Consider the following 57,671-nt stretch of genomic DNA (forward strand, 5'->3'; position numbering starts at 1 on the left):
GGTGATCTACACCTACGGCAACGATGAGCAGAAGCAGCGGTTTCTGCCGCGTATTCTGGCCAATCAGGACTGGTGGTGTCAGGGCTATTCGGAACCCGGTTCGGGCTCCGATCTCGCCTCGCTCAAGACGAGTGCAGCGCGCGATGGCGACCATTACGTTGTGAACGGTTCGAAGATCTGGACCACGTGGGCACAGTGGGCCGACTGGATGTTCGCGCTTGTGCGCACGAGTCACGAGGCACGGCCGCAGCAAGGCATCTCGTTCCTGCTGATTGACATGAAGTCGCCGGGAATCACCGTGCGGCCGATCCGCCTGCTCGACGGCGACGCCGAGGTCAACGAGGTGTTCTTCGACAACGTGCGCGTGCCCGTGTCGCAACGCGTCGGCGATGAAGGCGTCGGCTGGTCGTACGGCAAGTTCCTGCTCGAACACGAACGCTTCGTGATATCCGGCGTGGCGCGCTCGCGGCGGCTGCTCGGTCAACTTGAAAACCTTGCGCGCGATCGCACCGATGGCACCGATGGCAGCGGCAACAGTCTGTGGGCCAGTCAAGCGATTCGCCTTCGTTTCGCCGATCTGCAAACGCAACTGCGCGTGCTGGAGCTGACCGAGTTGCGCTTTCTCAGCGCGATGAACGCGGGTCAAAGCCCGGGCGTGGCCGCTTCCATCCTGAAGATTCGCGGCACCGAAATCGAGCAGGCGATCAGCGAGCTCGCACTGGAATGCATGGCGCTCGACACCACCGCATTCGACGAGGCGTTTCTCGATGGCCTGCACGATGCGTCGGTGACTGCCGAAGGTGCGGCGGCCGCAGGTCCGGCGTACTTCAATCTGCGCAAAGTCTCGATCTGGGGCGGGTCCAACGAAATCCAGCGCAATGTGCTGGCCAAGCAGGTATTGGGATTGTGAGCGCGCCATGAACTTCTCGACAAACGAACTGCAACGCATGCTGCAAGACAGCGCGCTCGACTTCGCGCGTGCTCACGGTGACTACGAGCGCCGCCGCAAGCTCATCGCCAGCCCCGCAGGGTTTAGCGAAGACGACTGGCGCCTTATGGCCGAGTTGGGCTGGTTCGCCGTGTTGCTGCCCGAGGCCATGGGCGGCATCGGCGGCGGGCCGGTCGAAGCCATGTTGATTACCGAAGCGCTCGGCCAGTCGCTTGCCACTGAACCGTTCTTGTCTACGGGGGTGCTCGGGGCGCGCGCCATCAGTGCGCATGGCACGTCAATGCAGCAGGAAAACCACTTGCCGGGCATCGCCGAAGGCAAGCTGCGCACCGCGTTCGCATATTACGAACAGGGTGCGCAGCAGAACCGGTATTGGTCGCAGCTGTCACTCGATGCGGCGGCAGGCGGCTGGGTTCTGCAAGGCAACAAGCACATGGTGTTCGACGGCCCCTCAGCCGATCTCTTCATCGTGGTGGCGCGCAGCGCAGGGGCAGCGCACGAGCGCGACGGGCTCACGGTGCTGCTGGTGCCCGCCGATGCGCCGGGTCTCACGCAGCGCGCTTTCACACGTCTTGACGGTGGCCGGGCGTGTCATCTGTCATTCAATCAGGTCGCACTCCGTCAGGAGAGCGTGCTGGGTGAGCCCGGGCGCGGAGCCGAGGTGATCGACGATCTGTTCGGCTGGGGCATTGCTGCGCTGTGCGGTGAGGCGATGGGGGCAATGCAGGTGTTGCACGATGCCACGCTCGATTACCTCAAGACGCGTCAGCAATTCGGCCGGCCCATCGGCAGCTTTCAGGCCCTCGCGCATCGTCAGGTCGATATGTACGCGGCGCTGGAGCAGACACGCTCCATCGCGCTGGCCGTCAACATGGCGATGGCGGACGATCTGCCTGAAGCCTCACGCCTGCAATCCATGGCGAAGGTGCAACTCGGGCGGGCGGCCAGCATCGTCGGTCAGGGCGCGATTCAACTGCATGGCGGCATCGGCATGACGGAGGAGTTGAACGTGGGGGCGTACTTCAAGCGGCTGAGCGTCATGAACGCGCAATTCGGCACCGCCGAGCATCATCTTGCGCGTCTGGCTGAGTGAGCTTTTGGGCGACTGAGGGAGCCGCATCGTATCGCGCGGCTGACCGCGCTTACACGCTTACACGCTTACGACGCTTCCATCAACGCGAGCGACCGGTACGCCACCGATGGCGCGACGACGACACAGTTTCTGCCGTTAGCTTTCGCGGCATAGAGGGCCGCGTCGGCTCGCGCCATCACGGCGGCCAGCGTATCGCCCTCGCCGAATTCATCGACCCCCGCACTCAGGGTGGACACCACGTCGCGCCCCTGAACGCCCGCCCCGGAGGCCGCCACGATGGCGCGCAACCGGTTGACGAGGCGGCCGGCGTCTTCGCGTGTCGTCGACGGCAGCAGCAGCGCGAACTCCTCCCCGCCAATCCGGCCGACCAAATCCCCTTGCCGGACTTCGCGCGAAATCACGGATGCCACATGGGCGAGCGTCTTGTCGCCCGCCGCGTGCCCGTACCGGTCGTTGGTGCCCTTGAAGTTGTCGATGTCGAGGATCGCAATCGATAGCGTCGACCGGGTCGACACGGCGGCCTCGAGGATGGCCTCTGCCCGCGCGATGAAGGCGCGTCGGGCCAGCACACCGGTCAGATCGTCAAACGTCGCCAGTCGCTCCATCCGGTCGGCCAGACGGTCATGCGCGAGCATCACCATGCCGACGGACAGACACGGCAGGGTCAGCGTCGCCATGCCGAGGAACATGACGTTCAGCGGCGTCGCCTGCAAGAACACCGTCTCGTGGGCAAACCCCAGTCCGTAGGCAATGCAGCGCACGCCATGCACGACGGCCCCCAGCACGGCTGCGATCGACACGAAGTAGTAAGCGTATTTGGGTCTGCCGGCGGGCCGGTACTTCAACACCATCCAGCCGATCTGGAACCGCACATAGGCGATGAAACCGGAGACCATGGCGCTGCGCGCGTCCACGTGGGGCGACAGAAAGGTCCAGTAGACCAGCAGTACGAGGATGGCGACGACCGCCACGTATTCCCAGGCGAACGTGGTTCGGGTATGGAGAAATTGCCGGAAGCCGTGAAGCCCGAGCATCGAGGCGGTCACCAGCAGACTGCTTGCCACCACGACGATCACGTCGGTCGGCCCGGCCAGAAGCAGCCCCGCCGTGACGGCCAGCATGGCACTGGCGACGCCCCATAAGCGTATTCCCGGGACACCCGTCCGGAACAGCGAGCCAAGAATGGCAACGCTCATGAGGCACGACAGAATCGCAATGCTGATGAATACGGCCGAAATGGACATAGCTACGGGACGGGGGGTCTGTGTTTCACATATGTCCGCCAGCATAGCCGAAGTCGATGACCCCGCATCGCCGTTGGTGAGAATTGCAACGCATGGGTGTCGGTGCCGTGCGACAGTAACCATCGCCCCCCGCATGTGGAAACGCCCCTCGGAAATCAACCCGAAGGGCGTCAGTGTCCCGCGTCGACCTTACTTGTTTGCGGTCGCGGCCTGCTCGATCAGGGCAGCGACCACGGCAGGCTTCGATTCGTAAATCGCATGACTGCCAGCCGTTTCCACCACCGTGGCGCCCGCTCGCTTGGACATCATGCGCTGCGCATCCGGCGGAATCATCTTGTCGTCCTTCGTGACCAGATACCAGCTCGGCTTCGCGCGCCATGCCGCCGCCGTGATCTGTCCGCCCAGCGCATCCACGCCCCAGGGGACTTGTGCGTTGGCGAGGAATTCAGCGCGTGCAGGCTTGACGTCGCCCGCAAACGAGGCGGCGAACTTGGCCTTGTCGAGCATCAGAAACCCATTGACCGGGGGCAGGATGGGCGGCTGCGGCGCGCCGGGGGGCGCACTCGAAATCACCGTGTTCACCGACTCCCCTTTGTCGAGCGCAAACGCTGCGATGTAGACCAGACGCGCAACCTTCGGATCGTTACCCGCCTCGGTGATGACGGCCCCGCCATACGAATGGCCGACCAGCACGACCGGGCCGTCCTGTGCGTCGAGCACCGCCTTGGTCGCCGCCACGTCGGCCGCGAGCGACGTCGTCGGGTTCTGAACAATGCTCACGTTGTACTTCTTGGCCTTCAGCAACTTGTACACCTGCTCCCAGCCGCCCCCGTCGACAAAACCGCCATGCACAAGCACCACGTTGTTGACGCGCTCGGCAAACGCAGTGCTGGGCGCCACGACGCCGACGGCCAGCGACGTAAAACCCAGCAATCCGACGACGGTGCGGCGGATGGAGAGAGGATTGGATTTCATCAGTTGCCTCATTCAGAAAATAGGAAGGGAACGGCTGTCTTCGGGTGTTACCGGAATTTCAAGTGAAAACGAATCGGGCCATCGGGAGGGTGCATTCACGCGACGGCGACGGCCACTTCGATGTTGCCGCGCGTCGCATTCGAGTACGGGCAAACCTTGTGGGCTGCCGCGACCAGCGCTTCGGCGGCGGCGCGCTCGAAGCCCGGCAGGTGGACGGTCATGGCGACCTGAATGCCGTAACCGATAGGTATCGGTCCGATCCCTACCTGCGTGGTGATAGAGACCCCTTCGGGGACCTTGATCTTCATGGCGGCGCCAACCGCCTTCATCGCGCCGATAAAGCACGCCGAATAGCCGGCGGCGAAGAGTTGTTCGGGGTTGGTGCCCGGGCCCCTGCACCACCGAGTTCGCTTGGCGTGGACAGCGTGACGGATAAGGCGCCATCGGCCGAGGCGGCGGTACCGGTGCGGCCACCGGTGGCCTGCACGGTCGCGGTGTACAGGACCTGTTCGAGCCGCATTCGACCTCCTTCGCCAGTTCGATAAGCGGATTCTGGTGAACGGCGCGCGGACCTGCCAGTTAAGACTTGTTAAAAGATGTCAAAACAGCCCGTCAGGGCAGGCGGCGCAGCAGGATGTCGCGATCCGCCGGCGAGAACTCGTGCGTCAGACGCTCCATCAGCCAGGCGGCATCGGCTTCGCGGCCCTGCCGGATAAGCGCTTCGGCTTGGGTCTGGACGAGCCGAGCCTTCCACGCCAGCGCCCCCTGTGCCGTGGCAAGGGCAATGCCTTCGTCGAGCAATGATTGCGCGGCGCTGAGCTGCCCGGCATTGAGCAGCACATGGGCCTGCGATCGAAGGATTTCAGGGGCGCACCAGTCACACAGGCCGTCGCGGGCGCGCCGCACCAGATCGTCGGTCACCGCAAGCGGGTCGAGGGTCACGCTCATCTCGGCATGGGCCGCCGTGTAGAGCACTGCGCTGAAGGATTCGCGGGCGGCGAGGTGTTCGACATGAAGTTCCAGCGCATGGTCGAAAATCGTGAACCATGAACCGAAGAACGGAATGCCGTGCCGCACACAGCAGTCTCGTAACTCGTCAGTGACGTTCGCCGCCAGTTCGATTTCCCCGCACCACAGCGAGATCGGGCATGACGCGAACGACAGCGTAAAGATCAGCGACGTGACGTGGCGCGTACGCACCGCACGCGCCCTTGCCTGCTCGGCCACGCCCAGCGCACGGCTGAACTGCCCCAGCGTCCACAAGGTGCGCGCCATCATGGTCAGCGCCGCCACGCGATGGTCCAACTGGGACGGTGCCCCGGCGCACATGCCAATAGCGTTGGAGCCCGGCCCGATCGCCAACTCCGCATGGCGCAGCGCGTCCTGATAAGCGCCGCCGAAGTAGCGGCTCAACGCCATCATGCGATGGAACACGAGGTCTGCCTGCGGATCGGCAATCGACTTCACCACCTCACCGAACGCCAGACTTTCACTCAGCACGTCGGCATAGCGGCCGTTAAGAATGTCGGCCGTGAACCTGGTCCAGTGAATCGGCAGGCGCAAGGCAAGATCGTCCGATTGTTCGGCACTCGCCAACGCGCGGCCCAAAGCGTCGTACGCCTCCCCTTTCGGGCCACGCAGCGTGCTCCGGCAAAACCCGATGGCACCCCACACCTGCGCTGCCAGCGACGGATCGCCGCTCGTGCCGGGATCAAGTTCGACCAGCCGTTCCAGATAACCGAGGTACTCGCTGAGCATCGAGGTCGACATCCATAGCGTTGCCGACAAGGCTGCAATACGCGACGCCAGCGCCGTATCGCCGTCGGGCGCCAGCGCCCAATCGAGTGCACAGCGCACATCGTCCAGCGCCTGCGCGTGCTTCTCGCGCCACGCGCCGTGCCCCAGCCCGTCGATCTCGTCGACTGCTTTGCCGAGCAGCGCACAGACATGGAACGCGTGTCGCTTGGCGATCATGCTGCCCTCGCCCGACGCCAGCAACTTGGCCATGGCGTAGCAACGGGTTGTCTCCAGCAAACGGTAAGGCGTCATGGCGTTGCTGGCATCCACCGAAATCAAGCTCTTGGACACCAGACCGGCAAGCGCTTCGATACCCGCAGCGGCATCGTCGGCGGCCACGGCCAGCGCCCACTCCAGCGAAAATCGCTCGCGGAAGATGGCAAGGCGCGTCAGCATGCGTTGCTCGTCGCTTCCCAGCAGTTGAAAGCTCCAGTCGAGCGTGGCTTCCAGTGTGCGATGGCGAGGTACACCGGATCGCCGGTCGCTCTTGAGCAGCTTCAGACGATCATCGAGGCGCTGCACCAGTTCGCTCACGCCGAGCACGGCAGTGCGCGCTGCGGCAAGTTCGATAGCCAGCGGCATACCGTCGAGCCGCCGGCACAACAGCGCCACGCCGGGGGCATCGTCATCCGAGAGCTGGAAGGCACCGTCGATCGCCAGTGCCCGTTGGACGAACAGCTGAATCGCGGGGAATTGCATGGCCGCGTCGAGCGAGGTGTCGAGCCCCTCGGGCGGGGACGCCAGCGGGGGCAGGCGGTGAACCGATTCGGCTTCGATACGCAGTGGCTCTCGACTCGTGGCGACGATGAAAGGCGTGGTCGTGCCGGCAAGGATTCGCTGAACCACCTCCACCGTCGCATCAAGTACCGGGTCGCAGTTATCCAGCACCAGTACCACGTGTTTGCCTTGCAGCAGTGCGATGGCATTGGCCAGCGGATCGCCCGAGACGACCGAGACCCCGACGGCCGCCGCCACCGCTGAGGCCACCAGATCACCGGTAGCCAGCGTCGACAGGTCGACGAAGACGGCGCCATCGCTCAACTCCCCGGCGATGATGCGCGCGGCCGCCACGGCGACACTGGTCTTGCCGATCCCGCCCGGCCCGGCAACCGTGACGAGCCGGCGCAGGTACGTGTCCTTGACCACAGTGTTGACTTCGTTGCGCCGCCCGACCAATGCGGCGGCCGCCCCCGGCAGGCGCGTCGTCGGCGAGAGTCCCCAAACGGGCACATTGCGTTGTGCTTCGTCTTGAATGAGCGCATCGAGATGGCTGACGTTGGCCGTAAACACATATCCCCGGCCGGGAACATTCGAAATGAGATCGTGGCCGCCATGCACTTCGAGCGCCTTTCTCAAGCCGACAAGCTGCACGCGCAGGTTGGCCTCTTCGACAATGACTTGCGGCCACGCGGCGGCAATCAGCGCATCTTTGCTTTGCACTTCGCCGGCATGGACCACCAGATGAGCGAGCAGATCAAACGCACGCGCACCCAGCCGCACGGCCTTGTTGTCGATGAACAGCCGTCTGGCCTGAGGGTAGAGCTTGAAGGGACCGAAGCCGTAGCCGCCAATGGCTGGCGAGAGCGCGGGGGAGCGCGAGGAGGTGGGCCGCATCTCAATGGATCGCTTTCATAGCGTTTCCCCAACAGGGACGGCATCCGGGGTCACTGCGACGCCCCTTGCGTGCGGGAGCGTGCAGACCACCTTGCCGCGTGGCGTTCATTCGCCGACAGAGACTGGCGGGCGCGCGGCTTCGGCAAAAATCTACCACGATTTGTCTTTCCTCCCTAGCGGCGGGAGGGCGGCATGACCAACTGCCCGAGTTCGCCTCGCTGATAGGCCCTGATCCGGTCCTCGAGCTGTTCACGGGTGTTCATGACGAACGGGCCATGCTTGGCGATCGGCTCGTGCAGGGCAGGACCGGAAAGCACAACAAAGTGGCTGTCTCCCTCAGCGGCGAGTCGAACGGCAATCGCCTCCGCCGTAGCCTGTTCGTCGAATGCCACCGCGATGGCCTCCCCTTCGTTCAGATGCCGGACGCCCTCATCGACCGTCACGTGCAAGCCGCCCGACACGGCATAGATCATCGCGCTCCAACCCCGCGGCACGTCATGGCTGAATTCGGCCGACGGCCAGAGAAAACCATCCAGCAACGTGAACGGCTCGGGCAGTTGCTGCGTGTGAGGTGCTACCACGCCATTGCTGCTGCCTGACGCCACCCGCACACGGACTCCCTTCGTCCTGAACTCCGGAATCTCATGGGGCTCTGCATGCACGGCATAGGGCGCATCGAACTTCTTGCTGGCAGGCAGATTGACGAAAATCTGCAACGCATGCACGTGCTGGTTTTCGCCCTCCGGCTGTTCGGTATGCACCGCACCTCGCCCCGCCGCAAACCAGTGCAGCGCACCCGGATGAATCGGGCCGTGATTGCCGAGCGAGTCGTAGTTGACGTGAGCCCCCACGGCGTCCTCGAACATATACGTCACCGCCGAAATGCCCGCGTGCGGATGCGGTGCAAACGTGGGGCCGGTCATGTGGAAGTGATCGAGCATGACGACCGGGTCCATCAGGCCGTCGAATGCCCGCTCTTCAAAGTGCTTGGCCCGAAAGGCATCGCCAATGGTCATGTCATGACCGGCGACGACTTTCGAGATACGTGCGAACGGGTTCATATCGGCTTACTTGCTCAGCGCGCTCTTGTACTGCCACACGAGGTTGGCAAACGGCATATCCAGATCGGCATAGACCTGCGCGGCCTTGGGATCGTCGTTGCCGTGCAGCATTTCCACGCCAGCGGTGGCGTAGTCGGTGACGGGAATGCCCGCGCCAGCCAGTCGTTGCAGGCCGACCGTGCGCTTCGCATCGGTGAACGTGCCCGAGGCATCCAGCACGACACGCGGATCGTAGCCCGCCGCCTTGAGCGACAGTGCCGGGAACGTGGCACAGACTTCCAGCGACACACCCGCAATCAGCACCTGCTTGCGGCCGGTCTTCTCGATAGCGGCACGCACGTTGGGATCGTCCCACGCGTTGATCGACGTCCGGGCAATCACCGGCACGCCCGGCAACGCGGCGGTCAGTTCAGGGATGGTCGGGCCCCACATGCCGTCGGGCACGGTGGCCGTCATGATGACCGGGATACCGAGCGTCTTCGCGGCCTTGGCCAGCGCCACGACGTTGTGCTTGAGCTGGCCGACGTCCATGTCACGCACACCGGTGAACAAGCCGATCTGATGATCGACCAGCACCAGCACGGTGTTATCACGCGAGAGCAGCGAGTACGGCGCGCCTGAGGGGGCTACCGCGTTAGCGGCGCTGGTGGCATTGGCGACAGGGGCCGCGTTAGCGGTATTCGCCGTCACTGCGGAAGTGGTGGCAACGGCAACGGCGAGCGCAGCGGCTTTCAGGAGAGGATTGGTTTTCATGGTCTTTGGGGAAACGTAGGCATCTGGATCTGGAAAAGGCCCGGCACGTCTGCACCTGTGCGCCGCTGCCTGACTGTCCGGTGCCCATCGGCGCCGGTTGAAATGAATCATATTTATGCAACGACAATAGATAAATATGTCATTTGACAACCCATCGTTGCATGCATTGAACGATGAACATTACCCACGCCTACCTGCGGATGCCCGATGAATCCCGTTTCTGTCGATTTGAATGACCTCTATCTGTTTGCGCAGGTCGTTGAGCAGCATGGATTTACGGCGGCGGGAGACCGGCTCGGCATCAGCAAGTCGCGAATTTCCCGCCGCATTACCGATCTGGAAGCCAACCTTGGTGTACGGCTGCTCCATCGCACCTCCCGGCGGCTGAGTCTGACCGACGCCGGGCAGGACCTCTACGAACACTGCAAGGCCATGATCGCGGAGGCCCGCGCGGGTGAGGATGCGGTTCGGCAGCGCACCGTAGAGCCGTCAGGGCTCGTGCGCGTCAGCATGCCGGTCGTCGTGACCGACATCGTGCTCGCCAAGCTGCTGCCCCGCTTCATGCAGCAGTACCCCAAGGTCAGGCTGGCCGTGCAGGCCAGTAACCGGCAGGTGGATCTCATCGAAGAAAACGTCGATGTCGTCGTGCGGGGGATGGCGGTAGAAGTGGAGTCATCGAGTCTGGTGCAGGCCCCGTTGTGCACGGTGCACTGGGGGCTGGTCGCGAGCCCCGCCTATCTGGCGCGTCACCCGGCGATCGATCGTCCGGACGCGCTGCCGCACGGCGACCTGATGGTCTACGCGTCGATCAACGAGCCGGTCACATCTTTGCGACTGATCGGCTCGGACGGCACCGTCACCACGCCGATCGCTCACACGCGGCTGCAAAGCGACAACATTGCCGCGCTGAAGGAAGCCGCTTTGGCCGGCATGGGCATCGCCAGCATGCCGTTGTATGCGTGTGCCAACGAAATGGACGCGGGTCTGTTGCAGGGGGTGTTGCCGGAATGGCGCTCGCGGGAAGGCCGCCTCGCCATCCTGTTCCCCACGCGGCGAGGCATGATGCCCGCCGTGCGTGCGCTGGTCGATTTTCTGAAAGAGGCGCTGCCGCCGCTACTGCGGTAAGGCATAAGCGGCAGGAAGCAGCGCCCGTGCGATCACGTCGCCGTATTGGCCGCTTCCCCCGCCAATGCCTGATCGACGAGTGCCTGCGCTTCACTCAGCAATTGCTGCAAGTGGCTGTCGCCCAGAAAGCTCTCTGCATAGATCTTGTAGATGCTCTCGGTGCCCGAAGGACGCGCCGCGAACCAGCCATGATCGGTGATCACTTTCAGCCCGCCGATCGGCGCATCGTTGCCGGGGGCGCGCGTGAGGATCGCGTTGATAGGCTCGCCTGCCAGCCGTGTCGAATGGATCTGCCCGGGCGACAACGCCGCGAGGCGGGCTTTCTGCGTCGGCGTGGCGCTTGCCTCGCGACGCGCTTCGACCGGAGCACCGAGCGTTTCGGTGAGCTTCACGTAAAGCTCACCGGGGTCGCGCCCGGTGCGGGCCGTCATCTCACCGGCCAGTAACGCCGGAATCAAGCCATCCTTGTCGGTGGTCCAAACGGTGCCGTCCCGGCGCAGAAAACTCGCCCCTGCACTCTCCTCGCCTGCGACTGCCAGCGAGCCGTCGAGAAGCCCGGGTGCGAACCACTTGAATCCGACCGGGACTTCGTAAAGCCGCCGCCCGAGCTTCGCCGCCAGACGATCGATCAACTGGCTGCCGACGACCGTCTTGCCGATTGCCGCGCTGGCCGGCCAGTCCGGGCGCTCGGCGAACAGGTACTGAACCAGCACCGAGAAATAATGGTTGGGCGGCAGCAGACCGACGCTCGGCGCCACAATGCCGTGGCGGTCGTGATCGGTATCGCACGCGAACGCCACGTCGAATTTGTCCTTCTGCGCGATGAGGCGCTGCATCGCGTAATGCGACGACGGGTCCATTCGAATCTGCCCGTCCCAATCGGCCGGCATGAAGCGGAACGTCGGGTCGACCGTCTGGCGCGTGACCGAGAGATTCAGGTCGTAACGATCGGCGATGGCCTGCCAGTAATGCACCCCCGCACCGCCCATCGGATCGACACCCATGTGAATGCCGCTATCGCGCAGCAACGTCATGTCGACGACGTGACGCAAATCGTCGACATAGCTATTCACGAAATCGTAGCCGTGTGTCGTTGACGCGCGCATCGCCTTGTCGAAACTGACGCGAGGCAGCGTGCGCAGCCCGTCGCGCAGCAGATCGTTGGCTTGCGACTCGATCCAGCCGGTGATTTCGGACGACGCCGGGCCGCCATTCGGCGGGTTGTACTTGATGCCGCCGTTATCAGGCGGATTGTGCGACGGCGTGATGACCACGCCATCGGCAAAGCCGGCCGTGCGCCCGACGTTATGCGTCAGGATCGCGTGAGAGACAGCGGGCGTCGGCGTGTATTCGCCGCCAGCGGCCACCATGACCTCGACGCCGTTGCCGGCGAACACTTCCATCGCACTGGCGAACGCGGGTTCCGACAGCGCATGGGTATCAATACCGAGGAACAACGGCCCGTCGATGCCGTGCGCGCTGCGATAGCGGCAGATCGCCTGACACACGGCGAGCACATGGGTTTCGTTGAAGGTCGCGAGCGACGACACGCCGCGATGGCCCGACGTGCCGAACGCCACGCGCTGCGCGGCCACTTCCGGGTCTGGGATTCGCACGTAGTACGCCGTGACCAGCCGGGCGATATTGACGAGATGGTCCGGCGACAACGTCTTGCCGGCGAACGGACTGTCCGGCGGACTCGTCTGCGTCGGCATTAACACATCATTCATGGTGTTTTTCCTGAGATATTGGCGGGCAAGCGAGGCTTGACGCCATGGTTCATGATCTGCGCCTTGGCGGCGGCGACGACGTGGGTGACATCGAAGCCGAAATGGCGCGCGAGCGCTTCACGCGGCGCCGACATGCCGAAAGTGTGCAGCCCCAGAATGGCGCCGTCGATTCCGGTGTAGCGCTCCCATCCGAACGCGGACGCTTCTTCGACGGCCACGCGTGCTGCGAGCCCTGGCGGCAGCACGCTATCGTGATACGCCTGCGACTGGCTTTCGAACACCTCCCACGACGGCATGCTGACCACACGCGCCAGAATGCCTTCACGCCGGAGTTCGTCGTAGGCAGCCACGCATAATGCCACTTCGCTGCCCGAGGCCAGCAGCAATACGTCAGGCGTCGCGTCTTCCAGACCGGCGTCAACGCAGGCGTCGATCAACACATAGGCGCCGCGCGAGACCCCGCTGGCGCTGGCGTAGCGGGTGCGGTCCAGCACGGGCAACGGCTGGCGCGTCAGGGCCAGACAGACCGGCGTGTGCCGTAGCGTCATGATGAATCGCCACGCTTCGACCACTTCGCCGGCATCGGCCGGGCGCATGACGATCATGCCCGGCATCGCGCGTAGTGACGCCAACTGCTCTACTGGCTGATGCGTCGGTCCGTCCTCTCCGAGACTGATGGAGTCGTGCGTCCAGATGGTGATGAGCGGCAATTCCATCATGGCGCCCAGCCGCAACGCGGCCCGGCAGTAATCGGTGAAGATGAGAAAGCTGGATACGAACGGGCGCAGCAACGACAGACTCATGCCATTGGCAATGGCGCACATGGCGTGCTCGCGCACGCCGAAATGAAAATTCCTGCCGGCATATGTGCCGCCGTCATCCGGCGCAGGCGGCTGAAAATCGCCGGCACCGTCGAAGGTCAGCCGAGTGAGCGTCGAGGGCGACAGATCGGCCGCGCCGCCGATCAGCCACGGCACACGTGCGGCAATGGCATTGAGCACCTGCCCCGATACGGCACGCGTGGCGATGTCGGGCGCCGGCGCATCGAAAGTGGGTAGCGACGCGTCCCAGTCATCGGGCAACTTGCGGGCGCTCATTGTCGCCAGCGCGTCAGCCAGATCGGGATACTGGGCACGGTAGGCCGCGGACTGTGCGGCCCATGCGGCGTACGCCTCGGCGCCACGGCGACCGAAGTTGTCGCGCAAGTGTTCAGCGACCCCATCCGGTATGTCGAACTGCTTATCCGGATCCATCCCGTAGAACTGTTTGGCCAGCCGGACTTCGGCCTCGCCCAGCGGCTCACCATGTGCTTCGCGCGTGTCTTGCCGGTGCGGTGCGCCGTAGCCGATATGGCTTTGCACGACGATGAGGGTTGGCGCGTCGTCCGTATCGAGAAAACGTTGATACGCCGCGCTCAACTGCACGAGGTCGTTCGCGTCGCTCACTTGTTCCACACGCCAGCCGTAGGCGATAAACCTTGCCGCGACATCTTCAGTGAATGCCAGTCGCGTCGAGCCTTCGATGGTGATGTGGTTGTCGTCGTAGATCCAGCATAAGTTGGCCAGCTTCAGGTGCCCCGCCAGCGATGCCGCTTCCGCGCCCAGCCCCTCCATCATGTCGCCATCGCCACAAAGCGCGTAGACGTTATGGTCGAACAACGCAAACCCGGGGCGATCGTAGGTGGCACTGAGCCACCGCTGCGAGATCGCCATGCCGACACTGGTGGCAATGCCCTGCCCCAGCGGCCCGGTGGTGGTTTCCACGCCGGTCGTCCAACCGTACTCGGGGTGCCCGGTGCAATGGCTGCCCGCCTGACGGAATGTCTTCAGGTCCTGCATCGTGATGGCCAGACCCTCGTACGTTTGCGGTGTCGGCGCGTCGGGGTCTTCCCCCTGCACGCCGCAAAGGTGCAGCAGACTGTAGAGCAACGCACAGGCGTGACCGTTGGAGAGTACGAAGCGGTCTCGATTGGGCCAGTGGGGATGTTCAGGGTCGTAGCGCAGAAATCGTTGCCACAGGCAGTAGAGCGTCGGGGCCGCATCCATGGGCGTGCCCGGATGCCCCGACTGCGCCTTTTGCACCGCATCGATCGAAAGCGTGCGCAGCGTGTTGATGCACAACAGGTCGGGATCTTGTTGTTGTATGACTGACGGCTCCATCGAATCACCCCGCAAAGGAAATCGACTAGCGTGAGCGTGCGGCCACCGGCGCGGTGCTGACGTGTAGCGCAGAGAAGTCCTCTGCCAGCAGGTCACCGATGCGCTCGATGGTGATGTCCGGCGGGTCGTAGCGGGCGAGCGCCTCTGCATCGAGCGCGTAGTGCCCCTGACGCGGGAACACCGTCGTCAGCCGATCGCCCCAGACACCCTTCATGATCGACAACAACCGCAACTTGTCGTCCACCATGACATAGCGCCGCGCCGGGAAGTCTTTCTCGATGGCGTCGAGCATCAGTTCCTTGTGCACATAAATGCGCACCCGCCCTTCGACGGCATCCCAGAAGCCGGCACGCGCGATCTTGCGCGGCTGAAAGACAGCGTCACCATCCGACACGATGACGGTCGGCCCCCAACGTTGCAGATGCGCGATGACCGCCAGTGCGCTCGGATACCGGAGCGTCTCGAAGGGATAGTCCAGCAGGAACGCCGACATCGACAGCATGCGCGGGTCGTTGATGTCTTCGAGTCGAAAACACTGAAGCGCGCCAAGGTAGTCGACGTAGCCGATCTGCAAGCGCAGCGATTCGAGAATCGAGAAATAGCGCGCGCACATCGCATCGTCAAACGACTCGGTCAGGCGCGTTTTCAGGTCGGCCAGAAAGCGATCGTTGTCCAGCAGGGTGTTATCGACGTCAAGCAGAAAAACGACGTCATGTGGCGCGCTCATCATGCGATTCCTCGATTGGCCCTTTCAGGCGCCTTTTGCCGGCGGCGACGATGGTGAAGGCGTCGCAGCGGCCGCTTCCGCATGGCCGCCAAACTCCTGCCGCATGGCCGACAGCACTTGGTTCGCAAAACCGGCCTGCCCCCGCGAACTGAAGCGCGAGAACAGGGCTGCACTGAGCACCGGTGCCGGTACGGCTTCGTCGATGGCGGCTTCCAGCGTCCAGCGGCCTTCGCCCGAATCCGAGACGTGTCCGGTGAACTGGTCCAGTGCAGGGTCTTTGCGCAACGCGTTGGCAATCCGGTCGAGCAGCCACGAGTCGATCACACTGCCGTGCCGCCACACTTCGGCAATCTCGGGCAGCGCAAAGTCGTACTGGTAGTACTCGGGATTTCGCAGCGGCGTCGTCTCGGCACCGACCTCGTGCGTGTGCTTGCCGATGCCCGCCTGCTTGAGGATGTTCAGGCCCTCGGCGATGGCGGCCATCATGCCGTACTCGATACCGTTGTGGACCATCTTCACGAAATGCCCCGCACCATGCAGGCCGCAATAGAGATAGCCGTATTCGGCCGTGGCGCTATCGTCGTCCCGCGCGTGTCCATTGGGCGGCGGCGTGACATTTGCCGCGCCCGGGCCGCCGTTTCCGCCCGGCGCAAGGGCACGAAAGATCGGCGTCAGGTAGGTCACGATGTCGTGTTCGCCACCGATCATCAGACAGTAGCCGCGCGTCAGACCGGCGATACCGCCGCTGGTGCCGACGTCGACAAAGTGAACGTTCTTTTCGGCGAGTTCGGCGCCGCGCCGAATCCCGTCGCGAAAGCTGGAGTTGCCGCCATCGATGACGATGTCGCCCGGCGAGAGCATCGGCGTCAGTTCTGCAAGCGTCGCTTCGACGGCGCCCGCCGGCACCATCAACCAGAGAATGCGAGGCGCTTTCAACGTCGACATCATCGCGTCGAGCGAGTCTGCGCCGGTGGCACCCTCGGCTTGCAATGCCGCCACCGCCGCGGGGCGCACATCATGAACTACACATTGATGACCGTGGCGTGTCAAACGACGCACAAGGTCTGCGCCCATACGCCCCAATCCAATCATGCCGACTTGCATAGCGTTCCTCCTGTCGTTGATCAAGCGAGTGAAGATGCCGAGTGCTGCAATGATGACGTTGGTATTCGGCTAACCAGCGTGGCCTTCGCGGCGTTCGCGGCGTTCGCGGCAATATCGAATCAGTGCGCGGCTGGAACTGTCGAGCGCGGGTGCCACCGAGCCGTTGAGCGCTGCCAGCGTGCGCTCGGCCAACGATTTTCCTAACTCTACGCCCCATTGGTCGAAAGCGTCGATATGCCAGATTGTGCTCTGGGTGAACACACTGTGTTCATAGAGCGCCACCAGCGCACCCAGTGTGGCGGGATCGAGCACATCGGCCAGCAGGGTATTGGTTGGCCGGTTCCCTTCGAACACGCGATGCGGCACCAGCCAGTCCGGCACGCCCTCGGCCCACACCTCGTCGTTGGTCTTGCCGAACGCCAGCGCTTCGGTCTGCGCGAACAGATTCGCCAGCAGCAGTTCCTGATGATTGCCGATCGGATGCGTGGCCCGGCAAAATCCGATGAAATCGCACGGCACCATGCGTGTGCCCTGATGCAGCAGCTGATGGAACGAATGTTGGCCGTTGGTCCCCGGTTCGCCCCAGTAGATCGGGCCGGTCTGGTAATCGACGGGCGCACCGTCGAGCGTCACGTGCTTGCCGTTGCTCTCCATGGTCAGTTGCTGCAAGTACGCCGGAAAGCGCTGCATGTCGTGCGCATAGGGCAGCACAGCAGCGGTTTGTGCGTCAAAGAAGTTGTTGTACCAGACGGACAACAACCCCATGAGCACGGGCAGGTTTTGCGACAGCGGCGCCGTGCGGAAGTGTTGATCCATGGCGTGAAAGCCACCGAGCATCGACCGGAAATTCTCAGGCCCCACCGCGAGCATGGTCGACAAGCCGATGGCCGAGTCCATCGAGTACCGGCCGCCGTCCCAGTCCCACAGCCCGAACAACTGCCGGGCGTCGATGCCGAACTTCGCGGCGGCTTCGACATTGGTCGACACCGCGACAAAATGCCGGGCCACCGCGCGCTCGTCGCCCAGCGAGCGCACGATCCATTCGCGCGCAGTGGCCGCGTTGGTCAGTGTTTCCTTCGTGCGAAAGGTCTTCGAGCAAACGATAAAGAGCGTTTCGGCGGCATCGAGATCCTGCGTGGCTTCGAGAAAGTCGCTGCCATCCACGTTCGAGATGAAGCGGAACACCATCTCCGGCGACGCGTATTGCCGCAGTGCGTGATAGGCCATTACCGGGCCGAGATCCGACCCACCGATCCCGATATTCACAACGTTACGTATGCGTTTCCCTGAGTAGCCGCGCCATTCACCGCGATGCACGGCCGAGGTGAACGCGCTCATCCGGTCGAGCACTGCGTGCACGTCTGCCACGACATCACGGCCATCGAGCAGGATCGCCTGCGTGCGCGGTGCGCGCAAGGCGATATGCAGCGCCGCACGGTCCTCGCTGACGTTGATTTTCTGCCCGGTGAACATCGCTTCGATTTGCCGGGGCACCCCGCAGGCGTTTGCGAGCGAGACGAGCAGCTCGATCGTCTCGGCGGTGATCAGGTTCTTGGAATAGTCGAGGTACAACCCGCAGGCTTGCAGCGAAAAACGCTCCCCTCGGGTGGCATCGGCCGAGAACAGTTGGCGCAAATGCACCCGCCGCATTCGCTCGACGTGTTGCGTCAGGGCATGCCACGCAGGTAACTCGGTCAGCTTTGCCTTCAACTCGGGGCGTCCGGTGTTGGTATAGGTGTCTTCGCTCATGAAGTTTTGCGTTCTCACTGCGTTGAAGTTTCGGACTGCGTCGTTGGGTTCACGCGCGCCCCCACGGGCGATAACGAACGGGAAGACGCCTGCATCGAGCCTCTCCGATTCGACACGCGTCGTCGGTCCGCTGGCGTACGCACATCGCCATGAGGCCTGTCCGTCCGCTAGCGGACGGACATCCCGGCGAAGCCAGCGGATAAAGGGCGGATGCCCTTTTCACCGAAAGGGGCCGTTGCTTGCCGCTCCGGAGACGTCAATATGTGGGAATTGCCGCGCATCTCGCGCTTTATGGGCGCGAATCATGCAGCCAACGACTTCGGTCCCTCAGAGTCACCGATTCGGGCGGAACTGTTCAGCCGTGAACGGCTTGAACAACACGCCGTCAGTCTTGCCCACGCCCAGCGAATCTCGCTGCGCGCCCCCAATGCACGAGCCCTCGCCTCTCGCGCCGCTGACAATGAGCGCGTGCTGCGCCATTGTTACGACGCCACCGCGCAAGCCACCTTGCGCCGCCGCTCGATCACGCCCGCCGCAGAGTGGCTGCTCGACAACTTCCGAGCTGTATCCGGCCAATTCACCGAAGTTCGCCACGGGCTTGGCGCGCGCTCCTATCGCAACCTGCCGCAGTTGCTCGATGGTCCACTCAGGGGCTATCCGCGCATCTACGGCGTGATGTGGGCGTTTGTGGCGCACACCGACAGCCGGTTCGACCCCACGCTGCTGCGTTGCTTTGTGCTGGCTTATCAGAAGGTCGAACCGCTGACCATGGCCGAGCTATGGGCCATGCCACTCACCCTGCGCGCGGTGATGATCGAAAACCTGCGGCGCCTGAGTGTTCACGTCACACGCACGCAAGCCAGCCGCGAAGCCGCCGACAAGTACGCCGACGACCTGCTGGCCCTCGACGGCCGCATACCGCAGGCGGCAGGCCCGCCAGTCACTAGCCAACCGCGCTTTGTCGAACCGTTCGAACCCGCCTTTGCCGTGCAGTTGATCCAGCGTTTGCGCTATCAGGACACTTCGCTGCAATGGCTCAACGAGCAGCTGGCGCGGCAGGGGCATTCGTCGGACGATGTGGTACAGGCGGAGCACGCCAGTCAGGCGGCGGCCAACATGTCGGTGCGCAACCTTGTCGGCAGCTTGCGCGACATGCGCTCGTTCGACTGGCAGCCGCTGTTCGAGGACGTGAGTCTTGTCGACGCGCAGTTGCGCCGCAACCCCGGCTACGCCGAGATGGACTTCGCAACACGCGACCAATATCGGCATGAGATCGAGACACTGGCCGCGCGTTCGCCGCTCGCCGAGCTGGCCGTTGCCGACGCGCTGAATGCCAAGGCAGCCGCCGCCGCGCACGCGATTGCACACCCGACGACACGTCCGCCGAATGGGCTCGATCACGCAACCGATAGCCATGACATGCAACGGCGCGCCGATCCGGGCTATTACCTGCTGGCAGCGGGGCGACGCGAGTTCGAGCGCGAAATCGGCTATCGGGTGCCGTTCGCGCAACGCTGTCTTCGCGCCTACACCTCACGCGGTTCGGCGCTCTACATCGCCTCGATCGTCGGCTTGAGCGCGTTGATTCTGGTCAACCCGCTGTGGCTGAGCCATCAGGCCGGCGTAAGCGTACTCGGCCTGCTGCTGCTCGCCATCTTCGCCGCCATCCCTGCCTCCGATCTGGCCGTCATGGCGATCGATCAAATACTGACCAAGTTGATCGTGCCGCGCCATCTGCCCCGCATGGAGCTCGCGCAGGGGGTTCCTTCAACGCTGAAGACCTTCGTCGTGGTGCCCACGTTGCTGACGAACGAAGCGGGTATCAACGAGCAAGTCGATCAGCTCGAACTGCACTACCTCGCCAATGCGGCGGGCGACGTCTACTTTGCCCTGCTCTCCGACTGGAAAGACGCCGATTCGGAACATCTTGAGAGCGACCTGCCCTTGCTGACGGCCGCGAGTGAGCGTGTCGCGATGCTCAACGCGCGGTATGCGCATGTGAGTGGCAACTCGCCGCGATTCTTCCTGTTCCATCGCCGCCGGCTGTGGAACGAAGCCCAGCGCAAGTGGCTCGCTTGGGAGCGCAAGCGCGGCAAGCTCCACGAGTTCAATCGACTGTTGCGGGGCGCCACCGACACATCGTTTGTCGATATCGACGGCGTGCCGCCTCAAGCCCCCGCTGACGTGCGCTACGTCATCACCCTCGACAGCGACACGCGGCTGCCGATCGATGCGGTGCGCCAACTGGTCGGCACTGCCGCCCATCCACTCAATCGACCGGGGATCGACCCGGTGACGCGTCGTGTCGTCGAAGGCTACGGCGTACTTCAGCCGCGCATTACGCCGTCGTTGCCGACGCTTCACGAAGGGTCCGTCTATCAGCGCTTGTTTTCCGGGCCCTGCGGTATCGATCCGTATGCCGGTGCGGTGTCGAATGTCTATCAGGACCTGCTTGGCGAAGGCAGCTACATCGGCAAGGGGCTTTACGACGTCGACGCGTTCGAAACGTCGCTTACGGGCAGAATCCCGGAGAACACCATTCTCAGCCACGACCTGTTCGAGGGTATCTTCGCGCGCTGCGGGCTGGTGACTGATATCGAATTGTTCGAAGACTTCCCGTCGAACGCGCAGGTCGCTGCCGCTCGACTCCACCGCTGGATACGCGGTGACTGGCAACTGTTGCCGTGGTTGTTCGGTACGAACGGCGAGAAGTTGCCTGCCGTCGGGCGCTGGAAGATGCTGGATAACCTGCGGCGCTCACTGTCGGCGCCCGCAATGCTCGGCACGCTGCTCTGCGGCTGGATGTTGACGAATGCGCCGGTCGGCGTATGGACGAGTCTGGTGTTGCTTGCCATCAGCGCCCCCGCGATCGTGATGATCGGTCACGGCCTGTTTCCGGGCGAGCGCGGCATTTCGCTGCGCAGTCATTGGCGGGCAGTGGGACGCGACGTGCTCTGGGCCATCGGCCACACGGCCATCGTGGTCACCATGCTGGCCAACCACGCGTGGCTTGCGGCCGACGCCATCGCGCGCACCCTCTACCGCTTGCTGATCTCGCGCCGGCGTCTGCTGGAATGGGTCACGGCGGCGCAGACCAAGTTGCTGGCCGGGCGCTCGGTCGGTGAGTTTTTCTGGTCATTGCGCGGTGCCATCGTCATCACCGGGCTGGCCGCTGCGGCCGTGGCGTACTGGCGGCCGCACAGTCTGTTCATCGCCGCGCCTTTTCTGCTGGCGTGGGCAGTCTCGCCGCTGATCGCGCAGTGGATCAGCCACGCTGCGTGGCTAAAGCCGCTGCCCCGGCTTGCTGCCAGCGACTTGCCTGCCATGCGCATGGCCGGCCGGCGAATCTGGCGCTTCTTCGCCACGTTCGTGAACGATGCCGAACACCATCTGCCGCCGGACAACTTTCAGGAAGACCCGCTGCCCGTCGTCGCGCATCGCAGTTCGCCGACCAACTTCGGCCTCTATCTGCTGTCGGTGCTGTCGGCACGCGACTTCGGCTGGATCGGCACGATGGAGGCCATCGAACGGCTGGAGGCGACGCTGGGCACCTTGGCGCAGTTGCCCCGCTACCGGGGACATTTCTTCAACTGGTACGACACGCAAACGCTTGAGCCCCTGCTGCCGCAATACGTGTCGACCGTCGACAGCGGCAATCTGGCGGCCCATCTGCTGGCCGTCATGGGCGGCTGTGCCGACATGGCCCGGCAACCGGTCTGTTCGACGACCCAGCTCGATGGGGTGCGCGATGCCGCCCGGCTGCTGCGCGACGCCATCGACCGCGAGCGTGACGACCGGCGCACGCTCACCGTCAATCGCAGCCAGTTGATCGAAGGGCTCGATGCGCTCGAACAAACGCTGATCGCACCGTCCGGTCCTACTGCAACGGCCGCGCCATCGATGCCCCCGGTTGCCGCGACGGAAGACTGGCGCTGGCGCTGGCATCTGCTGGATTCGCTGGCGACCACGCTGGTCGATCTGGCCCAGACCTTCGCGCAGGAACGCGGGGACGCCGCGCACAGCGAGGTGCTCGCGTGGGCGAATGCCATCCGCGCCGACGTCAGCAGCCATCTACGCGACCTGCCGCTGCATGCGCCGCCCGTTACAGAGGGTGCCACCGATGACAAAGACGAGGCCACCGCCGCCAAGCCGGTCGACACTACCGCGCGTGCAGCCATCGACGCGCGATTGAGTGCGGTGTCGCAGATGGCGCGCAAACTCTTCGACGAGATGGAGTTCCGGTTCCTGTTCGACACCGACCGCCGGCTGTTTGCCATCGGCTTTCGGGTGCACGAAGTCGAACTCGACAATTCGTACTACGACCTGCTGGCTTCCGAAGCCCACCTGACGAGCTTTATCGCCATAGCGAAAGGCGACGTGCCGGCCACCCACTGGTTCCGGCTGGGACGCAGCATGATCCCGTACGGCCGGTCGGCAGTGCTGATGTCGTGGTCGGGATCGATGTTCGAATACCTGATGCCTTCGCTGGTGATGCAATACCCGAGGCACAGCCTGCTGGACCTGAGTTGCGAATTGGCCGTCGCGTGCCAGCGGGCGTATGGCCGCGAGCGCGATGTACCTTGGGGCATCTCGGAGTCCGCCTACAACGTGCGCGACCGCTCCCTGACCTATCAATATGCGGCGTTCGGCGTGCCGGAACTGGCGCTCAAGCGAGGCCTTGCGCAGAATCTGGTCATCGCGCCCTATGCCACAGCCCTCGCGGCCATGTTTGACGCACCCCACGCCGTGACCAACTTTCAGCGCCTCGACGCGGTCGGCGGTCGTGGCGTCTACGGCTATTACGACGCGGTCGACTACACGCCCTCACGACTGCCGCAAAACTGCACCGCTGTACCTGTTCGCACTTACATGGCCCATCACCAAGGCATGGCGCTGGTGGCGCTGGCCAACGTGTTGCTCGGCGGCGTCATGCGTCAGCGCTTTCATCGACAGCCGCTGGTGCATGCCACCGACCTCCTGCTGCATGAGGCCAACCCGCGAGAAATCGGCGTCGTCGACCTCACACCCGATGTGGCCGATACCGTGCGCGCCGCGCAGACGACCGTGCCGGTCGTGCGGCGATATCAGTCGGCCAATCAGGCCATCCCGTCGACTCACCTGCTGTCCAACGGCGAGTACTCGGTAATGGTCACCACGGCGGGCTCGGGCTACAGCCTCTGTGCCGACCTCGCCGTGACGCGCTGGCGCGAAGACCCGACCTGCGATGCGTGGGGCAGTCACCTGTTTCTGCGCGATACCGCGAGCGGCGAAGTGTGGTCCGCCGCGTTTCAGCCGCTGGGCCTCGAGCCAGAACGCTACGAAGTCTCGTTCTCCGAAGACCGTGCCTGCATTGTTCGTCAGGAAGGCTCGATCGTCACATCGTTGGAGATCATGGTTTCGCCCGAAGACAACGCCGAGATCCGGCGTCTGTCGATTACCAACGCCGGCGCCGACAGCCACGAAATCGAAGTGACCTCCTATGCCGAAGTCGTGCTCGCGCCAATGGCGACCGACGCGGCGCATCCGGCCTTCTCCAACTTGTTTGTCCAGACGGAATATTTGCCTGAAGTGCATGGGCTGGTGGCCATGCGACGCCCGCGCAGCAGCGCGGACACCCCCGTCTGGGCCGCACACGTGCTGGCCAGCGCGACACCGGGCGATAACGTGGGCTATGAGACCGATCGGGTCTGCTTCCTCGGGCGCGGGCGTTCGATCCGCAATGCCGTTGCCATCATGGACGGCCGGCCGCTGTCGAATACCGTCGGCTCGGTGCTCGACCCGATTTTCAGCCTGCGCAAGCGCGTCACCATCGCGGCTGGCGCGACCGAACATATCGTCTTTGCCACGATGGTGGCCGACTCGCAGGACGCCATCCGCGATCTGACCGACAAGTACCACGACCCCGCCTGCTTCGAGCGCGCCTCGACGCTCGCGTGGACACAGGGTCAGGTCAACCTGCATCACCTGGGCATCACCGCCGACGAAGCCCACCTCTTCCAGTACCTCGCCAATCGCGTGCTTTACTCCGACCCCGTGATGCGCCCCGGCGGCGATCTGCTCAAGCGCAACACGCTGAGCGTGCAGGCGCTATGGAAGTTCAGCATCTCCGGCGACCTGCCGATCGTGCTGGTGCGGGTGGACGACATGGATGACCGCGACACGGTCAGACAACTGCTGCGCGCGCATGAGTACTGGCAAGGCAAGGGGCTTCCGGTCGATCTGGTGATCCTGAACGAGCGCAAGGTGTCTTACATTCAAGAGTTGCAAGGCGCGCTGCAAACGATGGTGAGCGGCGCGCAAGTGACACCGGCGCCCGGTTCGCGCCATGGCGGCATCTTCGTGCTTCGCGCCGATGCAATGGCGCCCGACGAGCTGACGTTGTTGCTCAGTACCGCACGCGCCGTGCTGGCGGGTGCCAAGCAGGGCAGCCTTGAGGAACAGGTGGTGCGTATGCGCCGCGTCGAGAGCCGCCGCGTCGTGCCCGTCGCCCACCTTCATGCGCAACGTGAACAAGACGTCGACGACGCCCCCGCCGCTCTGCCGGTGCTGGAGTGTTTCAACGGGCTGGGCGGCTTCGCCGAACAAGGTGCGGAATACGTCACCGTGCTGGGCCGGGGCCAGCGCACGCCGGCGCCATGGATCAACATTGTGGCCAACCCGCATTTCGGCTTTCAGGTCTCCGAGTCGGGGGCCGGCTACACGTGGGCAGAGAACAGTCACGAGAATCAACTGACGACATGGTCGAACGACCCGGTCGCGGACCCTTGCAGCGAAGCGTTCTATCTGCGCGACGACGAAAGCGGCGAGTTGTGGACGCCGACGGCGTTGCCGATTCGGCTGGAAAACACGCGATACATCGCAGCCCACGGCCACGGCTACAGCCGCTTCGAGCACACTGCGCATGGCATCAGAAGCGAGTTGACGCAGTTTGTCAGTTGGCACGACCCGGTCAAGCTCTCGGTGCTCACGCTCGAGAACCGGTCACGGCATCATCGCAAGTTGTCGGTGACGGGCTATGTGGAATGGGTGCTTGGCAGCGATCGTGCCGCCAATGCCCCGTTCATCGTGACCGAGATCGACCCGGCAACCGGCGCCATGCTGGCAAGCAATCGCCGCAATGCCGAGTTTGGTGAGCGCGTCGCGTTTATCGACTGGCTGGGCAAACAAACCGGCTGGACCGGGGATCGAACGGAGTTCATCGGCCGTAACGGCAATCTTTCGCAGCCGGTGGCACTCACGCCGGCGGTGTCATTGAGCAACTGGACCGGCGCGGGTCTCGACCCGTGTGGCGCGCTACTCACGCAGGTCTCACTGGCACCGGGGGAGCGCGTGCAACTGACGTTCATGCTGGGTCAGGCCGCCGATCGCGACTCGGCGCGTCAATGGATCCAGCAGTATCGCCGGCAGTCGCCGCTCGACGTGCTGGCCGACGCCAAGACGCAGTGGCACGACATCCTGACCCAACTGCAAGTGGAGACCCCCGATCGCAGCGCCGATCTGATGGTGAACGGGTGGCTCCTGTATCAGGTCATCGCGTGCCGTATGTGGGCGCGCACGGCGTTCTATCAGGCGAGCGGGGCTTACGGATTTCGCGACCAGCTTCAGGATTCCATGGCGCTGACGCTCACTCGCCCCGACCTGACACGCGCCCACTTGCTGAAAGCGGCGGCGCATCAATTCGCCGAGGGCGATGTGCAGCACTGGTGGCATCCGCCGGCGGATCGGGGGGTGCGCACCCACATCTCCGACGATCGGCTATGGCTCCCTTACGTGCTGGCGCACTACCTCGACCAGACCGGAGATGTTGCCGTACTCGATGAACACGTGCCGTATCTGGAGGGACCACCGGTCCCGGCAGACGATGAGAACGCGTACTTTGCACCGACCGTGAGCTCGGTAACCGGCAGCTTGTTCGAACATTGCGAGCGCGCCATCGAATGCAGCCTGACCACGGGAACGCATGGTTTGCCGTTGATCGGTGGCGGCGACTGGAACGACGGGCTGAACCGCGTGGGTTATCAAGGCAAGGGCGAAAGCATCTGGCTCGGCTGGTTTCTGTACGCCACGCTGAGCGCATTCGCCCCCATCGCCGACGCGCGCGGTGCGACGCTCGCCGCCAAACGGTGGCGTGAGCACGCCCGCAAGCTGAAAGCGGCGTTGAACAACGGCGCTTGGGACGGCGCATGGTATCTGCGTGCGTATTTCGACGACGGCACGCCGCTGGGCAGAGCCGGTGACGCCGAGTGCCGTATCGACTCCATCGCACAAAGCTGGAGCGTGATTTCCGGCGCCGGTGAAGCCGAACGTCAGCGACGTGCGATGGAATCGGTCGAGCACTATCTGGTGCGCTCCGGCGACGATCTGGTGTTGCTGCTGACGCCTCCGTTCGACAAAACACCGCTAGACCCGGGGTATATCAAGGGTTACGTGCCCGGTGTGCGGGAGAACGGCGGCCAGTACACTCATGCGGCCGCATGGTGCATGATCGCGCACGCCATGCTTGGCGACGGCGATCGGGCGAGCGAGATGTTCAAGATGCTCAACCCGATCAACCATGCGAGCACCCGCGCGGGTGTGCATGCCTACAAGGTAGAGCCCTACGTGATGGCGGGCGATGTCTATGCCGCCCCCGCCCACGTGCGGCGCGGCGGATGGACGTGGTACACGGGTTCCGCCGGATGGATGTATCGCGGCGCGGTGGAGTTCATCCTCGGCGTGAAAAAGCACGGCGAGTCGTTGACGCTCGCCCCTTGCATCCCGCACGAGTGGCGGCAATTCCGACTCACTTACCGGCATGGCAAGTCGCGCTATCTCGTAACGTTCACGAACCCGCACGGGGTGACACAGGGGATTGCGTCGATCGACGTTGACGGTGAGCGACTGCCGCCGGGGTCGAAACGCGTCGCCTTGGTCGACGACGGGCGTGAGCACACTGTCAGCGTCGTGATGGGGGCGGTGAGTTGAATCGCCCTCCCCCCTGACGCCAACTTGCCCGCCCCTCGATCAGGGCACCAGTACGATTTTCGAACCGATCTTGTTGCGCGCCATTTCGAACCCGTCGATGGCTTGCGCCAGCGGCAGCCGGTGCGTGACCATCGGAGCGAGCGCGGCGTGGTTTTCCACCAGAAAATCACGCACTTCCTGCCACGTCGCGCGCGTCGCCCGGTACGTCCCGCGAATTTGGTGACGCTGGCGTACGAGCTTCGCGCCATCGAAGCTGATCGGTTCGCCGTGGATGCCACAGACCACGAACACGCCCGACGGTCGCAACACGTCCAGCCCGGCTTGCACTGCCGCGCCAACGCCCGTCGCCTCGATGACGATGTCGTATTCGCTCTCGCCGAGTAGCGTGCGCATCGCCCCTTCTGGGGCGCCGTCGAGATCTAACGTGGCGTCGATACCCAGCGCACGGGCCGTCGCGAGACGTTCCGCATCGTTATGGCCGACGATCGCCACGCGGGCACCGCGCGCCTTCGCCAGCACCGCAATCGCCTGACCGATCGTGCCCGGGCCCATGACCAGCACACGGTCACCGGCTTGCACTTCCGCCGTCTTGACCGCCGACATCCCGATGGACAGCGGCTCTGCCAGCGACGCAACACCGGCATCTAGCCCGGACGGCAGCGTCAGGCAGTTGCGCGCGGGCACGCGCACACGGCTGGCAAATGCGCCGTCGCGCATCATGCCGATGCCTCGGCGTTCGCGACAGTCATCGACGCGCCCGGAGACGCAGTATTCACACACGCCGCATTCGACCGAGGGAATGACAACGACCGCATCGCCGGTACGCAGCGTATCGACTTCCGCACCGAGTGTGGCAACACGGCCCGCAAACTCGTGACCCAGCGTCACCGGGAAGGCGGATCGAAGGAAGTCGTAGCCACCCGACCAGTCGTAGATGTGCACATCGCTGCCGCATATGCCGGCGGCCGTCACGTCGACGATGACATCGAGCGCACCGGGCTGTTCGGGTTCGGGAACGTCACGCCATTCAAGGCCGAAGGCGGCGGTCGTTTTCTGAAGGGCTTTCATCGGGGGGACTCCATCAATCTTGTTGTCTTGCGTCGCCGCACGCGCTTACCGTGTGCGGCGCAGCGACGCGTCGACGTCATCGTGGCCGATCGCAAAGATCAGCGAATACACATCGACGGCAGGCGGCGCCAACACCGGCAACGTGTCGGCAGCGAGCGACGCAATGCGTTCGCGCAATGCCTCTGCCGCCGCAATATCCTCCGTCTCGACAAGCAGCACGTGCGTGGGCATATTGGACGCCGTCCAATGGGCAAAGGCGTTCGGTTGTGCGTCGAAGACTTCGCCCAGATGAGCGGCGACGGCACCGTCCAGCGCGGCACACGCCTCCAGCAAGGGCGAGATGGCGGGTAGCGGCGACGACACCGGGGAACCTGCTTGCAGGCGAACACACGCCACTGCCCCGCCGGTGCCCCCGCCCACGGACCCTAGCGTCCGGCAAGGCGCACGCAGCACGTTCGTCAAGGTCGAGCGCATGTTGGCCGACCACGGCGTCGGCTCGTCGATCACGTTCAGGTACGCCATCGAACGAAAGACTTCGGGCGACACCGCGCCGTAGGCGGTGAAATACTCCCGTTGTCCCGGCTGCGCATGCCGATAGCGCCGCCCCTCGATAAAGCCGTCGATGCCGACGCGCTCCGGCACGTGCTCGCGCGTGTGCCAGCGGTTGTATTCCTGCGCATGCTGCGGCGTGACGTCGTTCCAGAGAGCGAGAAACGCCGGACCGGGAAATGCCATGAGTCGTGGTATCCAGTAGTCGTGAAAGAGGCGGTGAGCGGTCGGCAGTCAGCGCGTAACGGGCGCCAATGCCGGGGCGGGTTCACGGCGGGTGGCGGGCATCGCGAACATGCAGAACGCGGCGATCAGCGCAGGCACACCGACGATCATGAACAGCACCGGATACGCCATCCCCGAGCCGAGCAACAAGCCGCCGACGCTCGAACCAAGGATCGAGCCGAAACGGCCGATGCCGGTTGCCCAAGCCACCCCGGTCGCCCGGTTCGCCGTCGGGTAATACGTTGCCGCGAGACCATTGAGGCCGACCTGCGTGCCGCTGATGCAAACGCCTGCGATGTACACGAGCGGGGCGAGCACGGCCGCATTGCCGAAGGTGCGGCCAATGCAGATCACCGTCACGAACGCCACCGCGTAGGCCGCGCCCAGCACCCACGCCGGTCGCGCACTGTCCATCACTCGCCCGAGCAGCAGGCCGCCCGTGGTGCCGCCAATCGACCACAGCGCGGTAATGAGCGCCGCGTTGCGCATCGAGCCGCCGGAATTCGTGATGATGGTCGGCAGCCAGCTTGCCATCAGGTACAGCACCGAAAGGCCCATGAAGAACGCCGCCCACAGCAGCAACGTGCCGCGTGCATAGGGTGCCACCAGCAATTCGCGCACCGGCGAGCGGCTTTGCTTCTTCTCAAGGGCAACGAAGGTGGTCTGCGGCGTCACAACGTCGGGCGCGATGCGGCGCCCCAATGCGCGCAGGCGGTCCTGCTCGTGGGGCCGGCGCAGCGCGAGAAAGCGCATCGACTCGGGCAACAGCGCCCACAGCACTGGCAACAGCAGTATCGGCAATACCCCGCCGACGAGCACCATGGCGTGCCAGCCGTGCCGCTCGATGATCTGCGACGCCACCACGCCACCAAAAGCCGACCCCATGGAATTGCCGCACATCATCAGCGTAATGATCGACAGCTTGCGCTTGCCCGATGCGAACTCGGCCGTCAGCGTGACGGCTGCGGGTGAGGCGCCGCCGATGCCCGCACCAGCGATGAAGCGCAGCACCGATAGTTCGACGACATTGGTCGCGAACAGTGTGGCCAGCGTCGCAAGCCCGAAGGTCGCCACCGACGCCAGCAACACGAAGCGCCGCCCGCGCCGGTCGGCCAGCGGCCCGAACAGTAGCGACCCGGCCATCATGCCGATCAGGGCCGCGACGAAAATCGGCGAGAGTTCTGCGACCGAAAGCCCCCACTCGCGGCGCACGGCCGGTGCGATGTAGGCCGCCAGTCCGATGTCGATGCCGTCGATGGCGACGATCAGAAAACACAGGACGACAACGCGCCACTGAAGCCCCGACATCCGGCGTCCGTCGAGAAAGGATTGCAGGTCGAGCGGCGCCGGCGCGTTCGGGGAGGTGTTGATGTTTGGCATGCGGGTTCAGGTTCCGTCGAGATATCGATAGACCGATGCGGTCAGAACAGCTTGCGCAAACCTACGCGCACGGCCATTTGATTCGGCGTGGTCGATGCCGTCAGACCGAAGATGTCGGCCACGGCCACATTGCCCGTCGAATCACGCCCGCTCGCGTGCTGCCAGACGACGATGCCGTAGAGGTACGTCGTCTTGGAGAAATTGTAGGCCGCGCCGCCTTCGACCGACTGGTAATGTCCGCCCGGCGCGAAGCTGTATTGGTAGCCGATACCCGCCATGGTGCGTGGCGAAAACGAGTACCCATAGTTGATCTGATAGTTGTTGAAGACGGCATTGGGCGGTGCCAGCGGGTTGGCCGCCGTGCGCACGATGTCGAGAAAGCGCACGTTCTCGTACATGGCGGACACCTGCGAGTTGCCCCACGTGTACTTTGCGCCACCGCCAACCACCTGCTCGCTCGTGGCCGTGACGTAGTTCTGGAAGATCGGGTTGGTGACCGGGTTCGAATAGGCCGCACCGGGCTGTGCCGAGGTGGCCGCGCCGAAGATCGACGTGCCCGGCGTGCGCATGTTCATGTACGCGCCCGCCACTTGCAGACCGCCGCTCGTGTACGAAGCACCGAAGCCGTACGTCCGGTCCTGTGCGAAGTTCCCCGCCACGTTGCCCAGCGAGAGCATCGTGCTGAACTTCAGTCCGGCGTAGGTCTGGCTCTCGTACTTGATGACGTTGTTGATCTTGTTGTAATTCCACGAGCCGTCGATATCGCCCAGCGTCGCGCCCAGACCACCGGCAAACATGAACGACGTGGACAGCGGCACGAAGTAGTCGTTGGTCATCGAATACTGGTGACCGATCGTCAGCGTACCGAGCCGCTTGTCCGAGAAGCCAACAAACGCCTGCCGGCCGAACATCGTGTTGGCGGGCTGCGAGGCCCCGTTCATGATGTTGAAGCCCGCTTCGAGCGTGAAGATCGCCGACAAACCGCCGCCCAGATCCTCGACCCCGCTGAAGCCGAACTTGTCACCCGCGCGCCCGCCGCTGGCTGCCTGCCACGCGGACTTGCCGCCGCTGTTGTTCACGTAGGTCATGGCGGCGTCGACCGCGCCGTAGATAGTCACGTTGCTTTGCGCGAACGCGCTCAGCGAGCATGCCGCAAGGGGCAGGCAAGCGATCCAGTGCTTCACGGTTGTCTCCTGTATCTCTTTTATTTGGGTGCCGCGCGTCTGGCAGGCAGCGCACGGCTGGCCCAGATAATGGGCGAACGCGGCCCCGCGATATAGAGGCGAAGTGGAAGTTCAGAACACGCGATTCGGAAATAATCGCGCGTCACCCGAGGATCGGGATTGGCAGACGAAACACGTGGCGTGTGAGGTCACAGGTAAGTGCCCTGCTCCTCCAGTCTGGCGAGCCCTGCGACGAGGTAGTCCAGCAAGGCATGGAACAGCTTGGGGTTGTGGTGATTGGCCGGACGCAGCACCTTGATCCAGTAGTCCGGCAGCCCGAAGCCGGGCAGCAACTGCACCAGACGCCCTGCGTGCACGCTGTCATTGGCGCGATAGCGCGGAAGAATCGCCACGCCCATGCCGTCGACGCAGGCGTTGTGCATGGCGTCGATATCGTTGGTGGCAAAGCCACCGTCGACGCTGACCTGAATGTCGCCAGCGCGCGCGTCGGTAAACGTCCACGTGCGCACGGTGCTTTGGTACGAATAAAGCAGACAGCGATGGCCGGGCAGGTCCGACGGGTGTCCGGGCGTGCCGTGCAGCGCCAGATAACCGGGCGACGCGTAGACCAGCCGCTTGAACGGGCACAGCGGAAACTCTTCGACACCGTCGTAGGTGACGGGCAGCCCGGTGATGACGAAGTCGAAATTTTCCAGCACCGGATCGACGGCCCGGTTCGCCAGTTGCAGTTCGAGACTCGCCTTGGGATGGGATAGGAAGAACTCGTTGAGCAGCTTGCCGAGAAAGTGGTTCGTGAACGACGCGGGCGCCTTGACGCGTAAGCGGCCGCCGAGTGAGCGATCATCCACCGCCGCGCGCTCGGACAGCCGCTCATAGGCCGCCAGAAAATCGCGGGCGCTGCCGAGCATGTCGCGCCCGGAGGCCGTCAGGGTCAGGCTGCGGGTGGTGCGTTGAAAGAGCAGAACATGCAGTTCCTTCTCCAGCGCACTGACCCGCTTTGTCACCACTGGCGCCGACACATCCAGCCGGCGCGCGGCCGCCGTGAAGCTCCCCATTTCGGCCACTGCGAGGAAGGCTCGCACGTTCTCTACACTATCCATCGCCCACTGCCTCGTTGCGCTGATGGAAGTGAATTGTATAGATTGCCGCGCCCGTCAGGTCGCAAGGTGATCGGCGAGCCGGCGCAGCATCGCGTCGCAGCCTTCGAGTTGTTCGAGGCTCACGAACTCATCGGGCTTGTGCCCCTGATCCATGCTGCCCGGGCCGCACACCACGGTCGGAATGCCCACTTCGTTGAATAGTCCACCCTCGGTGCCGAACGCCACCGTGCCGAATTCCCGGGAGTCGCACAGCATCGCCAGCAAACGTGCGGCATCGCTGTCGGGCGGTGTCGCCAGCGCCGGATACGCCGATAACTCGACGAGACGAATGTCGGTGTCCGGTTTTACTGCGCGCATCTTCGGCAGCAGATCCGTCTCGGCGTAATGCTGCAATGTCCGGGCAACATGCGTCGCATCGAACCCCGGCAACGCGCGCACTTCAAAATCGAACTCGCATTCGGCGGGCACGATGTTCAGCGCGCGCCCGCCCTTGATGACGCCGGTTTGCACCGTGGAAAACGGTGGATCGAAGCGCGTGTCGTGATACTCGGGATCAGCGAGCTCTTCGCCAATATCTTCCAGACAGTTGATGAGCCGTGCCGCGTACTGAATGGCATTGACGCCATAAGGCGCATACGCCGAATGGCACGGTGCGCCCTTCACGCAGCAACGCATTGCCAGCTTGCCTTTGTGACCGAGCACCGGTTTGAGCGCGGTCGGCTCGCCGATCAGGCACAGCACCGGTTTGTGCGGGCGCTTGGCCAGCTCGGCGAGCATGGGACGCACGCCAAGGCAGCCGATCTCCTCGTCATACGAGAACGCCAGATGCACGGGAATGCGCAGATTACGCGAGACGAAGGTCGGCACTGCCGCCAGTACCGACGCGATGTAGCCCTTCATGTCGGCCGTGCCGCGTCCGTAAAGTCGTCCCTCTTTCTCGATGAGGCGAAACGGATCGACAGTCCACGCCTGTCCATCGACCGGCACGACGTCGGTGTGCCCCGAGAGGACGATGCCGCCGCGATCTTGCGGACCGATGGTCGCGAACAGATTGGCCTTGGTACGTTCGTCGTTGTAGAAGAGTTCGCTCTGCACCCCGTGTTGCGCAAGGTAATCGCGAATGAACTCGATCAACGCCAGATTGGAATCACGGCTGACGGTAGGGAATGCGATCAGCGTCTCCAGCAATGCGCGGCTCGACAACTCATTCATCGCCCGGCACTCCATAGCTCGGCGCGGCCGTGGGGTTCAGGGCACGCGTCACGTAATCCTGCATCTGCGGCTTGTAGGCTTGCCAGAGTCCATCGAGCTTGCCGATCGGGTCCTCGTCGGCCCAATCGACGCGCAGGTCGACAATGGGCCAGATCAGATCGCCCACGATCTTCAGTGCGGCCGAATGCACCGGTCCGGCTTCTCCGCCACTGGCCATGGCCGCGTGCATCGCAGCGAGCAACCGGTCGGCGAGCGGACCGGGCGTTTTCTCGAACGCCGGGATCATGGCGTCGATGACCTCGCGCCCCCGCAACATGTTGCCTGCGGCGACACATTGCACACCGGCGACGGCGTTGTAGATCCCCAGCGTTTGCTGGCCGCTGAAGAATGCGGTGCGGCCCTGCGCATCGAGCACGGTGACCTGCCGGTACTCGCTCCAGTCGCTGGCGGCCAGCGTACGGCTCAGTGCAGTTGCCGGGTCATCGGCTTCCTCTGCGAGACGGTCCAGAATCTGCGGCCCCAGCGCAGGCAGCGTCACGTTCTGTGTGGACACTGCGCCAACGTTCGCGCGCAGCCACGGACACCGTGCCCCGACGGCAATGCTCGACGAACTGATCGCAATGCCGAGTTGCCCGGTCTTTTCACATCGTCCAACGATTGAGAAGGTCATGTTTGCTCCTTACCTCGCTTACGTGCCTTACGTGCCTTATGCGCCGGGCCGCGTCCAGCCATCGGGAATCACGGCGATGACGTCGATTTCCATCAGCCATTCGGGCTGCCCCAGCGCGACCACGGTCAGCCCCGTGGAAATCGGAAACACGCCTTTGAGCCACTTCCCCACTTCGCGATAAACCGGTTCGCGAAAGCGCACGTCGGTCAGGTACGTGGTTGTCTTGACGATGTGCGACAAGTCGCTGCCGGCCTCTTCGAGCAGTTGCTTGACGTTCTTCATCGCCTGCTCGGCCTGCGCACGCGGATCGCCCAGCCCGATCAGATTGCCCGCGAAGTCGGTACCGATCTGCCCGCGCACGTAGACCGTGTTCCCCGCGCGCACCGCCTGACATAGATCGTTATCGAGCGACTGATTCGGATACGTCTCCTTCGTGTTGAACATGCGGATACGGGTATGCGTCGGTTGGCTCATGGCGTGCCCCTCAAATCGTTGGCGAGTCGTAATAGGCGAGATATTTGCGCTGGGTGGCGATGTGGTCCGCGATGTGCCGCGCGTCGTGCCACACGCCCCAGATGAACGACGATCCACGGCGCGAGAGCCACGGCAGACCGAGGAAATACACGCCCGGCTCCTGCGAAACACCGCGTTGATGCTTCGGCTTGCCGTTCTCGCCGAAGGCATCGACTTGCAGCCAGCGGAAATCGACGGCGTAGCCCGTCGCCCAGATGATCGACGTGACGTTGGCTTGAGCCAGATCGAGATCGCGCAGCGGATTCGTCAGGCAGGCCGGATCGGGCGGAATGACGCGGGCTTCCGGCTCTTCGGGAAGATCGAGGCCGTTGCGCGCGGCATAGGCATCCGCAGCATCGAGCAGCGACAGATAGTTTTCGTCGCCGCGCGCGATGTTCTCTGCAAGGTCATCCTGAAAATGCACTACACCCGCCTCGAACGATCGCGTCAGCCCGGTGAGCATGACGCCCTGATGTGCCAGACGTCGAAAGTCCACCGTATGACCGCCGTGCGCGCCGCTCACCGCGATGGTCACGTGCTCGCGGCCCGGGCGCATGATTTCCGCATCCCATTCGCCGAGCACACCGAGCCACCAGCAGAAGTCGCGTCCGCGATAGCCGCGCGGCGGCCGGTCATGCGCGCCGACGGACAAATAGACCTGCCGCCCGGCGCGTTGCAACTCATCGGCGATCTGCACGCCCGACGAGCCAGCGCCGACGACGAGCACATTGCCCGGCGGCAATTGCCCGGGGTTGCGGTAGTCGGCGGAATGAATCTGCGTCAGCCTCTCGTCGGCAGGCGCGATGGCGGGAATCACCGGACGCTGGAACGCCCCGGTCGCCACCACCACTCGCAGGACTTCGAGCGTGCCGTCCGACGTTTCCACAGTAAAGCCCGGCCGCCCTTGGTTGCGCACGACCTTCGTCACTTCGACACCGGTGCGGATCGGCGCTTCGATCTTGCGTGCGTATTCGACGAAGTAATCAGCCACCTGCTCTTTCGAGGCAAAGCTATCCGGGTCGATCTCCGCAAAAGTCAGGTTCGGAAAGCGGTCGTGCCATGCGGGGCCATTCGCCACCAGCGAGTCCCAACGTCCGGTGCGCCAGCGCTCGGCGATACGCGAGCGCTCCAGCACGAGATGTGGCACTCCGTGCTTGCTCAGGTGCTCGCTCATCGCCACACCGGCCTGCCCGGCGCCGACGACGAGCGTATCGATTGACGTTGTTTGCACTGTCATGGCTTGCGTCCTTCAGAAGGCAGATTGATTCCGAACGCCCCGCGGGGGGAGGTCATTCGCGAAAATCTACGCGCCTCGACAGAATCCGAAAAATATATTTAAAAAATGCAAAGCATCGGATTTGACTATGCAGACTTTTTTTTCGATTTCACAATGCCATCAACCCATGCCGCCTTATGGAGCGATGCCGATGGATAACTTGGCTACCTTGGCAACGTTGGAGACGCTAGACACGCAGCCTCTGCGCTACTCGTTGCGTCAGCTGCGTTATTTCGTGGTCACGGCGGAAGTCTTGTCCTTCACGGCGGCCGCCAAACGGCTGCATATCTCACAGCCCTCCATTTCCACCGCGCTGGCGGATCTCGAAGTCTCGTTCGGGGTGCAGTTGTTCATCCGGCATCACGCGAGCGGCCTGTCGCTGACCCAAGCCGGGCGTGATTTGCTCGGGCAGGCGCGCAACCTGCTGAAAACCGCCGAAGAGTTGCAGATGGCGGCCAAAGAGATGGATGGCGGCATGACGGGCTCCATTGCGCTGGGCTGCCTCGCGTCGCTGGCCCCGCCCTTGATGCCGGGGCTCATCAGCCGCTTCACGCAGGAGCACACGGGCATCGGCTTTCGCACCGTAGAAGCGCATCAGGACGGGCTGCTGCGCGGCCTGCACGACGGCTCGCTCGATCTGGTGCTCACGTACAGCCTCGATCTGAGCGAAGACATCGCTTTCACGCCGCTGGTCTCGCTGCCCCCTTACGCCATCCTCCCGCGCACGCACCGGCTGGCCCGCGCTCGCAAGGTATCGCTTGCCGACTTGCTGCCGGAGCCCTACGTGATGCTCGATCTGCCGCACAGTCGCGAATATTTCGCCGCCCTCTTCGATGCCGTGGGCAACCGGCCAGTGCCCGCGTTCCGCTCGTCGCAGCCGGAAGTCGTGCGCGGCATGGTGGCCAACGGTCTGGGCTACAGCCTGCTCAATTTCCCACTCAAGTCGAACCGGACGGTCGATGGCGAAGAGTTCGTCATCAAGCGCTTCAAAGACAACGTCAACGCGATCATGCTGGGCATCGCGCAATCGCGCACGATGAAGCCCCGCCGGGTTGTGCAGCGCTTTGCCTCGTTTGCCGAGAACTACATCCAGCGGCTCCATCTGGCATCGCAGTAAGCAGTATCGCACTGGTGAATCAGGCCCTGCATAGGCAAAACCTTTGCCCTGTATCCAAAAACAATATTTTGGCTTGCAATTTGGCTTGATAGATTGATGTTCATGTTGAGTGCTGTGCGTGAGGGCTGGCAGCGTTGCCCGAGCGTGATGGCGAATGAACGGAGGGCTTCATGGCTGAGCAGACAGGGACGATCGCAGGGCAGGCGCTCATCGACGCGCTGCGGACCGGTGGTGAACGCCCGTTCGACGATGCACTGGCCATGCCGCCCGGCGTGTACACATCGCCGGACTTTCTCGCCCGGGAACAGCGCGACATCTTCGCGCACGAATGGCAATGCGTCGGCCGCGCGAGTGCGCTCGCCGAGCCCGGCGACTACCTGAGCGCGCAGATCGGCGATCAACCGGTCGTGGTGGTGCGCGACGAGCAGATGCAGTTGAAGGCCATGTCGAACGTGTGCCTGCATCGCATGTCCGTGCTGCTCGAAGGCCGCGGCAATGTCCGGCGCATCGTGTGCCCCTATCACGCGTGGAACTACTCGCTCGACGGTGCCCTGAAAGGCGCGCCGATGATGGACGAGCAGGCGGGCTTCTGCAAGGAAAGCTACCGGTTGCCCGCGATTCGCTGCGAGCAATGGCAAGGCTGGATTTACGTCACGCTCGATAACGATGCGCCGCCGGTGGCCACTCAGCTTGCCGAGCTTACCGATTTAATCGCGCAGTACGGCATGACCGACTACATCGAAACTTTCTATGAAGAACACGTCTGGGATACCAACTGGAAAATCCTCGCCGAGAACTTCATGGAGAGCTATCACCTGCCGATGCTGCACCGCGCGACGGTAGGTCCGCATTCGAAGCTCGAAGAGATGGAATGCCCGCCGGGTCACGCGGCGTTCAACTACCACTGGATCACCAAGGAAGCGACACTGCCCATCGGCAACGCGCATCCGGACAACACGCGACTGGAAGGCCACTGGCGCAAGACCACGGCGCTGCTGGCCATCTACCCGACGCATCTCGTCACGCTCACCCCGGGGTACTTCTGGTATCTCGTGTTGCAGCCCAGAGGCGTGGACCGCGTGCATATCCGTTTTGGCGGTGGACTCTCGCCTGAATTCGTTGCCGACCCGGCCGCGAATGCGCACATGGTGTCGCTCAAGAAGCTGCTCGACGAAGTGAATGCCGAAGACCGGCGCGGGGTGGAAGCGGTGTTTCGCGGCGTGCATGCACCGCTCGCGAAGCCCGGCCATCTGAGCCGGCTCGAGCGCCCGAACTACGATTTCGCACGCTATCTGGCCGCCAGGATGGCCTAGGGCCTGTTCGCCCTAACGATGCCACGAACACAGGACGCAATCACGATGCCGAACCCATCCTTCATTTCGTTCTCGGGTGTGAGCAAGTCTTATGACGGCGCCAGCTACGTCGTCGACGACCTGAACCTCGATGTGCGCAAGGGAGAATTCCTGTCGCTGCTGGGCCCGTCCGGCTCGGGCAAGACCACCACGCTCATGATGCTCGCGGGGTTCGAGTCGCCCACCCACGGCGAGATTCGTCTGGACGGCAAGCGGCTGGACGACAAGCCGCCGCATCAGCGCGACATCGGCATGGTGTTTCAGAACTACGCGCTGTTTCCGCATCTTACGATTGCGCAGAACGTCGCGTTTCCGCTGTCGGTCAGGCGCGTGGGCCGTACCGAGCAAAACGCGCGGGTCAAGCGCGCGTTGGAGATGATCGAGTTGTCGCATCTGGCCAATCGCCGGCCCTCACAACTCTCCGGCGGCCAGCAACAGCGTGTGGCGCTCGCACGGGCGCTCGTCTTTGAGCCCAGCGTGGTGTTGATGGACGAGCCGCTCGGCGCGCTCGACAAGCGTCTTCGCGAAACGATGCAATACGAGATCATGCGGCTGCATCGCGAGCTGTCGCTCACCATCGTTTATGTCACCCACGATCAGGCCGAAGCGTTGACGATGTCGGATCGCGTGGCCGTGTTTTCCGACGGCCGCATTCAGCAGGCTGCGCCGCCCAGCGAACTGTACGAGAACGCGCAAAACGCCTTCGTCGCGAACTTCGTCGGCGAGAACAACGGACTGACCGGGCATGTTGTGCAAGCCCATGACGGTTGGGCGACGCTCGCCCTTTCGGACGGCAGCATGATTCGCGGCCGCTGCGAACAAGGCCTGAGCGCCGGTGACGACGCGATGCTCGCACTGCGTCCCGAACGTGCGCATATCCCTCAAGTTTCATCCGCACCCCACACCGTGGGTGCGCAAGCGGTGCCCTCGGACCCGAACAGCAATGTCGTGCGCGCTCGCGTCGAAGACATCGTGTATTGCGGCGATCACCACCGCGTGCATCTCACCCTCGGCTCGCACGACGCCATCGTCGTAAAAGTGCCCAACACGCAGCGCCATGCCCTGCCCAACGCCGGCGACACGATCGATGTGGCCTGGCGTCACGATGACTGCAAGATTCTCGCGACCTGCACGCCCCGTGCAGCGCCCGCCATCGATTCCCCAGCCGCACCTTCCCCGTCTCTCATCTTGACCGCACCCGCAGGAGCCAACTGACATGCGCACTTCCCTGAAAACCCAATGTGCCGCGCTTGCGGTACTCGCGTTTGCCGCCACCGCATCACACGCCGCGGAAACGCTCAGCGTGGTGACCTTTGGCGGCGCGTTCGAAGCCGCGGCCAAGAAGGCGTGGTTCGATCCGTTCACCCAGTCGACCGGCGTCACGTTCGCGACCGAGTCGTATGACGGCGGTCTGGCCAAACTCTCCGCCATGGAGCAGGCGAAGAACACCACGTGGGACCTGATCGACCTCGAAACCAACGACGCGATCACGGCGTGCGATGAAGGCCTGCTCAAGAAGTTCGACAAGAAGTCGCTGGGCAACAGCAGCGATTTCATTCCCGGCTCGATCAGCGAATGCGCGGTCGCGAGCATGGTGTGGTCCACCATCTACGCGTACGACGCGAGCAAGCTGAAGGCCGCGCCGACCACCGTCAATGATTTCTTCGACTTGCAGAAATTCCCCGGCAAGCGCGGTCTGCGCAAGTCGCCGAAGGTCACGATGGAATGGGCGCTGATCGCTGACGGCGTCGATCCCAAGGATGTCTACAAGGTGCTGGCCACGCCGGCCGGTGTCGATCGCGCGTTCAAGAAACTCGACACCATCAAGAAGAACATCGTGTGGTGGGAGTCCGGCGCGCAAGCCCCGCAGTTGCTCGCCGACGGTGCCGTGGTGATGGTGCAGGCCTACAACGGCCGTATTGACGACGCTGCGAAGAAGGACAAGAAGCCGTTCAAGGCCGTCTGGGACGCGCAGGTCTATGACTTCGAATGGTGGGCAGTGCCGGCCGGTGCGAAGCACGCCGATACTGCGGCGAAGTTCATTGTCTCGGCATCGCAGCCGAAGGCGTCTGCGGATCTCTCGAAGTACATCGCCTATGCGCCGCCGCGCAAAGATGCGATCCAGTACGTCGACAAGCAGCGGCTGGCCGACATGCCGACCGCGCCAGAGAACTTCAAGCGCGCCGTGCAGATCAATGCCAACTTCTGGGCCGACAACGCGGATGCGATCAACAAGCGCTTCCAAGTGTGGTTGACGCAGTAACGGCAGCCTGCACGAGAGGACCGACATGCCCGCATCGACTCACGCCACGTCGCACGGCGCTCACGCGAGCGCCGAAGGAATGGTTTCATTCAGGAAAGTGCAACGGCGCGCGTCGATGCGGGCGCTGTGGCTGGCCTTACCGTTGATCGTGTTTCTGCTCTCGACGTTCATCGCGCCCATTGCGCTGCTGCTCGCTCGCAGTGTGCAGAACCACGAGATCTCCGACGGCATGCCGCAGTTGGCTCAGGCGCTGGTGGCTTGGGACGGCAACGGCGTGCCCGGTGAATCGACATTCGCTGTGCTGGCTTCGGGCTTGAAGCAGGCGCGCGAAAGCGGGCAGCTCGGCACGATTGCTAGGCGGATGAACTTCGCACAACCGGAGTTTCGCAGCTTGCTCATGCGCACCGCGCGGGCCGTGGGAGATGAAACACCGCCCGCGTGGAAGCCCGCACTGATCGCCATCGACGAGCGCTGGAATTCGCCCGAAACGTGGCGCTTGTTGAAGCGCGCCGCAACCTCCCCCACGCCGGACTATCTGCTTGCGGGCATGGACGCACAGGTGACGCCGCAAGGGGTCATTGCCTCGCTGCCCGAGAACGCTTCGGTGTATCGCGCAGCGTTCGTGCGCACGATAACGATCAGCGCGACGGTGACGCTGCTGTGTCTCGTGCTCGGCTACCCGGTGGCGTGGTTGCTCGCCAACTTGCCGGAGAAGCAGAGCAATCGTCTGATGCTCTTCGTGATCGTCCCGTTCTGGACGTCGCTGCTCGTGCGCACGACCGCTTGGTATGTGCTGCTTCAGCCGGGGGGCGTCATCAACAGTCTGTTGTCGGGTCTGGGGCTGACGACGCACCCGGTGCCGCTGATCTTCAACCGCACTGGCGTGCTGATCGGCATGACGCACGTGCTGCTGCCCTACATGATTCTCGCCATCTACTCCGTCATGAAGGGGGTGCCGCCGGTCTATATGCGGGCAGCGAAGTCGCTCGGCGCGCATCCGTTCACGGCATTCGTGCGGGTCTACATTCCGCAGACGCTGCCGGGCGTTGGTGCCGGATGTTTTCTGGTCTTCGTGCTGGCGCTGGGCTACTACATCACGCCGTCGCTGCTCGGCGGTGCGGGCGACGAGATGATCAGCCAGTTGATTGCGATGCAGACCAACACTCAGTTGAACTGGGGACTGGCAGGTGCACTCTCGGCGTTTCTCGTGATCTTCACCGCCATCTTCTACTTCATCTTCAACCGCATCGTCGGCATCGACCGGCTGCGTTTCGGTTGATTGGCTCGCGGATCGGGAGACGCCGACATGCCCATGCAGGACAAGCGCAATACGGTACTGGCGGAGCGCGTCGCGTGGCGCTGGGTACGCCTGCACACCGCGCTCACGCTGTTCTTCCTGATCGCGCCGATTCTCGCGATCGTGCCGTTGTCGTTCAACGCCGGGTCGTATTTCTCTTATCCGTTGACCGGCTTTTCGATGCGCTGGTACGAACAGGCACTCACCAGCCCCGATTGGCAGCGCGCACTGCTCAATAGCATCGGCATCGGTGCGGCGTCGACAGTGATTGCTACGTGTCTGGGCACGCTCGCCGCGCTGGGTTTGAGTCGGTCGCAGTTTCCGCTGCGCTCGGTGATCATGCCGATCATCATCTCGCCGATGATCGTGCCGATCGTTGTGGTCGCTGCGGGGTTCTATCTGATCTTTGCGCCGCTCGGGCTCGTGAACTCTTATCCGGGGGTAATTCTGGCGCACGCGGCGTTGGGCACACCGTTTGTCGTGATCACCGTGACAGCCTCATTGCTGTCGTTTGACCAGAGTCTGCTGCGCGCCGCCGCTGGGCTTGGTGCGACGCCGTGGACCACGCTCCGACGCGTGACGTTGCCGCTTATCACGCCAGCCGTAGCAACGGGAAGCGTGTTTGCGTTCGCCACGTCGTTCGACGAGGTGATCGTGATTCTTTTCATCGGCGGACCGGATCAGAAGACGGTGCCTCGCCAGATGTGGAGTGGCATCCGCGATTCGATCGATCCCTCGATACTGGCAGTCGCCACCATGCTGATCGTGTTCGCGGTGCTGCTGTTCGCGAGTATCAATTGGCTGCGCGGGCGCGCAATGGCGGCCAGCCGGGTGATGGAATGAGGGTGTTCTGCTGATCAGCCCTGACGGGGCTGCGTGCGGCGGCGGGCGAGAAAACGATCCAGTTCACCGGCAAACGTCTTGCTGTCACGCGCGCTGAACGGGGCCGGGCCGCCCGTTTCGATACCGGCATTGCGCAGTTGATCCATCATGTCGCGCACCGACAGGCGCTCTTTGATGTTGTCGCGGGTGAACCAGCTTCCCCGGGGATCGAGCGCATTCCCGCCCTTATCGATGACCGCGTCGGCAAGCGGAATATCGGCCGTAATCACCAGATCTCCCGGTTCGACCATCTCGACGATGCGCGCATCCGCCACGTCGAAACCCGCAGGCACCTGAACCGATTTGATGAACGGCGACGGCGGCGTGCGCAGAAACTGATTCGCGACGAGCGTGACCAGCAGTTCCTCACGGCGCGCGGCGCGAAACAGGATTTCCTTGATGGGCGCGGGACAGGCGTCCGCGTCGACTAGCACTTGCATGAGGGTGTTTTCGGGAAAGGAAGCCGCCATGATAAGGCAATGGCGGCTCGCCTCCCCCCTCCGACCACAACCTTACCGGGTCAGCATCAGTTCCAGATTCTGAATCGCCGCGCCCGATGCCCCTTTGCCGAGATTGTCGAGGACCGCTGCCAGCAGCACCTGACCGTGTTCCTGATTGGCAAAAACGCTCAACTGCATGACGTTGGTACCGTTCAACGCTTCCGGATCCAGTTGCTTCACGACACCGGGGGCTTCCATCGGCATGACCCGAACGTATTCCTGACCTGCGTAGTGATCGACCAGACGTTTGTGCAGCGTTGCACCGTCCACGCCGCGCTTCAGGAGGCGCGTCTCAAGCGGTATCGTCAGCACGATGCCCTGACGATACGAGCCGTACGACGGCACGAACAGCGGGCGATACGCGAGCCCTGCGCGCTGCTGAATTTCCGGCGCGTGCTTGTGTGCCAGCTCCAGACCGTAGACACGGTATTGCGAGCGGGGGGACGCGTTCGGCCCCTCGTTTTCCTCCACGCCAGCACGGCCACGCCCGGAGTACCCCGACACGGCGTGGACGCTGATCGGATAGCCGTCAGGGATCAAACCGCCCTCCATCAGAGGCCGAAGCAGGCCGATAGCCCCCGTCGGATAGCAACCCGGGTTGGACACACGGCTCGCTTGTGCAACGCGCGCCGCCTGACCTTCCGTCATTTCGGGAAAGCCGTAGACCCAGTCGGGATGCGTGCGATGCGCAGAGCTCGCGTCGATCACACGCACTCGCGGATTGACGATCGACTCGGCCGCCTCGCGCGCCGCAGCGTCCGGCAGACAAAGAATCGCGATGTCGCAGCTGTTGATGGCTTCCGCACGATGTTTCGGATCCTTGCGATGCGCGTCAGGCAGCGTGATCAGCTGGATGTCCTTGCGATCGCGCAGTTGCCCGTGGATCTGCAACCCAGTGGTGCCCTGGTCACCGTCGATAAAGATAAGCGGAGAAGACATGGTCGGAATCCCTCGTCAGTCGGTCGTGGATATTGCTCGGTCCCTTATGATCCCGCCACGAGTAGAATAAGAAAAGTTGAATTCCGTGAATCTGAAATTCCATTTTTCTGAATCAATGAGGGGCGTGGCATGAGAGAGATCAGTCTGGACCGCCTTAAGACGCTGGTCGCCGTCGCGGACAGCGGCTCGTTTGCCGATGCGGCACAGGCACTGCATCTCTCGCCGCCGACCGTCAGCCTGCACGTTGCGGATCTTGAGGCGCGGGTTGGCGCGCTGCTGCTGACGCGCAAGCGCGGCGAGGTACGGCCAACGTCGGTGGGTGAGGTACTCGTTGAGCGAGCGCGACGCTTGCTGGCCGATGCCGAACAGACGCTGGAGGACATAGAGCGTCATGCACAGGGGTTGGCGGGCCGGGTCAGGATCGGGGCGTCTACCGGCGCGATTGCGCATCTATTGCCACAAGCACTTGAAGCGGTTCGGCTGGATCACCCTGACATCGATGTGCAGGTGGCCATTCTGACGTCGCAGGAGACCCTTGACCGACTCCGGCGGGGGGCGCTTGACGTGGGATTGGTGGCGTTGCCGCAGACGCCGGTAGCAGGCGTCGTCATCAAGCCGTGGCGGCGCGATCCGGTCATGGCGTTTCTGCCAGCGCACTGGGACGGCCCCAAACAGGTGACGCCTGAATGGCTGGCCTCGCAGCCGCTGATTCTGAACGACAGCACGACACGCCTCTCGCGGCTGACCACAGAGTGGTTCGCCGCTGCCGGGCATCACCCCACCCCACGGATCGAGATCAATTACAACGACGCGATCAAGAGTCTGGTGGCGGCCGGTTACGGCGCCGCGCTGTTACCGCAGGAAGGACAAAACGCCGTGCTGGACGAGCGAATCGCCATGCGCACACTGCGCCCTTCACTCTGGAGACAACTCGGTATTGCCCACCGCACCGGCTATAGCGAACAGGCGACGCAATACGTGCTCGATGCGCTATGGGCGTTGCAGGAGGGGCGGAAGACGGGGCGAACGCGCGGCGCGGTCTTATCCGGGTAAGCGATGCACAGCACGCGCCGGAGCCCCCCGGCTTCCGGATTTGATCCCGGCGCTTCTCCAATCGTGTAGGATTTATCGCGGATTGAGGTAACCAGACCGCGTCACCACGGGGGAAGCCATGGCGCATGTGGACAAGGAAGTCCGGCCAATCGTCGATCGGCACGAGGCCGCGAAACGTCAAAGCCATCACGTGCAGCGGGATGGCGTATCGATGCCCGTGCTGGCCGACAACCGGCCACACGCCAACGTGCAGGCCCAATTGGCGGCAACGGTCCGCAGCAGCCCGCGAATGATCGTGCAGCGGGCGCTCATCGACCACATGCGCACGAGTCCGCGCGCCGTGGCACAGCGCAAAATCAATGCCCCGTCGTTGCAGCCGCCCCGCCGTGCCACCCCCGTCGGCACGACGGCCGGCGCACCGATTCAACGCTATCTGAACCCGATGGCCGTAGAAGACCTGATTGGCGCGAACGTGCTACAGGGACAGTTGGGGCCCGTGATCGCGGCGTACAACGACGCGGAAGACCGAGTCCCCGAAGACTTTGACGGCTACAAGCACTATTCGAACAGCTACATCGACGCGCAGTTGCAGCGGCTCGTCACCCTCGACGGTTTTATCACCGCGTGGATAAACACACCGGCAAACCGCGACAACGGCTACGCCCGGGACATTCTCGAAAAGCAGATCAAGCCGAACATTGCACGCGACCGCACGGAGGTTCAAAACAATCGTGTCGGCGCCAACGTCCCCATTTCACAAGGGCTGATTCACGGCACCTACAAGTGGGCCGACAATTCCGTCGACTTGCACGTCTCGCCAAAGGGCGAAGGCGGCGAATTCTCGATTGCCGACATTGCCGTCGTACTCAGGAAAATGCAACAGAAGATGGCGCAACGCACCAAAAATGGCGGCGGCGTCGGCAAATTCATTCTGCATCCGACCGGCGCTGCCATCGTGAAAACGCTGGTGCAACTGATGGGCGAGGCGCTCGGCGACGAAGAGTTGGTCAAAAAGGCACGCGGCGAGATCAAAAACCGCAAGATGGTCGAATCCGTCAAGAAGGTTTTTTCGACCCCGCCGAAGAAGGACGACGACAGGCTGGACAAAAGCGTCCACCCCGAACATTTTGCCTACCTTGATTCGCTCGTCGGCACCCAAGGGCTGGCCATTGCCCCGATTCTGCGCGGGACGAGAACTGTGGAAGAACGCGATCAGAACATGCTGGCACCATCGGAAGCGGGCGAAAACCGCCTCAATGCTTACAAAAAATCCGTGACGGAAAACACCGGCTTGGTCAGCCTCAACATCGAGTTCTCCGCCGAAAGGATTCCGAAAGTCCTTGATTTTCTCGACAAGCGCCTGTGACAGCACATGACGCTCATCCGTGGCGCTGGCCCACCTGATTAAGCACAAAGTCGTAGTGAAGCGCATAGCTGCCGTCATCGCGTTGCACCCAAGGCGCAATTAACGACTGCCGCACGCCGAATACGGCATCCGAGTCGAGCCACTCATCGTCCGAGCGAAAGACGTGAGTGACGAGCGTTTCGTACCCCGGTGCCTCGATACGGAAGTGAAGATGCGCCGGGCGCCATGGGTGGCGTCGCGTTGCGGCCAGTAGATCGCCCACCGGGCCATCCGTCGGTATCGGATACGCCTCGGCCAAGACGCTATGGAAGTGGTATCGCCCTTCGCTGTCGGCATGCAGCACACCCCGTCCTTCCGGATGATCCAGCTCGCTGCGCTGCACGTCGTACTTGCCTTCCGAATCGGCTTGCCAGACGTCGATTTTCGCGCCCGCAACGGGAAGCCCCGCCAGATCGCGGATAGTGCCGCTCACTTCGCACGGCTCGCCGGCGGCACCGTTCGCCACGTCGTCGCCATTCTCGTAATGCGGCGCACCCTCGACATAGAACGGCCCGAAGACGGTCGCCTCGGTGCACTGCGGGGGTTTCGCGTTGTTCATCGCCACGGTGAGCATCGACAGGCCCAGCACGTCGCTCAGCAGAATGAACTCCTGTCGCTTGTCGTCGCACTTCTGGCCGGTCGCCGTCAGAAAGGCGATGCCTTTGGCCCACTCGTCCTCGGTCAGCTCGACCTCCCGCGCGAAGTCGTGGAGGTGGCGAACCAAACTGGTGATAACTTGCTTGAGCCGGGGGTCGGGCGTGTCGGCAAGCCGGCCGATCACCTCTTCGGTAATCGTGTGCTGGTCGAGATTGCGCATCTGATGTCCTCAATGACGTGAGTGCGCGTACTACGCCACGCGCCGGAATGCGGACATTATTGCGCAACGGGTCACCGGGTGCAGCCTTGCACCGCACGCCGCGACGTCTTTCCGAAGCTTTCCGGAAAGTCATCAAGCGCAACGAAGCAAAGCTCACGTCACCGGGAGGGCAAAAAGGGACATTTCTCCCTCATAGCCCCCCTACCCCCCACGGGGTTTTACCGCACCAAGAAGCCCGCGCCGACCGGGTCCTTGCGATCGATCACCCAACGCGCGGTGCCCAGCACACTGGCCGTGCCCTTGACCGTCGGGCGCACGGCACGCGTACCGTTCAGATCGACTTCACCGAGCAGGCAGCCTTCGAACGTGCCGCTGCCAAGCAACCCTTCGGTCAGAATCGGCTGGTTCATCTTCAGTTTCCCGCGCGCTTCGAACATCGCCATCATCGCGCTGGTGCCCGTGCCGCCGGGCGAACGGTCAAGCTGGCCGGCGCTGAACACGTGCACGTTCTTGTAGAACGCGCCTTCGATCGTCGGCGAATGCCAGAACGTCACGTAGTTGAGGTTATTGACGTGCGCCTGCGTCGGGTGCTGAATGCGCATCTTCGCGTTGATCTGGTCGCGCACGAGCAAGCCCAGACGCGACAGTTCGCTGCCGTTCTCCGGCGAAATCCGCAGGTTGCAAGGGGTCAGATCGACGATGCCGAAATAGTTACCGCCCCACACGATGTCGGCTTTCAGATCGCCGTACCCTGGCAGATGCACCGGCACGTCCTGCGCCGCAACATAAGCGGGCACGTTTTCGAAACGGGTCCACAGCACCTCGTCGCCTTCCGTGGCCACTTCGGCGACCACCAGCCCTGCCGTGGTCTCGAAGCGAATGCGGGTGATGCCGTTCGGGCCACGCGGCACGAAGCCGTGCGCGACCATCGCCATCGCCACGGCAATCGTGCCGTGACCGCACATGTGCGAGTACTCGGTGCCGTCGATGTAGATCAGACCGGCATCGAACTCCTGACTCGACGGCGGCGTGAGGAACACCCCGAACATGTCGCGGTGACCGCGCGGCTCACGCATGAGCGCCATGCGCAGCCAGTCGTAGTTCGCTTCGAGAAAGGCGCGCTTCTCCAGAATGCTGGAACCGGCCGGGTACGGAATGCCGCTGTGGATGATGCAAAGCGGTTCACCTTCGGTGTGGGTGTAGATAACGTCGAACGCGTCTTGCTTGCGCATGGCGATTGCTCCAGAAAAATCGGTTGAGAGTGGGAGTTACGAATTAACGCCGGTCAGACAGCATGTCGAGACCGATGGTGAGATCCAGAATCACGATCGCCACAACGGCTACCAGAATCGTCGCGCCGGACACCGCGGCGATCGTCGGGTCGATCGTGTACTGCACGTAGTTGAACAACTTGACCGGAATGGTGTTGAGGTCCGCCGTCGTGTTGAAGATCGACAGCTCGACGTTGATCCATGACGAGATGAACGCGAAGATCGATCCTGTGACAATCCCCGGGCGAATGCGCGGCAGGATCACGAGAAAGAACGTCGTCCACGGGTTCGCACCCAGATCGCTCGACGCTTCCTCCAGCGCCCGCTGCTCCGGCGTCATCATCGAGAGTACCGAGCGCAGTACGAACGGCGCCACGATGATCGTGTGACCGATCAGCAACGACAGGAAGCTGCGCGTGAGCCCGAAGTACCCGCCAAACTGCAACAGCGCCGCGCCGAGCACGATGTGCGGCAACGTCAGCGGCGCCATCAATACGGCAGTGAGCGCCGCCTTGCCGCGAAACTCGTAGCGCGCCAGCACCAGCGATGCCGGCACCGTCAGCACGAGCGACGCCGCCGTGGCCGCCAGCGCCAGCATCGTGCTGGTCGAGAAGGCGGCCAGATAGCTCTGGTCGTGCAGCATCTGCTGATACCAGCGCAACGTGATGCCCTGCGGCGGGAACGCGAGAAACTCGGTGGTTGTCAGCGAACTGCCCAGAATCACGACCAGCGGCAGCATCAGGTACGCGAGCACGGCCCACGCCACCAGACGGATGGAAACGCGCGCGATCATCGGACACCTCCGCGTACCGTGCCCACACGGCCGGCCAACACCACCATCACCAGCGTGAACACCAGCAGCACAATGCTGAGCGCGCCGCCGTAGTGAACGTCGAACGTGGTGCTGTATTGCTGGAAGATCAGCATCGACAGCACGGTGATACGCCCGCCCGAGAGCAACGCAGGCGTCACGTACGCCGACACCGCCAGCGTGAAGACCATGATGGCGCCCGCCACGATGCCGGGCATCGTCAGCGGCAGCGTCACGTGAAAGAACGTTTCCCACGGTTTGGCGCCAAGGTCCGCCGACGCCTGTTCGAGCGACACATCCACCCGGGCCAGCGAATTACCCACGGCGAGTACGACGAACGGCAGCAGCACGTAGACCATGCCGATGAGAATGCCCGTCTCGGTACCGAGAAAGCGAATCGGACGCTCGATCTGGCCCGTCATCAGCAACGTCTCGTTGACCAGCCCGTTGCGCCCCAGCAGCACCATCCAGCCGAACGAGCGCACGATGTTGCTCGTGAGCATCGGTACCACCAGCAGAATCACACAGGCACGGCGCCACGCCTGCCAGCGAACGATGCGCACGAGATACCACGCGAGCGGGTAGCCGAGCAGCACGCTGAACACGGTCGTCAGACACGCAATGCGGAAGGTGACGAATGTGACCTCCCAGTGGTAGCTATCCGCCAGCACACGGGCATAGTTCGCGAAGGTCAGCGCCGACAGTCCTGCGCCGTGATTTTCGGTGAAGCTCGCCACCAGCACGACGGCCAGCGGCGCGAGGAAGAACGCCGCAAAGAACAGCAACGGCACACCGATCATCCAGACCGGCGCCAGTCGCAGCGAGCGCGCGGTCTCGCTATGCGCGGGCAGCCTCAGGGCTGGGGTCGGGTTCATGCGGCGTCCCCGATCAGGTGCACATCGGCCGGATCGAAACCGAGATGCACCGGTGCCCCGGCACGCAGCGTCGCAGCGATGCCGCTCGTGGTGCGCGCCACGATCCGTTGCGCGCCCACGTCGGCATAGAGCACCGCGTGGCTGCCGATGTCGACGATGTCGGCCAGTACGCCGCGCAGACGGCAGGTCGAGGCTTCCGGCGATGCGTTGGCCACGTCCGCCACCACGTGCAGATGCTCCGGACGAAGCACGGCGACACCGCGCCCCGATACCGTCGTAGGCACGGGCCATTGGGTCGGCGTTGCCATATCCAGATGCAGTGCGCCGTCACGCACATCGAACGCAATCATGTTGGCGTCACCAATGAATTCGGTGACGAAGCGTGTCGCCGGGCGGCGGTAGATGTCGATGCCTGCCCCCACTTGCTCGATGCGCCCCGCATTCATCACGACGATGCGATCCGCCATCGTCATCGCCTCTTCCTGATCGTGAGTCACGAAGACGAAGGCGATGCCGAGCCTCTCCTGCAAATGTTTCAACTCCAGTTGCATGCGCTTGCGCAACTTCATATCGAGCGCGGACAGCGGCTCGTCGAGCAGCAGCAGTTTCGGTCGGTTGACGATGGCACGCGCCAACGCAACGCGCTGCTGCTGTCCGCCCGACAACTCGCGGGGGTAGCGCTCACCGAAGTTCTCGAGACCGACCATCGCCAGCGCTTCCCGCGAGCGTTTGGCAGCCTCGTCGCGGGCGACGCCCTGACGGCGCGGCCCGAAGGCGACGTTCTCCAGCACCCGCATGTGCGGGAACAGCGCGTACTGCTGGAACACGGTATTGAGCGGGCGACGGTACGGGGGCAACTGCGTGACGTCTTCGCCGTCGATGGCGATCCGGCCGCTGTCAGGCGTCTGAAAACCGGCGATGGCGCGCAGGAGCGTGGTCTTGCCGCAGCCGCTCGGCCCGAGCAAGGCGATGAACTCGCCTTGCCGCACGTCGAGGCTGATGCGGTCGAGCGCCTGATACCCGCCAAAGCGCTTGGAGACCGCGTCCAGAGATAGCAATGCTGTCATGACACTACCCTTCCTCACCGCTTCGCGGACACCTGACGATTCCACGCGGACGTGATCTCCGCGCGGCGCGCGTTGATCATGCTCCAGTCGAACAGCTTCAGATCGTCGACCGACCCGTTCGCGCCCCACGGCAGCTTGCGGGCCACATCGGGCGACACCTTCACACCGGCGACCGCCGGGCCGAGGTACAGCTTGCTAGCCAGACACGACGCAGCTTCGGGCGTCAGCGCCGTGTTAATGAACTTCTCGGCAGCGGCCTTGTTGCGCGCGCCCTTCACGAGATGCAGACGGGCATCGGTCGCCCACACGCCCTCTTTGGGGACCACGAAGGCAATCGGCACGCCCTTGTCGATCAGGTCCCATGCGCCAACGTTGAAGTGCGCGCCGATGATCGCCTCGCCGCTCTGGAACGCATTGGTGGCGGCGCCCGAGCTATCGTAGAAAAGCGAGGCGTCGAGCGAGGCGAGCTTGCTGTAGACCGGGCCGAGGTTCGACGGATCGACGCCCAGCACGTGCGCCAGAAAGATCACGAACGGCACGCCTGCCGAGTTCGACGGCGACGGCACGGTGACCGCGCCCGCGTACTCGGGCTTCCAGAGGTCCTTCCAGCTCGTCGGCGGGGTCTTCACCGATTTGGTGTTGTACGTCAGGCCGAGCGAGTAGTAGCCGGAGCTCACCGCATACGTCGTGTTGCCGTTGCGATAGACACCCTTGCTGCTGACGTTCTTCAGATTGGGAATGGCTGCGGCGTCGAGGTTATCGACGACACCGGCACCGAAGGCCAGCTCACTGATGCCGCCGTCGAGCCATGCGACGTCGATGGTCGGTGAATTCTTTTGCTGTTGCAGCTTGGCGAGCGTTGTGGTGGACGTGCCGATCTCGGGCGTGACGGCAATGCCGGTGGCCTTGGTGAACGGCTCGGCAACGCAAGATTTGAAGGCGTCTCCCCAGTTACCTCCGTACATGGCGACGGTAATGCGCGATGAATCACGCGAGTCACGCGAGCCCTGTGCGTACGCCCCGAAGGAAACCAAAGACGCGGTCGTCGCGATTGCCGTAGCAGCCAAGGCAATAGCGGACTTCCGTAAGGTGTTGCGGTTGCAGAATTTCATGTCGTCCCTCGAGGAAGGTGTGGCCAGTCATTCCAACGCTTGCAAGCATTACGTCCATCTCGTGAATTCAGTGCTGAGCGCTGAATCACTGTGATGCATGGTAGCGAGCAAGGGTTGTCGCCAACTTGCAAGCGTCGGTCAAAAACTTGTATAAACGCGACATCCGAAACGCTATCAATACGGCAAAAACGCCCGACAGGAGACCGCGAAAAAAAATGAAGTCTGCGACGCGTGCCCCGAACTGGCTGGTGCCCGATGTCTCGCCGCGTGGCGATGATGTCGGCGGTGCCGTGGATGCTGCGCACGTGGCCACCCCACCGTGTACGGAAGCCAAGCTGTCGATTGGGCTCGTTCTGCTCCACCAGTTCACGCTGGCCGCATTCGCGGGGCTCATCGACGTGCTGCGTCTGGCGGCCGATCACGGCGGGCGCAGCCGTCAGATCGACGTGCACTGGCGTGTGATGAGCATGGACGGGCTGCCGCGTCAGTCGAGCGCGGGCGTCGCGATCAACGTCGAAAGCGCGTTGCCGGACGATCCGTCGTGCTTTGATTACATCGCCATGTGCGGCGGCAACGACTACCCGAATACCTACTTGCCGCCGCCATTGCGCGACTGGTTGCAGCGGGCGAGCGCGCAGCACGTGCGCATGCTCGGCATCTGCACGGGAACGTTCACGCTGGCGCAAGCGGGGTTGGTCGGCTCACGCACGGTGTGCGTGCACTGGAATGTGCTGGACGCGTTTCGCACGCGCTTCGGACAGACGAAGGCCGTCGTCGATCATCTGTTTGTCGACGAGGGCGACCTGATTACGTGCGCCGGCTCGACGGCCGCCATCGATCTGGGGCTGTATCTCGTGGCCCGCCATTGCGGTCAGGCCAAGGCGCAACAGGTCGTGCGCCACATGATGCTGCAAGGCATCCGGCCGGCGAAGCTGCCGCAGGCGCACTTCTACGCCGACCTCTCGCATATTGCCGATGTCCGGGTGCGACAGGCGGCGCATTTCATCGAGCAACGCATCGATAACCCGCCGACGCTCGACGCCATCGCCCGCTATGTGAACGTGGGACGGCGACAGCTGGAGCGGGCGTTTCATGAGGCGCTCGGCGTCTCGCCCATGTCGTTCCTTCGCAGCATGCGGCTCGACTACGGGCGATGGCAGTTGCGCCACGACACCCGCAGCATCACCGACATCGCACTGGAATGCGGTTTCTCCGACGGCGCGCACTTCTCGCGCGACTTTCGGGCGCGATACGGCGTATCGCCGCGTGAATTTCGTCAGCACGACACTACGGCGGAAAGCCAAACATAGGGCTGAAACGACAATGCCCCACGGCGGATATTCCGCACGTGGGGCATTGTGGTTGGCCGCGCCTATGCACGGCCTGAACAAAACTCTCTTACGCGTTACGCAGCGCCGGACGCGAGCCCTTGCCGAGCAGCACGTTGGCGACCACCGCAACGACGATGTTCACCACCAGCGCAATGATCCCGGTGTAGAGCGAGTACTTGTCGGCACCCAGCGTGAAGGTGTGCACCGGCTTGATCCCGTCTGCGAACGCGAGCCAACTGCCGCACACGATGCCGAAGGCCCATCCGCAAAGCAACGCGCGTGCGCCGAACCAGCCCACGAACAGACCGAACACCAGCGCCGGGAACGTCTGCAAGATCCAGACGCCGCCCAGCAATTGCAGGTCGAGCGCGAACTGCGTCGGCAGGAACAGGATGAACACCAGCGCACCCAGCTTCACGACCAGCGACACGATCTTGGCGACCTTCGCCTCCCCTTCATTCGTGATGTTCGGGTTGACGTAAGGCTTCCAGAAATTGCGCGTGAAGAGGTTGGAGGCACCGATGGACATCACGGCAGCCGGCACCAAGGCACCGATGGCAATCGCGGCGAACGCGAAGCCCGCGAACCAGCTCGGGAACAGGCCGTTGAACAACGCCGGTACGACGTCGTTGTTGGTCTGCACCTTCACCCCGGCGGCGTAAGCCATGAAGCCGAGCAACGCGATCAGGCCAAGCAGCACGGTGTAGGCCGGCAGGAACACGGCGTTCTTGCGAATCGTGTTCGCGTCCTTGGCGGCGAAAATGCCCGTCAGCGTGTGCGGATACATGAATGCCGCCATCGCCGAGCCGAGCGCCAGTGTGGCGAACGGCAGGAACTGCGCCGGTTTGAGCGTCAGACCGGTAGCCCCGCCCTTCTTGGCAAACACATCGCGCGCCGTATCGAACACCACACCGTAGCCGCCCAGCTTGGCCGGTACGACCACCACGGCGACGAGGACGACGATGTAGATCATCAGGTCCTTGACGAACGCGATGAGCGCCGGTGCCCGCAGACCCGCCGAGTAGGTGTACAGCGCCAGAATGACGAACGCGGCCAGCAGCGGCAGCTCGCCCGTCAGCCCCAGCGCCTTGATCACGACTTCCATACCGATCAGTTGCAGGGCGATGTACGGCATCGTCGCCACCACCCCCGTGATCGCAATGGCAAGTTCCAGCGGACGCGACTGATAGCGGCCGTAGACAACATCTGCCGCCGTCACGTGGCCCGCCTTGTGCGCGGCGTGCCACAGCTTCGGCATGATCAGGAAGACGATCGGGTAGACGAGAATCGTATAGGGCAACGCGAAGAACCCGTAAGCGCCGACGGCGTAGACCAGTGCCGGAACAGCGATCACGGTATAGGCGGTGTAGAAATCGCCGCCTACGAGGAACCACGTGATCCACGCGCCGAAATTACGCCCGCCCAGACCCCATTCGTCCAGATGCGCGCCCTTGTTCGACGGGCCCGCCATCCAGCGCGACGCCCAGAAACCCATGATGGTCACGAGGGCAAAGAAAAACACGAAGACCGCTAGCGCGGTCCAATTGATACCGGCGCTCATTTACTCTTCCCCTTTCTTCAGACCATCGCGAAATACGATCCAGATCAGCAGCGATGTCACCGGCACCCAAGCAAACTGGTACCAGTAGAAGAACGGAAATCCCCACAGCGACGGCAGCTCACTGTTGTAGAACGGCACCCACAACAAACCGATAAACGGCAGCAATAGCAATAACCGCATTTCAGCAAGTCTCCTCTTGTTTTAATTCGGCTCAAGCGCATATCAACTACGCGTAAATACACTCTAGCCGAACGATGTAGGATTTGCTGAACACCCCCGAAAGCCCACCAGCAGCGGGTTTCGGGGATTTGAAGCGATGTTGTGCGTGTTAAAACTGAATACCGAATTTCAATCGTTTTACTTTGGTTTTATTCATCGAAATCGGCATCGGTGTTATTTCACCGACTTCAGTCGTTGCTTTTCGTCTGGTAATAGCCTTGTGCCAGCGCGACCCAATAGCGAACGCCATCGTCAATGATGTCGTCGTTGAAATCGTAGGCTGGATGATGCAGACCGACGCCGGTCTCGCCGCGCGGTGCGTTGCCGATGAGCACGTACGCCCCCGGCTTGGCTTCCAGCATAAAACCGAAATCCTCCGACGTCATGTTAGGCGGCACATCCGCGTGAGTCGCCGTATCGCCGAACGTCTCGCGAATCACCTGCTCGCACAACGCCGTCTCGGGCTTCGTGTTCACCGTTGCCGGGTAGTACTGGAAGAACTCGGTCTCGATCGACGCGCCGTAGGCCGCCGCCAGACCGTCCCCGATACGGCGGATGTCGTCTTGCAACTGGTTGAGCACGGCCGACGACAGCGTCCGGATCGTGCCGCGCAACTCCGCCGTGTCGGGAATCACGTTGTCGGTGTCGCCCGCGTGCATCATGCACACCGAGACGACGGCAGGGGCGACCGGGTCCTTGTGACGGGCCGTGAGCGTCTGGCACTGAAGCACCATCGAGCAGGCCAGCGGGATCGGATCGAGTCCGAGATGTGGCTGCGCAGCGTGTGCGCCCTTGCCGCGAATGGTGATCCGAAAGCGCACGCCCGCGGCCATGATCGGGCCCGTGCGCAGGCCGAACTCGCCCGCCGGGAGCGTCGGCCAGTTATGCATGCCGAAAACGGCCTGCGTCGGAAAGCGCGCGAACAGGCCGTCGTCGATCATCTTCTTCGCCCCCGCGCCGCCCTCCTCTCCCGGCTGGAAGACGAAGTGCACCGAGCCCGGCAATTGCGGCAGCTCGCGCAGTACCCGGGCTGCACCGAGCAGCATCGTGGTGTGGCCGTCGTGTCCGCAGGCGTGCATCACGCCGTGATGGCACGACGCGTGGGCGAACGTGTTGGCTTCCTGAATCGGCAGCGCGTCCATGTCGGCGCGCAACACGATGCCGCGCGTGAGGTCTTTGCCCGGCAGACTGGCGACGACACCCGTGCCTGCCATCCCCCGGTCCACCGTGTAGCCGAGCGACGTCAGGTAGTCGGCAACGACATCGGCCGTTCGACGTTCTTCAAAGCGCAGTTCAGGATGCGCGTGCAAGTCACGGCGCAAGGTGCGCAACGCGTCGCCGCTTTGGGCGAGCAAGGCGTCCAGATCGCTTGAGGGCGTCATGTCTGAGATTCCTTCTGAGTGAGCTCGGGAGCGATGTTGGCGAGGGCGCGCAGCATGCCGACGCAGGCGTCGGCGACCTCACGCCCCTTGTGACGAAGGTGCTCGTCGAAGAAGCCGTAGTGCTCGTCGTGCGAGTGAAAGTGATGCGGCGTGAGCGACATTGAGAACACCGGCACATCGGTGTCGAGTTGCACAC

At 63.4% G+C, this 57,671-nt stretch carries 45 protein-coding genes and 1 pseudogene (2 of these 46 cut by a window edge); 13 read left to right on the plus strand and 33 right to left on the minus strand.

What is annotated here, in order from left to right; translation table 11 throughout:
* Positions 1 to 910: the 3' portion of an acyl-CoA dehydrogenase family protein gene (locus CDV46_RS19440; RefSeq protein WP_087724352.1), read on the plus strand. The gene continues 296 nt to the left of window position 1, outside the view; the window shows 910 of its 1,206 coding nt (coding positions 297-1,206); its start codon lies beyond the left edge, outside the window; its stop codon occupies positions 908 to 910.
* A 7-nt stretch (positions 911 to 917) separates the two neighbouring features.
* Positions 918 to 2,042: an acyl-CoA dehydrogenase family protein gene (locus tag CDV46_RS19445; RefSeq protein ID WP_176399123.1), complete on the plus strand. Its 1,125-nt coding sequence runs from the start codon at positions 918 to 920 to the stop codon at positions 2,040 to 2,042.
* A gap of 65 nt (positions 2,043 to 2,107) precedes the next feature.
* Here the strand turns inward: CDV46_RS19445 and CDV46_RS19450 are convergent, their stop codons facing one another.
* From CDV46_RS19450 to CDV46_RS19475, 6 genes and pseudogenes are all read right to left on the minus strand, one after another.
* A complete protein-coding gene (locus tag CDV46_RS19450) occupies positions 2,108 to 3,286 on the minus strand; it encodes a GGDEF domain-containing protein (RefSeq protein WP_087688537.1) in 1,179 nt (392 codons plus the stop codon).
* 189 nt (positions 3,287 to 3,475) lie between these two features.
* Positions 3,476 to 4,261 (minus strand): alpha/beta hydrolase, encoded by a 786-nt coding sequence (locus CDV46_RS19455; protein ID WP_087724356.1) that lies wholly within the window; start codon positions 4,259 to 4,261, stop codon positions 3,476 to 3,478.
* Between the two features lie 95 nt (positions 4,262 to 4,356).
* A pseudogene (locus tag CDV46_RS19460) lies at positions 4,357 to 4,781 on the minus strand (organic hydroperoxide resistance protein).
* A 92-nt stretch (positions 4,782 to 4,873) separates the two neighbouring features.
* The gene (locus CDV46_RS19465) at positions 4,874 to 7,672 is read right to left on the minus strand and encodes an ATP-binding protein (RefSeq protein ID WP_087724358.1); all 2,799 of its coding nucleotides are present in this window, start codon (positions 7,670 to 7,672) and stop codon (positions 4,874 to 4,876) included.
* A gap of 173 nt (positions 7,673 to 7,845) precedes the next feature.
* On the minus strand, positions 7,846 to 8,733 hold the full coding sequence (locus CDV46_RS19470) for a pirin family protein (RefSeq protein WP_254916129.1): 888 nt from the start codon (positions 8,731 to 8,733) through the stop codon (positions 7,846 to 7,848).
* A 6-nt stretch (positions 8,734 to 8,739) separates the two neighbouring features.
* Positions 8,740 to 9,486, minus strand: coding sequence for an isochorismatase family protein (locus CDV46_RS19475; protein WP_087688541.1), 747 nt, complete (start codon positions 9,484 to 9,486; stop codon positions 8,740 to 8,742).
* A gap of 207 nt (positions 9,487 to 9,693) precedes the next feature.
* On the opposite strand from CDV46_RS19475, the gene CDV46_RS19480 reads away from it, so the two are divergent.
* Positions 9,694 to 10,611 carry a LysR substrate-binding domain-containing protein gene (locus CDV46_RS19480; protein ID WP_087724361.1) on the plus strand — a complete coding sequence of 306 codons (918 nt, stop codon included), beginning with the start codon at positions 9,694 to 9,696 and terminating at the stop codon, positions 10,609 to 10,611.
* Between the two features lie 32 nt (positions 10,612 to 10,643).
* Here CDV46_RS19480 and pgm read toward each other — a convergent pair whose 3' ends face one another.
* The 5 genes from pgm to pgi all read right to left on the minus strand — a co-directional run bounded on the left by pgm (position 10,644) and on the right by pgi (position 18,080).
* Complete coding sequence (gene pgm, locus CDV46_RS19485; RefSeq protein WP_254916130.1) at positions 10,644 to 12,341, minus strand: phosphoglucomutase (alpha-D-glucose-1,6-bisphosphate-dependent); 1,698 nt, start codon at positions 12,339 to 12,341, stop codon at positions 10,644 to 10,646.
* A complete protein-coding gene (gene tkt / locus CDV46_RS19490) occupies positions 12,338 to 14,500 on the minus strand; it encodes a transketolase (protein ID WP_087724363.1) in 2,163 nt (720 codons plus the stop codon). Before tkt ends, pgm begins: the two co-directional genes overlap by 4 nt.
* Before the next feature lie 25 nt (positions 14,501 to 14,525).
* Positions 14,526 to 15,227 (minus strand): HAD family hydrolase, encoded by a 702-nt coding sequence (locus tag CDV46_RS19495; protein WP_087724365.1) that lies wholly within the window; start codon positions 15,225 to 15,227, stop codon positions 14,526 to 14,528.
* 24 nt (positions 15,228 to 15,251) lie between these two features.
* Positions 15,252 to 16,331, minus strand: a complete 1,080-nt coding sequence (gene gnd / locus CDV46_RS19500; protein WP_087724367.1) for a phosphogluconate dehydrogenase (NAD(+)-dependent, decarboxylating) — start codon at positions 16,329 to 16,331, stop codon at positions 15,252 to 15,254.
* 69 nt (positions 16,332 to 16,400) lie between these two features.
* A complete protein-coding gene (gene pgi, locus CDV46_RS19505) occupies positions 16,401 to 18,080 on the minus strand; it encodes a glucose-6-phosphate isomerase (RefSeq protein WP_087724370.1) in 1,680 nt (559 codons plus the stop codon).
* A gap of 261 nt (positions 18,081 to 18,341) precedes the next feature.
* On the opposite strand from pgi, the gene CDV46_RS19510 reads away from it, so the two are divergent.
* On the plus strand, positions 18,342 to 27,044 hold the full coding sequence (locus CDV46_RS19510) for a GH36-type glycosyl hydrolase domain-containing protein (protein ID WP_176399124.1): 8,703 nt from the start codon (positions 18,342 to 18,344) through the stop codon (positions 27,042 to 27,044).
* A gap of 39 nt (positions 27,045 to 27,083) precedes the next feature.
* Here the strand turns inward: CDV46_RS19510 and CDV46_RS19515 are convergent, their stop codons facing one another.
* From CDV46_RS19515 to CDV46_RS19555, 9 genes are all read right to left on the minus strand, one after another.
* Entirely contained in the window at positions 27,084 to 28,112 is a 1,029-nt protein-coding gene (locus tag CDV46_RS19515) for a zinc-dependent alcohol dehydrogenase (protein WP_087688548.1), read from the minus strand.
* 45 nt (positions 28,113 to 28,157) lie between these two features.
* Complete coding sequence (locus CDV46_RS19520) at positions 28,158 to 28,847, minus strand: DUF4286 family protein (RefSeq protein ID WP_087724372.1); 690 nt, start codon at positions 28,845 to 28,847, stop codon at positions 28,158 to 28,160.
* Positions 28,848 to 28,895: 48 nt separating this feature from the next.
* Positions 28,896 to 30,266, minus strand: coding sequence for an MFS transporter (locus tag CDV46_RS19525; RefSeq protein ID WP_087724374.1), 1,371 nt, complete (start codon positions 30,264 to 30,266; stop codon positions 28,896 to 28,898).
* 41 nt (positions 30,267 to 30,307) lie between these two features.
* The gene (locus CDV46_RS19530; protein WP_176399125.1) at positions 30,308 to 31,450 is read right to left on the minus strand and encodes a porin; all 1,143 of its coding nucleotides are present in this window, start codon (positions 31,448 to 31,450) and stop codon (positions 30,308 to 30,310) included.
* A 188-nt stretch (positions 31,451 to 31,638) separates the two neighbouring features.
* Positions 31,639 to 32,550 (minus strand): LysR family transcriptional regulator, encoded by a 912-nt coding sequence (locus tag CDV46_RS19535; RefSeq protein WP_087724378.1) that lies wholly within the window; start codon positions 32,548 to 32,550, stop codon positions 31,639 to 31,641.
* 54 nt (positions 32,551 to 32,604) lie between these two features.
* A complete protein-coding gene (gene argE / locus CDV46_RS19540) occupies positions 32,605 to 33,762 on the minus strand; it encodes an acetylornithine deacetylase (protein WP_087724380.1) in 1,158 nt (385 codons plus the stop codon).
* Positions 33,755 to 34,432, minus strand: coding sequence for a DUF1028 domain-containing protein (locus CDV46_RS19545; RefSeq protein ID WP_087724381.1), 678 nt, complete (start codon positions 34,430 to 34,432; stop codon positions 33,755 to 33,757). The genes argE and CDV46_RS19545 overlap by 8 nt, the downstream gene beginning before the upstream one ends.
* A 36-nt stretch (positions 34,433 to 34,468) precedes the next feature.
* Positions 34,469 to 34,906, minus strand: coding sequence for a RidA family protein (locus tag CDV46_RS19550; RefSeq protein ID WP_087688555.1), 438 nt, complete (start codon positions 34,904 to 34,906; stop codon positions 34,469 to 34,471).
* Positions 34,907 to 34,916: 10 nt separating this feature from the next.
* Positions 34,917 to 36,182: a flavin-containing monooxygenase gene (locus tag CDV46_RS19555; RefSeq protein ID WP_087724383.1), complete on the minus strand. Its 1,266-nt coding sequence runs from the start codon at positions 36,180 to 36,182 to the stop codon at positions 34,917 to 34,919.
* Positions 36,183 to 36,372: 190 nt separating this feature from the next.
* Between CDV46_RS19555 and CDV46_RS19560 the strand changes: the two genes are divergently transcribed.
* The 6 genes from CDV46_RS19560 to CDV46_RS19585 all read left to right on the plus strand — a co-directional run bounded on the left by CDV46_RS19560 (position 36,373) and on the right by CDV46_RS19585 (position 43,093).
* Positions 36,373 to 37,338 carry a LysR family transcriptional regulator gene (locus CDV46_RS19560; RefSeq protein WP_087724385.1) on the plus strand — a complete coding sequence of 322 codons (966 nt, stop codon included), beginning with the start codon at positions 36,373 to 36,375 and terminating at the stop codon, positions 37,336 to 37,338.
* Positions 37,339 to 37,508: 170 nt separating this feature from the next.
* A complete protein-coding gene (locus CDV46_RS19565) occupies positions 37,509 to 38,651 on the plus strand; it encodes an aromatic ring-hydroxylating oxygenase subunit alpha (protein ID WP_087724387.1) in 1,143 nt (380 codons plus the stop codon).
* A gap of 45 nt (positions 38,652 to 38,696) precedes the next feature.
* Complete coding sequence (locus CDV46_RS19570; protein ID WP_087724389.1) at positions 38,697 to 39,905, plus strand: ABC transporter ATP-binding protein; 1,209 nt, start codon at positions 38,697 to 38,699, stop codon at positions 39,903 to 39,905.
* 1 nt (position 39,906) lies between these two features.
* Positions 39,907 to 40,953: an ABC transporter substrate-binding protein gene (locus CDV46_RS19575; protein ID WP_087724392.1), complete on the plus strand. Its 1,047-nt coding sequence runs from the start codon at positions 39,907 to 39,909 to the stop codon at positions 40,951 to 40,953.
* Between the two features lie 25 nt (positions 40,954 to 40,978).
* Positions 40,979 to 42,232 carry an ABC transporter permease gene (locus CDV46_RS19580; RefSeq protein ID WP_087724394.1) on the plus strand — a complete coding sequence of 418 codons (1,254 nt, stop codon included), beginning with the start codon at positions 40,979 to 40,981 and terminating at the stop codon, positions 42,230 to 42,232.
* Between the two features lie 33 nt (positions 42,233 to 42,265).
* Positions 42,266 to 43,093, plus strand: a complete 828-nt coding sequence (locus tag CDV46_RS19585) for an ABC transporter permease (protein ID WP_087724628.1) — start codon at positions 42,266 to 42,268, stop codon at positions 43,091 to 43,093.
* 14 nt (positions 43,094 to 43,107) lie between these two features.
* On the opposite strand, the gene CDV46_RS19590 is transcribed toward CDV46_RS19585, so the two are convergent.
* Positions 43,108 to 43,572 (minus strand): YaiI/YqxD family protein, encoded by a 465-nt coding sequence (locus tag CDV46_RS19590; protein ID WP_087688562.1) that lies wholly within the window; start codon positions 43,570 to 43,572, stop codon positions 43,108 to 43,110.
* A gap of 72 nt (positions 43,573 to 43,644) precedes the next feature.
* Positions 43,645 to 44,571, minus strand: a complete 927-nt coding sequence (argC, locus tag CDV46_RS19595) for an N-acetyl-gamma-glutamyl-phosphate reductase (protein ID WP_087724396.1) — start codon at positions 44,569 to 44,571, stop codon at positions 43,645 to 43,647.
* Between the two features lie 129 nt (positions 44,572 to 44,700).
* Between argC and CDV46_RS19600 the strand changes: the two genes are divergently transcribed.
* Positions 44,701 to 45,624 carry a LysR family transcriptional regulator gene (locus CDV46_RS19600; RefSeq protein WP_087688564.1) on the plus strand — a complete coding sequence of 308 codons (924 nt, stop codon included), beginning with the start codon at positions 44,701 to 44,703 and terminating at the stop codon, positions 45,622 to 45,624.
* 186 nt (positions 45,625 to 45,810) lie between these two features.
* Here CDV46_RS19600 and CDV46_RS27445 read toward each other — a convergent pair whose 3' ends face one another.
* Positions 45,811 to 45,945 (minus strand): hypothetical protein, encoded by a 135-nt coding sequence (locus CDV46_RS27445; RefSeq protein WP_254916131.1) that lies wholly within the window; start codon positions 45,943 to 45,945, stop codon positions 45,811 to 45,813.
* Positions 45,946 to 46,120: 175 nt separating this feature from the next.
* Between CDV46_RS27445 and CDV46_RS19605 the strand changes: the two genes are divergently transcribed.
* On the plus strand, positions 46,121 to 46,990 hold the full coding sequence (locus CDV46_RS19605; RefSeq protein ID WP_140413427.1) for a hypothetical protein: 870 nt from the start codon (positions 46,121 to 46,123) through the stop codon (positions 46,988 to 46,990).
* 13 nt (positions 46,991 to 47,003) lie between these two features.
* On the opposite strand, the gene CDV46_RS19610 is transcribed toward CDV46_RS19605, so the two are convergent.
* The 6 genes from CDV46_RS19610 to CDV46_RS19635 all read right to left on the minus strand — a co-directional run bounded on the left by CDV46_RS19610 (position 47,004) and on the right by CDV46_RS19635 (position 52,982).
* Complete coding sequence (locus CDV46_RS19610; RefSeq protein ID WP_087724399.1) at positions 47,004 to 47,846, minus strand: intradiol ring-cleavage dioxygenase; 843 nt, start codon at positions 47,844 to 47,846, stop codon at positions 47,004 to 47,006.
* Positions 47,847 to 48,064: 218 nt separating this feature from the next.
* Entirely contained in the window at positions 48,065 to 49,078 is a 1,014-nt protein-coding gene (locus CDV46_RS19615) for a proline racemase family protein (RefSeq protein WP_058375361.1), read from the minus strand.
* Between the two features lie 43 nt (positions 49,079 to 49,121).
* Positions 49,122 to 49,910, minus strand: a complete 789-nt coding sequence (locus CDV46_RS19620; protein ID WP_087724402.1) for an ABC transporter permease — start codon at positions 49,908 to 49,910, stop codon at positions 49,122 to 49,124.
* Entirely contained in the window at positions 49,907 to 50,803 is an 897-nt protein-coding gene (locus CDV46_RS19625) for an ABC transporter permease (RefSeq protein ID WP_087724405.1), read from the minus strand. Before CDV46_RS19625 ends, CDV46_RS19620 begins: the two co-directional genes overlap by 4 nt.
* Positions 50,800 to 51,870 carry an ABC transporter ATP-binding protein gene (locus CDV46_RS19630; protein WP_087688568.1) on the minus strand — a complete coding sequence of 357 codons (1,071 nt, stop codon included), beginning with the start codon at positions 51,868 to 51,870 and terminating at the stop codon, positions 50,800 to 50,802. Before CDV46_RS19630 ends, CDV46_RS19625 begins: the two co-directional genes overlap by 4 nt.
* Before the next feature lie 14 nt (positions 51,871 to 51,884).
* Entirely contained in the window at positions 51,885 to 52,982 is a 1,098-nt protein-coding gene (locus CDV46_RS19635) for an ABC transporter substrate-binding protein (RefSeq protein WP_087688569.1), read from the minus strand.
* Between the two features lie 215 nt (positions 52,983 to 53,197).
* Between CDV46_RS19635 and CDV46_RS19640 the strand changes: the two genes are divergently transcribed.
* Positions 53,198 to 54,292, plus strand: coding sequence for a GlxA family transcriptional regulator (locus tag CDV46_RS19640; RefSeq protein ID WP_087724407.1), 1,095 nt, complete (start codon positions 53,198 to 53,200; stop codon positions 54,290 to 54,292).
* An 88-nt stretch (positions 54,293 to 54,380) separates the two neighbouring features.
* Here CDV46_RS19640 and mctP read toward each other — a convergent pair whose 3' ends face one another.
* The 4 genes from mctP to CDV46_RS19660 form a co-directional block, all read right to left on the minus strand.
* Complete coding sequence (mctP, locus tag CDV46_RS19645; RefSeq protein WP_087688571.1) at positions 54,381 to 55,874, minus strand: monocarboxylate uptake permease MctP; 1,494 nt, start codon at positions 55,872 to 55,874, stop codon at positions 54,381 to 54,383.
* The gene (locus CDV46_RS19650; protein ID WP_058375367.1) at positions 55,875 to 56,054 is read right to left on the minus strand and encodes a DUF3311 domain-containing protein; all 180 of its coding nucleotides are present in this window, start codon (positions 56,052 to 56,054) and stop codon (positions 55,875 to 55,877) included.
* Between the two features lie 227 nt (positions 56,055 to 56,281).
* Positions 56,282 to 57,475 (minus strand): M20 aminoacylase family protein, encoded by a 1,194-nt coding sequence (locus tag CDV46_RS19655; protein WP_087724408.1) that lies wholly within the window; start codon positions 57,473 to 57,475, stop codon positions 56,282 to 56,284.
* On the minus strand, positions 57,472 to 57,671 hold the end of the coding sequence (locus tag CDV46_RS19660) for a 6,7-dimethyl-8-ribityllumazine synthase (RefSeq protein WP_087724410.1). It continues 289 nt past the right edge of the window; 200 of the gene's 489 nt are visible here — the last part of the coding sequence; its start codon lies beyond the right edge, outside the window; the stop codon is at positions 57,472 to 57,474. Before CDV46_RS19660 ends, CDV46_RS19655 begins: the two co-directional genes overlap by 4 nt.

It is taken from the genome of Pandoraea sp. PE-S2T-3 (genome assembly GCF_002179965.1).
Taxonomy (GTDB): Bacteria; Pseudomonadota; Gammaproteobacteria; order Burkholderiales; family Burkholderiaceae; genus Pandoraea.

Excerpts from the sequence above, each read along its gene's own strand:
- CDV46_RS19550 (WP_087688555.1), bottom strand. The coding sequence starts at position 34,906 with ATGAGCCAACCGACGCATACCCGTATCCGCATGTTCAACACGAAGGAG.
- CDV46_RS19470 (WP_254916129.1), bottom strand. The coding sequence starts at position 8,733 with ATGAACCCGTTCGCACGTATCTCGAAAGTCGTCGCCGGTCATGACATG.
- CDV46_RS19565 (WP_087724387.1), top strand. The coding sequence starts at position 37,509 with ATGGCTGAGCAGACAGGGACGATCGCAGGGCAGGCGCTCATCGACGCG.
- CDV46_RS19450 (WP_087688537.1), bottom strand. The coding sequence starts at position 3,286 with ATGTCCATTTCGGCCGTATTCATCAGCATTGCGATTCTGTCGTGCCTC.
- CDV46_RS19560 (WP_087724385.1), top strand. The coding sequence starts at position 36,373 with ATGGATAACTTGGCTACCTTGGCAACGTTGGAGACGCTAGACACGCAG.
- CDV46_RS19575 (WP_087724392.1), top strand. The coding sequence starts at position 39,907 with ATGCGCACTTCCCTGAAAACCCAATGTGCCGCGCTTGCGGTACTCGCG.
- CDV46_RS19650 (WP_058375367.1), bottom strand. The coding sequence starts at position 56,054 with ATGCGGTTATTGCTATTGCTGCCGTTTATCGGTTTGTTGTGGGTGCCG.
- argC (WP_087724396.1), bottom strand. The coding sequence starts at position 44,571 with ATGTCTTCTCCGCTTATCTTTATCGACGGTGACCAGGGCACCACTGGG.
- CDV46_RS19465 (WP_087724358.1), bottom strand. The coding sequence starts at position 7,672 with ATGCGGCCCACCTCCTCGCGCTCCCCCGCGCTCTCGCCAGCCATTGGC.
- CDV46_RS19615 (WP_058375361.1), bottom strand. The coding sequence starts at position 49,078 with ATGCGCAAGCAAGACGCGTTCGACGTTATCTACACCCACACCGAAGGT.
- CDV46_RS19640 (WP_087724407.1), top strand. The coding sequence starts at position 53,198 with ATGAAGTCTGCGACGCGTGCCCCGAACTGGCTGGTGCCCGATGTCTCG.
- gnd (WP_087724367.1), bottom strand. The coding sequence starts at position 16,331 with ATGCAAGTCGGCATGATTGGATTGGGGCGTATGGGCGCAGACCTTGTG.
- CDV46_RS19610 (WP_087724399.1), bottom strand. The coding sequence starts at position 47,846 with ATGCGCAATCTCGACCAGCACACGATTACCGAAGAGGTGATCGGCCGG.
- CDV46_RS19520 (WP_087724372.1), bottom strand. The coding sequence starts at position 28,847 with ATGGCATTTCCCGGTCCGGCGTTTCTCGCTCTCTGGAACGACGTCACG.
- CDV46_RS19480 (WP_087724361.1), top strand. The coding sequence starts at position 9,694 with ATGAATCCCGTTTCTGTCGATTTGAATGACCTCTATCTGTTTGCGCAG.
- CDV46_RS19535 (WP_087724378.1), bottom strand. The coding sequence starts at position 32,550 with ATGGATAGTGTAGAGAACGTGCGAGCCTTCCTCGCAGTGGCCGAAATG.
- CDV46_RS19580 (WP_087724394.1), top strand. The coding sequence starts at position 40,979 with ATGCCCGCATCGACTCACGCCACGTCGCACGGCGCTCACGCGAGCGCC.
- tkt (WP_087724363.1), bottom strand. The coding sequence starts at position 14,500 with ATGGAGCCGTCAGTCATACAACAACAAGATCCCGACCTGTTGTGCATC.
- pgi (WP_087724370.1), bottom strand. The coding sequence starts at position 18,080 with ATGAGCGAAGACACCTATACCAACACCGGACGCCCCGAGTTGAAGGCA.
- CDV46_RS19635 (WP_087688569.1), bottom strand. The coding sequence starts at position 52,982 with ATGAAATTCTGCAACCGCAACACCTTACGGAAGTCCGCTATTGCCTTG.
- CDV46_RS19555 (WP_087724383.1), bottom strand. The coding sequence starts at position 36,182 with ATGACAGTGCAAACAACGTCAATCGATACGCTCGTCGTCGGCGCCGGG.
- CDV46_RS19585 (WP_087724628.1), top strand. The coding sequence starts at position 42,266 with ATGCAGGACAAGCGCAATACGGTACTGGCGGAGCGCGTCGCGTGGCGC.
- CDV46_RS19445 (WP_176399123.1), top strand. The coding sequence starts at position 918 with ATGAACTTCTCGACAAACGAACTGCAACGCATGCTGCAAGACAGCGCG.
- CDV46_RS19655 (WP_087724408.1), bottom strand. The coding sequence starts at position 57,475 with ATGACGCCCTCAAGCGATCTGGACGCCTTGCTCGCCCAAAGCGGCGAC.
- CDV46_RS19630 (WP_087688568.1), bottom strand. The coding sequence starts at position 51,870 with ATGACAGCATTGCTATCTCTGGACGCGGTCTCCAAGCGCTTTGGCGGG.
- CDV46_RS19620 (WP_087724402.1), bottom strand. The coding sequence starts at position 49,910 with ATGATCGCGCGCGTTTCCATCCGTCTGGTGGCGTGGGCCGTGCTCGCG.
- CDV46_RS19455 (WP_087724356.1), bottom strand. The coding sequence starts at position 4,261 with ATGAAATCCAATCCTCTCTCCATCCGCCGCACCGTCGTCGGATTGCTG.
- argE (WP_087724380.1), bottom strand. The coding sequence starts at position 33,762 with ATGAATGAGTTGTCGAGCCGCGCATTGCTGGAGACGCTGATCGCATTC.
- CDV46_RS19570 (WP_087724389.1), top strand. The coding sequence starts at position 38,697 with ATGCCGAACCCATCCTTCATTTCGTTCTCGGGTGTGAGCAAGTCTTAT.
- CDV46_RS19495 (WP_087724365.1), bottom strand. The coding sequence starts at position 15,227 with ATGAGCGCGCCACATGACGTCGTTTTTCTGCTTGACGTCGATAACACC.
- CDV46_RS19475 (WP_087688541.1), bottom strand. The coding sequence starts at position 9,486 with ATGAAAACCAATCCTCTCCTGAAAGCCGCTGCGCTCGCCGTTGCCGTT.
- CDV46_RS19545 (WP_087724381.1), bottom strand. The coding sequence starts at position 34,432 with ATGACCTTCTCAATCGTTGGACGATGTGAAAAGACCGGGCAACTCGGC.
- CDV46_RS19525 (WP_087724374.1), bottom strand. The coding sequence starts at position 30,266 with ATGCCAAACATCAACACCTCCCCGAACGCGCCGGCGCCGCTCGACCTG.
- CDV46_RS19600 (WP_087688564.1), top strand. The coding sequence starts at position 44,701 with ATGAGAGAGATCAGTCTGGACCGCCTTAAGACGCTGGTCGCCGTCGCG.
- CDV46_RS19625 (WP_087724405.1), bottom strand. The coding sequence starts at position 50,803 with ATGAACCCGACCCCAGCCCTGAGGCTGCCCGCGCATAGCGAGACCGCG.
- CDV46_RS19515 (WP_087688548.1), bottom strand. The coding sequence starts at position 28,112 with ATGAAAGCCCTTCAGAAAACGACCGCCGCCTTCGGCCTTGAATGGCGT.
- CDV46_RS19590 (WP_087688562.1), bottom strand. The coding sequence starts at position 43,572 with ATGCAAGTGCTAGTCGACGCGGACGCCTGTCCCGCGCCCATCAAGGAA.
- CDV46_RS19510 (WP_176399124.1), top strand. The coding sequence starts at position 18,342 with ATGTGGGAATTGCCGCGCATCTCGCGCTTTATGGGCGCGAATCATGCA.
- CDV46_RS27445 (WP_254916131.1), bottom strand. The coding sequence starts at position 45,945 with ATGTGGTCGATGAGCGCCCGCTGCACGATCATTCGCGGGCTGCTGCGG.
- pgm (WP_254916130.1), bottom strand. The coding sequence starts at position 12,341 with ATGAATGATGTGTTAATGCCGACGCAGACGAGTCCGCCGGACAGTCCG.
- mctP (WP_087688571.1), bottom strand. The coding sequence starts at position 55,874 with ATGAGCGCCGGTATCAATTGGACCGCGCTAGCGGTCTTCGTGTTTTTC.